This is a genomic window from Shewanella sp. SP1S1-7 (genome assembly GCF_031932105.1).
GTDB classification, from domain to species: Bacteria; Pseudomonadota; Gammaproteobacteria; order Enterobacterales; family Shewanellaceae; genus Shewanella; species Shewanella baltica.
Window position 1 is genome coordinate 1 of sequence record NZ_JAUOEU010000023.1, and the last position, 57671, is coordinate 57671.

Annotated in this window: 42 protein-coding genes and 6 pseudogenes; 39 read left to right on the forward strand and 9 right to left on the reverse strand. The window is 41.5% G+C overall.

The features are described from left to right. A pseudogene (locus tag Q4Q49_RS16210) lies at positions 1–913 on the reverse strand (flagellar hook-length control protein FliK); the annotation flags it as partial. Between the two features lie 219 nt (positions 914–1132). Between Q4Q49_RS16210 and Q4Q49_RS16215 the strand changes: the two are divergent. Together Q4Q49_RS16215 and Q4Q49_RS16220 are read left to right on the forward strand one after the other, a co-directional pair. Further along, positions 1133–1918, forward strand: coding sequence for a VacJ family lipoprotein (locus Q4Q49_RS16215; RefSeq protein ID WP_311898028.1), 786 nt, complete (start codon positions 1133–1135; stop codon positions 1916–1918). A 120-nt stretch (positions 1919–2038) separates the two neighbouring features. After that, positions 2039–3142, forward strand: a complete 1104-nt coding sequence (locus tag Q4Q49_RS16220) for a response regulator (protein WP_311989317.1) — start codon at positions 2039–2041, stop codon at positions 3140–3142. A 99-nt stretch (positions 3143–3241) separates the two neighbouring features. On the opposite strand, the gene Q4Q49_RS16225 is transcribed toward Q4Q49_RS16220, so the two are convergent. Further along, positions 3242–4747, reverse strand: a complete 1506-nt coding sequence (locus Q4Q49_RS16225) for a peptide MFS transporter (RefSeq protein WP_311989318.1) — start codon at positions 4745–4747, stop codon at positions 3242–3244. Between the two features lie 476 nt (positions 4748–5223). On the opposite strand from Q4Q49_RS16225, the gene rfaH reads away from it, so the two are divergent. The 19 genes from rfaH (at position 5224) to glmM (ending at position 29696) form a co-directional block, all read left to right on the forward strand. Then, a complete protein-coding gene (gene rfaH, locus Q4Q49_RS16230; protein WP_115334226.1) occupies positions 5224–5730 on the forward strand; it encodes a transcription/translation regulatory transformer protein RfaH in 507 nt (168 codons plus the stop codon). An 841-nt stretch (positions 5731–6571) separates the two neighbouring features. After that, positions 6572–9058, forward strand: coding sequence for an SLBB domain-containing protein (locus tag Q4Q49_RS16235; protein WP_311999855.1), 2487 nt, complete (start codon positions 6572–6574; stop codon positions 9056–9058). A 199-nt stretch (positions 9059–9257) separates the two neighbouring features. Further along, positions 9258–9617, forward strand: coding sequence for a four helix bundle protein (locus Q4Q49_RS16240; protein WP_311991495.1), 360 nt, complete (start codon positions 9258–9260; stop codon positions 9615–9617). A gap of 276 nt (positions 9618–9893) precedes the next feature. Beyond that, positions 9894–10898, forward strand: coding sequence for a Wzz/FepE/Etk N-terminal domain-containing protein (locus Q4Q49_RS16245; RefSeq protein WP_311991496.1), 1005 nt, complete (start codon positions 9894–9896; stop codon positions 10896–10898). Positions 10899–11053: 155 nt separating this feature from the next. Continuing rightward, on the forward strand, positions 11054–12178 hold the full coding sequence (wecB, locus tag Q4Q49_RS16250) for a non-hydrolyzing UDP-N-acetylglucosamine 2-epimerase (protein ID WP_311999856.1): 1125 nt from the start codon (positions 11054–11056) through the stop codon (positions 12176–12178). 15 nt (positions 12179–12193) lie between these two features. Further along, positions 12194–13459 (forward strand): UDP-N-acetyl-D-mannosamine dehydrogenase, encoded by a 1266-nt coding sequence (gene wecC / locus Q4Q49_RS16255; RefSeq protein ID WP_311999857.1) that lies wholly within the window; start codon positions 12194–12196, stop codon positions 13457–13459. 42 nt (positions 13460–13501) lie between these two features. After that, positions 13502–14848: an oligosaccharide flippase family protein gene (locus tag Q4Q49_RS16260; RefSeq protein ID WP_311999858.1), complete on the forward strand. Its 1347-nt coding sequence runs from the start codon at positions 13502–13504 to the stop codon at positions 14846–14848. Further along, the gene (locus Q4Q49_RS16265; protein WP_311999859.1) at positions 14845–15393 is read left to right on the forward strand and encodes an acyltransferase; all 549 of its coding nucleotides are present in this window, start codon (positions 14845–14847) and stop codon (positions 15391–15393) included. Before Q4Q49_RS16260 ends, Q4Q49_RS16265 begins: the two co-directional genes overlap by 4 nt. A gap of 12 nt (positions 15394–15405) precedes the next feature. After that, positions 15406–16734 carry a glycosyltransferase gene (locus tag Q4Q49_RS16270; protein WP_311999860.1) on the forward strand — a complete coding sequence of 443 codons (1329 nt, stop codon included), beginning with the start codon at positions 15406–15408 and terminating at the stop codon, positions 16732–16734. 955 nt (positions 16735–17689) lie between these two features. Then, positions 17690–18853 (forward strand): glycosyltransferase, encoded by a 1164-nt coding sequence (locus tag Q4Q49_RS16275; protein ID WP_311999861.1) that lies wholly within the window; start codon positions 17690–17692, stop codon positions 18851–18853. Next, positions 18837–19898, forward strand: coding sequence for a polysaccharide biosynthesis protein (locus Q4Q49_RS16280; RefSeq protein WP_311999862.1), 1062 nt, complete (start codon positions 18837–18839; stop codon positions 19896–19898). The genes Q4Q49_RS16275 and Q4Q49_RS16280 overlap by 17 nt, the downstream gene beginning before the upstream one ends. Next, a complete protein-coding gene (wbjC, locus tag Q4Q49_RS16285; protein WP_311999863.1) occupies positions 19899–21002 on the forward strand; it encodes a UDP-2-acetamido-2,6-beta-L-arabino-hexul-4-ose reductase in 1104 nt (367 codons plus the stop codon). Between the two features lie 19 nt (positions 21003–21021). Further along, the gene (gene wecB, locus Q4Q49_RS16290; protein WP_311999864.1) at positions 21022–22152 is read left to right on the forward strand and encodes a non-hydrolyzing UDP-N-acetylglucosamine 2-epimerase; all 1131 of its coding nucleotides are present in this window, start codon (positions 21022–21024) and stop codon (positions 22150–22152) included. Beyond that, a complete protein-coding gene (locus Q4Q49_RS16295; RefSeq protein WP_311999865.1) occupies positions 22137–23366 on the forward strand; it encodes a glycosyltransferase family 4 protein in 1230 nt (409 codons plus the stop codon). Before wecB (Q4Q49_RS16290) ends, Q4Q49_RS16295 begins: the two co-directional genes overlap by 16 nt. Further along, positions 23363–23968 carry a GNAT family N-acetyltransferase gene (locus Q4Q49_RS16300; RefSeq protein WP_311999866.1) on the forward strand — a complete coding sequence of 202 codons (606 nt, stop codon included), beginning with the start codon at positions 23363–23365 and terminating at the stop codon, positions 23966–23968. Before Q4Q49_RS16295 ends, Q4Q49_RS16300 begins: the two co-directional genes overlap by 4 nt. Positions 23969–23977: 9 nt before the next feature. Next, positions 23978–25141, forward strand: a complete 1164-nt coding sequence (locus Q4Q49_RS16305) for a DegT/DnrJ/EryC1/StrS aminotransferase family protein (RefSeq protein ID WP_115334240.1) — start codon at positions 23978–23980, stop codon at positions 25139–25141. Further along, a complete protein-coding gene (locus Q4Q49_RS16310; protein ID WP_115334241.1) occupies positions 25134–25730 on the forward strand; it encodes a sugar transferase in 597 nt (198 codons plus the stop codon). The genes Q4Q49_RS16305 and Q4Q49_RS16310 overlap by 8 nt, the downstream gene beginning before the upstream one ends. A gap of 599 nt (positions 25731–26329) precedes the next feature. Beyond that, positions 26330–28270, forward strand: a complete 1941-nt coding sequence (locus tag Q4Q49_RS16315; RefSeq protein WP_311999867.1) for a nucleoside-diphosphate sugar epimerase/dehydratase — start codon at positions 26330–26332, stop codon at positions 28268–28270. Positions 28271–28343: 73 nt separating this feature from the next. Continuing rightward, complete coding sequence (glmM, locus tag Q4Q49_RS16320) at positions 28344–29696, forward strand: phosphoglucosamine mutase (protein ID WP_311999868.1); 1353 nt, start codon at positions 28344–28346, stop codon at positions 29694–29696. Between the two features lie 334 nt (positions 29697–30030). Here glmM and hepT read toward each other — a convergent pair. Beyond that, positions 30031–30331: pseudogene (gene hepT / locus Q4Q49_RS16325) on the reverse strand (type VII toxin-antitoxin system HepT family RNase toxin); the annotation flags it as partial. A gap of 233 nt (positions 30332–30564) precedes the next feature. Here hepT and Q4Q49_RS16330 point away from each other — a divergent pair. Together Q4Q49_RS16330 and Q4Q49_RS16335 are read left to right on the forward strand one after the other, a co-directional pair. Further along, positions 30565–31074 (forward strand): hypothetical protein, encoded by a 510-nt coding sequence (locus Q4Q49_RS16330; RefSeq protein WP_311991512.1) that lies wholly within the window; start codon positions 30565–30567, stop codon positions 31072–31074. A gap of 668 nt (positions 31075–31742) precedes the next feature. After that, positions 31743–32522, forward strand: coding sequence for a hypothetical protein (locus Q4Q49_RS16335; RefSeq protein ID WP_311991513.1), 780 nt, complete (start codon positions 31743–31745; stop codon positions 32520–32522). A 335-nt stretch (positions 32523–32857) separates the two neighbouring features. Here Q4Q49_RS16335 and Q4Q49_RS16340 read toward each other — a convergent pair whose 3' ends face one another. Next, complete coding sequence (locus Q4Q49_RS16340) at positions 32858–33856, reverse strand: hypothetical protein (RefSeq protein WP_311991514.1); 999 nt, start codon at positions 33854–33856, stop codon at positions 32858–32860. 133 nt (positions 33857–33989) lie between these two features. On the opposite strand from Q4Q49_RS16340, the pseudogene Q4Q49_RS16345 reads away from it, so the two are divergent. Continuing rightward, positions 33990–34154 (forward strand): annotated as a pseudogene (locus Q4Q49_RS16345) (IS4 family transposase); the annotation flags it as partial. A 93-nt stretch (positions 34155–34247) separates the two neighbouring features. Here Q4Q49_RS16345 and Q4Q49_RS16350 read toward each other — a convergent pair. Beyond that, positions 34248–34373 (reverse strand): annotated as a pseudogene (locus Q4Q49_RS16350) (IS4 family transposase); the annotation flags it as partial. Positions 34374–34788: 415 nt separating this feature from the next. Between Q4Q49_RS16350 and Q4Q49_RS16355 the strand changes: the two are divergent. From Q4Q49_RS16355 to Q4Q49_RS16385, 7 genes and pseudogenes are all read left to right on the forward strand, one after another. Next, positions 34789–36156, forward strand: a complete 1368-nt coding sequence (locus Q4Q49_RS16355; protein WP_311991515.1) for a HipA domain-containing protein — start codon at positions 34789–34791, stop codon at positions 36154–36156. Continuing rightward, complete coding sequence (locus tag Q4Q49_RS16360) at positions 36153–36533, forward strand: helix-turn-helix transcriptional regulator (protein ID WP_311991516.1); 381 nt, start codon at positions 36153–36155, stop codon at positions 36531–36533. The genes Q4Q49_RS16355 and Q4Q49_RS16360 overlap by 4 nt, the downstream gene beginning before the upstream one ends. A 239-nt stretch (positions 36534–36772) precedes the next feature. Beyond that, on the forward strand, positions 36773–37012 hold the full coding sequence (locus Q4Q49_RS16365; RefSeq protein WP_311991517.1) for a hypothetical protein: 240 nt from the start codon (positions 36773–36775) through the stop codon (positions 37010–37012). Positions 37013–37016: 4 nt separating this feature from the next. Then, positions 37017–37283 (forward strand): hypothetical protein, encoded by a 267-nt coding sequence (locus Q4Q49_RS16370; RefSeq protein ID WP_311991518.1) that lies wholly within the window; start codon positions 37017–37019, stop codon positions 37281–37283. A 168-nt stretch (positions 37284–37451) separates the two neighbouring features. Then, a pseudogene (locus Q4Q49_RS16375) lies at positions 37452–37838 on the forward strand (IS3 family transposase); the annotation flags it as partial. A 111-nt stretch (positions 37839–37949) separates the two neighbouring features. After that, entirely contained in the window at positions 37950–38192 is a 243-nt protein-coding gene (locus Q4Q49_RS16380; RefSeq protein ID WP_311991519.1) for a type II toxin-antitoxin system ParD family antitoxin, read from the forward strand. Next, complete coding sequence (locus Q4Q49_RS16385; RefSeq protein WP_311991520.1) at positions 38185–38484, forward strand: type II toxin-antitoxin system RelE/ParE family toxin; 300 nt, start codon at positions 38185–38187, stop codon at positions 38482–38484. Before Q4Q49_RS16380 ends, Q4Q49_RS16385 begins: the two co-directional genes overlap by 8 nt. A gap of 488 nt (positions 38485–38972) precedes the next feature. Here the strand turns inward: Q4Q49_RS16385 and Q4Q49_RS16390 are convergent. Beyond that, positions 38973–39299, reverse strand: a pseudogene (locus Q4Q49_RS16390) (transposase); the annotation flags it as partial. 548 nt (positions 39300–39847) lie between these two features. Here Q4Q49_RS16390 and rfbB point away from each other — a divergent pair. The 8 genes from rfbB (at position 39848) to Q4Q49_RS16430 (ending at position 49353) form a co-directional block, all read left to right on the forward strand. Continuing rightward, entirely contained in the window at positions 39848–40861 is a 1014-nt protein-coding gene (gene rfbB / locus Q4Q49_RS16395; protein ID WP_311999869.1) for a dTDP-glucose 4,6-dehydratase, read from the forward strand. A gap of 95 nt (positions 40862–40956) precedes the next feature. After that, complete coding sequence (locus tag Q4Q49_RS16400; protein WP_311999870.1) at positions 40957–41193, forward strand: hypothetical protein; 237 nt, start codon at positions 40957–40959, stop codon at positions 41191–41193. 138 nt (positions 41194–41331) lie between these two features. Next, positions 41332–41727 carry a hypothetical protein gene (locus tag Q4Q49_RS16405; protein WP_311991605.1) on the forward strand — a complete coding sequence of 132 codons (396 nt, stop codon included), beginning with the start codon at positions 41332–41334 and terminating at the stop codon, positions 41725–41727. A gap of 166 nt (positions 41728–41893) precedes the next feature. Continuing rightward, on the forward strand, positions 41894–43882 hold the full coding sequence (locus tag Q4Q49_RS16410; protein ID WP_311999871.1) for an alpha/beta fold hydrolase: 1989 nt from the start codon (positions 41894–41896) through the stop codon (positions 43880–43882). A gap of 272 nt (positions 43883–44154) precedes the next feature. Continuing rightward, complete coding sequence (locus Q4Q49_RS16415; protein WP_311999872.1) at positions 44155–45642, forward strand: hypothetical protein; 1488 nt, start codon at positions 44155–44157, stop codon at positions 45640–45642. Positions 45643–45645: 3 nt separating this feature from the next. Then, a complete protein-coding gene (locus Q4Q49_RS16420) occupies positions 45646–46953 on the forward strand; it encodes a toll/interleukin-1 receptor domain-containing protein (RefSeq protein ID WP_311999873.1) in 1308 nt (435 codons plus the stop codon). 86 nt (positions 46954–47039) lie between these two features. Then, a complete protein-coding gene (locus tag Q4Q49_RS16425; protein WP_311991601.1) occupies positions 47040–47474 on the forward strand; it encodes a hypothetical protein in 435 nt (144 codons plus the stop codon). Between the two features lie 76 nt (positions 47475–47550). Next, a complete protein-coding gene (locus Q4Q49_RS16430) occupies positions 47551–49353 on the forward strand; it encodes a hypothetical protein (protein ID WP_311999874.1) in 1803 nt (600 codons plus the stop codon). A 2-nt stretch (positions 49354–49355) separates the two neighbouring features. Here the strand turns inward: Q4Q49_RS16430 and Q4Q49_RS16435 are convergent, their stop codons facing one another. Genes Q4Q49_RS16435 through Q4Q49_RS16445 form a run of 3 tightly spaced genes read right to left on the reverse strand, consistent with a single transcriptional unit; the run spans position 49356 to position 57147 of the window. Further along, positions 49356–54431 (reverse strand): TIR domain-containing protein, encoded by a 5076-nt coding sequence (locus Q4Q49_RS16435; RefSeq protein ID WP_311999875.1) that lies wholly within the window; start codon positions 54429–54431, stop codon positions 49356–49358. Positions 54432–54451: 20 nt separating this feature from the next. Continuing rightward, positions 54452–55690, reverse strand: coding sequence for a tetratricopeptide repeat-containing protein (locus Q4Q49_RS16440; RefSeq protein ID WP_311991598.1), 1239 nt, complete (start codon positions 55688–55690; stop codon positions 54452–54454). A 14-nt stretch (positions 55691–55704) separates the two neighbouring features. Continuing rightward, the gene (locus tag Q4Q49_RS16445; protein ID WP_311999876.1) at positions 55705–57147 is read right to left on the reverse strand and encodes a hypothetical protein; all 1443 of its coding nucleotides are present in this window, start codon (positions 57145–57147) and stop codon (positions 55705–55707) included. Positions 57148–57671 lie beyond the last annotated feature (524 nt).

Consider the following 57671-nt stretch of genomic DNA (forward strand, 5'->3'; position numbering starts at 1 on the left):
GTGAATTGAGTGAACTTGAAGAGCCTAATGAGCTGTTAAGGTTTGTGGCAAGTCCTTTATTAGTATTCGAAAGCGGTAAGCCAGCATCGTTTATGCTTTTGTTTTTGATGCCTTCGGTACTTGTATCTAATGTTTGTGGTTGAGCTGTTCTACCGCTTACCTTAGTCTCCGGTGCATCTACCTTTGCTGTAGTCGTTTGTTTTGTTGGTTCAGGTAAAAAAACGATAGCTTCAAGTTTTTTTAAAAAGGAAGCGATGATCTGAACTGGTTCAACTTTGGCGATCACAATGTCAGAAGACAATTTATTTGTGGGAACCTGAGTTTCATTTACTGGCGCCCCAATAACGATTTCGAGTTTGCTCTGTATTGGGGTGAGTAATAAAATAGGTCGCCCTTGCTGAAAGGTTATTTTTGCTAAGAATTCTCCTTGATTCAGCTGAGGTCCAGAATCTTGTGCTACAACAGTGCCATTAGCAAATTGAAACTCTTTGTTAATAATTGTGACGTTCGGTAATGGGTAACCTTGAGTTCGAGCCGCAAGAGCCGAAAGCTGTGCCTGAGATATGCCATTTTGTTGCGCCAAATTGATAACAGCCTCTGGAACTTTCAACGCAATAGGCGTGGCTAGAGCAAGCAGTTGGCTGATGGGATTTTGAGTCGCTGCGGTTGTTGGTTGCGTGTTTTGCGTAATAGGCGTGACTAGAAAAGTATTCGCTGTCAATAATACTTGCCGCTGCTGAGCGTTAACAAGCTTTAAATTATATTCTGTACCGTTTAGAATAATACTATCTCCTTCAGGCGAGGTTTGCACCTGAGCTGGAATAGGGCGCGGAGAAGCATTGAGAGCATCAGCTTGGGCCATCGCAGTATGTAACTGCGGGGTTCGACTGCTAACAAGTGGAATCGACTCCATTTATAGACCTTATATAGTTTATTCGGCGATACATTCGTTTTGTAAAATTAACAATTGACCAATTTTTTTTGCCAAGTATGCTTATGCGCCTTGTGACAACGGAACTGTCATACTGGATAGTATGCCACTAAGACGAATTATCTTTATATCGTCATTTTTGTATTGTCACTTTAGCGAAAACTTGCTGCCTAAGCTGTACATTTATATTAAGAGAGCGATATGAAGTTAAAATGGATGGGATTATCTTTGGGGTTATTGCTGTTGCCTAAAGTGCAAGCGGCTGAAGTACCCGCATCAGATACCATTCCGCAGGAAACCCCTGCTAAGGTACAAATCACCTATGATGATCCCCGCGACCCGTTCGAAGGCTTTAACCGTGCGATGTGGGATTTTAACTATCTCTATTTAGATAGATATTTATATCGTCCTGTTGCCCATGGTTACAACGATTACGTTCCTATGCCTGCTAAAACGGGCATCAATAATTTTGTACAGAATTTAGAAGAACCGAGCAGCTTAGTAAACAACGTGCTGCAGGGAAAGTGGGGCTGGGCGGCGAATGCGGGTGGACGCTTTACGATTAACACAACTGTTGGTCTATTAGGTGTCATTGACGTCGCAGATATGATGGGCATGAGCCGTAAGCAAGATGAGTTTAACGAAGTGCTTGGTTATTATGGCGTACCCAATGGACCTTATTTCATGGCACCGTTTGCGGGTCCTTATGTCGTGCGAGAACTCGCGTCTGATTGGGTTGATGGTCTATACTTTCCCTTGTCTGAGCTAACAATGTGGCAAACCATTGTTAAATGGGGACTTAAAAATCTTCACTCCAGAGCATCTGCGATCGATCAAGAGCGACTCGTTGATAATGCACTCGATCCCTATGCCTTTGTCAAAGATGCGTATTTACAACACATGGACTATAAAGTCTATGATGGGAATGTTCCTCAAAAACAAGATGATGATGAGTTACTCGAACAGTATATGCAGGAGCTAGAGTAACCAATAGGCCGTACTTGACAGCATTTGTCTTTAGTATGCAAGTGTTCGCCTTATCGAATAACGTTATCGGTATGTTCACTTGAGTAATGGCAATGCGATGAATTCTATTCAGGAACTTTTATGGCGTTAAATGGTGTTGCGGTTCTTTTAGTTGAAGATGATCCTGTGTTTAGGCAGATTGTTGCAAGCTTTCTTGATAGTAGAGGCGCGCAAGTTACACAAGCCTGTGATGGTGAAGAAGGATTATCATTTTTCAAATCGCAGCACTTTGATGTTGTTCTTGCAGATTTAAGCATGCCTAAGCTTGGTGGGCTCGATATGCTTAAGGAAATGACAAGGTTAGCGCCACTGGTTCCTTCAGTTGTGATCTCAGGTAATAATGTCATGGCTGACGTTGTTGAAGCCCTAAGGATTGGCGCCAGTGATTATCTCGTTAAGCCAGTATCCGATTTATTCATCATCGAACAAGCCATTAAGCAAAGCCTGCATAATTCCTACATTGATGATACCCAAGCCGCGGATTTTGAAGCCCTATCCCATCAAGAGTTAAGTGATAACCTCGCTTTACTTGAGCAAAGTGTTGCCGCGGCCAAGCAAGTGCAGCAACAATTATTCCCCGCTTCAAACATCAGTTACCCTGCCGCCAAAGTTGACTACAGTTTGTATAAAAACAGTGACATTAGCAGTTACTTTATTGATTCAACAATGGTCGGCACTGATCACTTGATCATGTATATGGCGCATTTATATCCCGAAGATAATCGAGCCGCTTTTGCCTGTGTTCTGCTGAGAAGTTTTGTTAATCAGAAGCTTAAAGATTTTCGAAATGGCCAAAGCCAAAGCATTATTGAACCATTCAATATGATGAGCTATTTGAACGAGCGTCTAGTTAAATCGGGACTCGATATCAAAGCGGATATGATTTATGTCTCCATTGAGCTAACTAAGTACCGTGCTGCTATCGCACAGGCTGGGAAGGGACTGCGTTGTTATCTGCGTAATGACGAGGGATTAAGCCCGCTAGCGCTTTCAGAGAGCCTACAGCTGGGCGTATTAGATTGGGGTAAGCCGAGCATTCAGTTCCGCAGTATTTTACCGCAAGAGCAGTTGTGTATTGCGACCAGTGAGCCTGAACATAAACAGGCTTTGCTTGATAATAAATTTAAGGGGTTGGTTTACGATGCCACAATCCCCGAAGGTGGCTTCCTACAGTTGAGCCTCTAGTTCGTCTTAAATGAAATCAGTATTCAGTCCAAATTCGACATAAAAAAACGCCTTACTAATGCTAGTAAGGCGTTTTTGTTTTTACAGTCGCAGAGCTTATTAGCGTTTTATTGCTTCATGCTCAGCGGTAACGGCTATTTCGTCTTCTAAGGCTTCAGCTTCAGTATGATGCTTAGTCTCAGCGCCATGCATCCAATCCACTAACTTATCAGCCATAAAATACAGGATAATGCCTGAGAGAGCTGCTGTGATGGCAATACCAGAGAAAATCGCCATTGCATTGGCTAGTTGTTCTTCTTTTTCTCCGCCATGGCCGATGAATGATCCGACAACACCACCAATCTTGTTGGCGGCTGCAACGAATAGGAACCAAGCACCCATCATCAAAGAGGCAATACGCAGTGGAGCCAGTTTAGTCACCATAGACAGACCGATAGGTGATAAACACAGTTCACCCATAGTATGGAAGAAATAAGCGCCCACTAACCACCACATGCTCGATTTAACTGATGCATCACCGCCCATTTGCATTACAGCGCCTATCATAAATAGGAAACCGATCGCGAGTAAAAACAGACCAAGCGCAAATTTCACTGGCGAGTTAGGCTCATTCTTACCTAAGCGGATCCAGATAGAAGCAATCACAGGGGCAAATAATACGATAAAGATAGCGTTTAATGATTGGAACCAAGTTGTCGGAACTTCAAAGGTACCGACCATACGATCGGTGAACTCGTTTGTAAACAAGTTCATTAAACCGCCCGCTTGTTCAAAACCAGCCCAGAAGATAATAGTAAATAAACCCATTACCATGATGACCTTAATACGGTCACGCTCGACTTTTGTGAGTGGTTCTTTACGTATTTCGCCTTTTTCTTCCGCTTTTTGTTTTTCAAGCTTAGCGGCTGGCACTCTGCCTATATCGCCTAAATACTTCTGTGCAAACAAGAATTGGATAATTAGAGAGAAGATCATACCAACACCAGCACAGAAGAAACCTGCTTGCCAGTTGTTAACAAATACTTCTTGTCCGTTAACGATAGCCGCGTGTCCGAAGCTAGTGTAAGCCCAAGCTACAATAAAGCCTGAAAGTGCAGCACCTAAGTTGATGCCCATGTAGAAAATTGTAAATGCGCCATCACGACGGTGGTCGCCTTCTTCGTATAGATCACCCACCATAGTGGAGATGTTTGGCTTAAATAAACCGTTACCTAAGATAAGAGTGCCTAGGCCGATATAGAACACCGTTGTTTCTAAACCTGGGATCCAGCTATGCGGCGCGGCAAGTAAGAATTGGCCGGCAGCCATTAAAGCACCACCCAAATAAATGGCTTTACGTTGGCCCAAAATGTTATCGGCTAACCAACCGCCGATAAGTGGCGTTAAGTAAACTAAACCTGTGAAGGTACCATAAAGTGATAATGCTTCAGCCTGAGTCCAACCTAGACCATGCCCGCCGTCACTCTGTACTTTATCAACTAAATACAGCACCAAAATGGCGCGCATTGCATAATAACTAAAACGTTCCCAAAGTTCTGTTGTAAACAGCAGGAACAATCCCTTAGGATGCCCAAGCATCGTTCCTTGTGGTTTTGCTACGCTCATGAAGTCTTCCACCTTAAGCTCGTGATTGCCTGTGGGCCCCTGAAACAGGATGATGTCACCACAGAAAAATGGTTGTTGCTCGTCCCCATATCGCCTGCAGGTTTAATCAGCAATCAATTCATACTAATGCATTCATTAATTGTTGAATAACCGCTAGTTACGTATGGGTTATTGTTACGTTTTTATAATAAAAGTAATATTTTTAGCTGTGAAATGAGTATTTTCGCTAAAATCCCACCTTATATACCCCTTAAAAGCAACCAAAGTCAATTTTGGTAAACCAAGTGGTGACATTATCAGCAATATAGTATTACCGTGCTTTTAGATGTGAATTCGCTAATCTAAGTGCGCATTGTATGTATACCGAGCGAGATGTCAGAGAACGGCGAAAAACTGCTTCCATCGACTTAAGCATCTTTGCTATGATTGCCGCCCGTGAATGGACGTCACTTAAAATAGGGTAGTGAGATTAGCGTATGAAGGCATGGTACCTTTTGTATTGTAAGCCTCGTAGTGAAGCGAGAGCACAACAGAACTTAGCACTTCAAAATTTAGAGACGTATTTACCTATGGTCTCTGAAGAGAAATCTCAACGCGGGCGGAAACAAGTCTGTCGTGTACCATTATTCCCTAATTATTTATTCATCAATTTCGACCCAAGCCAAACAAGTGTTAGGCAGGTCCACTCTACTCGTGGTGTGAATCGAATCGTTAATTGTCAAGAAAAAATGACGCCCATTGACGACAGAATTATCCATGCCATTCGCATGAAAGAATTAACGCCTTCCCAAACGGTATTAGCCGAAGTACCAGAGCTAAAAACTGGGGAAAAAATTCGTTTTACAGATGGACCATTTGTTGATTTAGAAGGTATTTTTCAAGAAAAATGCCCGAATAAGCGTTGTCATGTTCTATTCAACATAATGGGACAAATAAAGACAGTTACAGTGCCAGAACAAACTGTTGAGCGGGTTAGTATTTAGCGAGTTGGATCACACTTCATTGTCAGACTTAAGATGAAGTTTTTGTAGGATATTAGCTATTTTAGTGATTATTGCTTTTTGCCTACAATAAATAAAAATAATTGAAAAACATATAAATCAATGAGTTACAGGTTGTCTGAAATAGTTGGTTGGTTTGGCAACAAACTGTTGTTTAAAATTCGAACAAACGCCTTGTGTTTGCTTGTTAATTAACCAGCTAAAACTGAAAGTTTACAGTAAACTTATAAAACTCAATGTTGTGATAATGTTTTAATAATCTGGTCGCCCATCGTGGAGGCTAGCTAAGTGTCAAATGTGGATATTGAGGCAAAGACGACAATTAGCCTAGTTAAGCTATTTGTTTTTGCTTACCTAAAGTAGAAATTGCTCGGCGTGTTTTCTCACAAGTTTGATGATGTTACTCGCTAGGAATACTAAAGGATTAGAGCCTTGCCATTCTTTATATCAAAGAATGTTATAGCTTTATTGCTTGAAAAATATGAATTTTCGCGTCGCGAAGGGCAATATAGAAGCCGCAATCTATGGGCGGTAGCGTGCCTGAAAGGTGAGAAACCGAAGGTTGGGCCCTCGAACGAGAGGTACGGATACCGAACTGGCAGTTATATAGGGATATATTTATCGAATGAATAGTTTCATTCGTTAAGCGAACGCCGAAGGCATCAGGCCGCCACGCGGATCGGTAGCGTGCCAGAAAGGCATTATGTATTTCAGTTTATGTAAAGACATCAAGCTGTTTACTGCTCAAACGTAGAACAAATTGTGCTACATCTAAATTCTAAAAAATAAGTTTTGCCCCAATTTTTATAAACGGAGATATCTGGTGCTACGACAAGTCAAAAAATTCATCATACTAGGCATAAGTGCCGCGATTTTGATGGGCGCGCAGGCTAATGCCATTACGCCATCTCCGCAGATGATCGAGCAGTTCAAAGCATTACCTAAGTCTGAACAAGAAAGATTAGCACGCCAATATGGTGTTGACCCTTCAATCATAACTGGGGCTGGTGCTACAGCGACAGTTGTTGAAAATCCTACAGTAGTCACTCCTCGCACGGCGAAAAATAATGTGGTTGATCAATCGGAAAGCGACCAGTTAAATCAAGCGACTAAGTCAGAATCTACGGTTGAGGCAATTGAAGACAAGAAAGAAAATCAACTCAAACGTTTTGGCTACGACCTCTTTGCGGGTTCACCAAGTACATTTGCGCCAGTTAGCGATGTGCCCGTACCTGCTGAGTATATGATCGGTCCTGGTGATAGTCTGAATGTTCAGTTGTTCGGTAAAGAAAATAACCAATACACATTAACAGTGGGCCGTGATGGTGCCATTCAGTTTCCTAATTTAGGGCCTATATCGCTGGTTGGTTTGAGTTTTGCTGAGGTGCGCGAATTATTACAGCAAAAGATTAGCCAAAGCATGATCGGCATTGAATCAAATATCACTATGGGCGAATTACGCTCAATCCGCATTTTCGTTGCTGGTGATGCTTTCCAACCAGGTTCTTACACAGTTTCAAGTTTATCGACTATTACTCAAGCCCTATTTATCTCTGGTGGCGTGAACCAAATTGGTAGTTTACGCAACATTCAAATTAAGCGTGCTGGTAAAACGGTAGGCCACTTAGACTTATATGATCTTCTGCTTCGCGGGGATGCCTCTGGGGATATTCGTTTACAATCTGGTGATGTCGTGTTCATTCCATCTTCTGGTGGTTCAGTGAGTGTGATGGGGGAGGTTCGTCGTCCCGCTATTTATGAACTCAAAAATAATGAAACAATGGCCGATGTTATTCGCATGGCGAGTGGTCTAAACCCAGGCGCTTATCCTAAAGCAAGTACGGTTGAGCGTTTCAGTAACGAATCAGTTAAAACCGTAATCAGTGTTGATTTAACCGAAAATGCGGGTTTAAACACCTTAGTTAAAAATGGTGATCTTTTAAATGTAAGATCGGCTTCAAGCCGCATCGATAATGCGATTACTGTCGCTGGTGCTGTCGTTCGACCTGGTAAGTATCAATGGACGAAAGGTCTGACCGTTGCGGATTTGCTTCCTTCAATTTGGGGTGATCTCACCATTTCAGCTGATTTGGATTATGCCTTACTAGTACGTGAGATAAATCAGCGCGGCGATATTCAAGTTGAGCGTATTGCCCTCGGACGCGCAATAGGTGAGCCAAAATCACACTACAATCCTCAATTGAATCCGCGTGATTCAATCATAGTGTTTGATTATGCAGACCGCGAAGCGTTACTAAAGCCAATAATTCAAAAACTTAGAGAACAAAGCCGTTTTGGCGCCGCTGCTAAGTTGGTCAGTATTAATGGAAATGTACGTTTTCCTGGCCAATATCCCATCACCATTAATGCTGATGTTAAAGAGCTACTTATCGCTGCCGGTGGTTTAGAGGAAGGCGCTTATACACTCTCTGCTGAATTAACACGCCAACAGGTTTCAGAGCAAAATGGGGTGTCAGTTGAGCATGTGCAGCTGAGCTTAGACCGCGTAATGCAAAATGATCCATCTGCAAATATTAAGCTACAAAGCCGCGATATTCTAACCGTACGCACCCTTCCTGATTGGCAAGATACTCGTTGGGTAACCATTAAAGGGGAAGTCAAGTTCCCCGGTACCTATAGCATTCAACGCGGTGAAAGTTTAAAGGATGTTCTTGCTCGTGCTGGCGGCTTAACGAGCGATGCAGCTCCTCGCAGTGCGGTATTTCTACGTAAATCAGTAAAAGATAAAGAGCAACTTGAGTTATCAAAACTCGCGGATGAATTACGCCGAGAGATTGCTGCGAAAGCGCTGACCAAAGATACCCCAACTATTGGTTATAACGATGCACAGCAAATGCTCAATGAGCTCGAGAATGTCAAAACGGTAGGTCGATTAGTTGTTGATATTAATGCCATTGAATTAGGGATTGATAGCGCAAACCTTATGCTTGAGGATGCCGATGCCTTGTACATTCCACCGACCAATCAAACGATTTCTGTCATGGGCCAAGTGCAACACCCAAGTACACACAGATACAAGCAAGGTATGACTTTCGATCAATATCTGGCTTTATCCGGCGGAGCGCGTAAACGTGCCGATGAATCGCGCTCTTATGTACTGAAAGCTGATGGCTCAGTCCAAATGCCTGAATCATCTTTTTGGTTTAATGGCGGAAGTGCCATGGAACCAGGCGATACCATAGTTGTACCACTAGATACTGAATATAAAGATAACCTAACCTTATGGTCACAGATAACGGGCATTATTTATAATACTGCAATTGCTGTATCGGTAATCTCTGGGCTGTAGAACTAAGGAGCTAGGAACGCCGCGTTGCGACTACAGAACGTCACTACGTGACTCACGGATAACGGAATGGGCTGCGCCCTTACGGTAAGCGAATTTCTTGTTGCTTATACCGTTATCTGTAAGCGAAGCGTTCTGTCAACAGTCAACGTTTCCGGTTCCGTCAACCGTGATTGGTTTCTAATTTTTCCAAGGAGAGGATATGAAGTTTCAAAAGCTAGAAGTCTGGCAACTTAGTTACGAATTATCATCTTCTATTTATATAGCAACAAAAGACCTCCGAGATTGGGGCTTCAGAGATCAAATTACTCGGTCAGGACTTTCAGTTCCGTCAAATATTGCGGAGGGGATGGAGCGGTATGGTGCAAAAGAGCAAATACATTTTTTATATATTGCAAAAGCTTCGCTAGCTGAATTGATTACCCAAGCAATGATTGGTAAAGATATTGGTTATTTAGAGCCAAATTATGTTGATGAATTACTAATAAAAACTGAAAGATTATCTGCAATGTTAGCTGGGCTAATCAAATCGATTAAAGATCGAAATTCAGAAAATAAATAAGCGCACGCCGCTTTGCGGCTACAGAACGTCACTACGTGACTCACGGATGTTACTAAGATAACGGAACGTCACTACGTGACTTACGGATAACGGAACGGGCTTCGCCCTTTACGGAAAACAAATTATTTGTTGCTTTTACCGTTATCTGTGAGCGAAGCGTTCCGTCAACGTTCTTAGCTTTGCTTTTACCGTTATCTGTAAGCGAAGCGTTCTGTCAACCGTCAACGGTAACCCGTCAACCGTATTCGAGAACTCACACAACGAGATAAGTTTTAAATGTCCAATGAAATAAACAAGTATAGGCAAGATGCACAGTTTTCAACTATCCAGCGACCCGCAGACGACGAAATTGATCTTCGAGAGCTATTTGCCGTTATCTGGCAAGGCAAATGGCTCATCATAGCCATCACTGCAGTATTTACCATTGGCGCGGTGGTATTTGCCATTAAACAACCTAATATCTACAAATCTGAAGCTTTGCTTGCACCAGCATCCGAAGAGCAAGGTGGTGGACTAAGTGCCTTGGCATCTCAATTTGGCGGCTTAGCTAGCCTTGCAGGAGTTAACCTCCGTGGTAAAGGGGGCGTTGATAAAACCCAAATGGCGATTGAGGTATTAAAATCCCGTCAATTTGCCAGTGATTTTATTAAAAAGCATAATATTCTTGCCGATTTAATGGCGGCAAAAAAGTGGGACCGTGAGAACAATCGCGTTATCTACGATGAAGATGATTATGATGTGAACAATCAAACATGGGTAAGGGATGTCAAGCCACCACGCCAACCTGAGCCTTCCATGCAAGAAGCCTTTAAGGTATTCGAAAAAATATTGGTGGTGACTAAAGATAAAGAGACAAGCTTAGTCACTATTGCAGTTGAACATCGTTCTCCTTTTGTTGCTCAGCAGTGGGTGACATGGCTCGTTCAAGACATTAATAAAGCGATGAAAGAGCGTGATGTAGCAGAAGCCAATCGGAGTAGTGAGTTTTTAAATAAGCAAATCGCCTTAACCAATGTCGCCGATATTAAATCGATTCTTTATAAGTTGGTGGAAGAACAAGCTAAAACGATTATGTTTGCCGAAGTGCGCGATGAATACGTATTTAAAACGCTTGATCCTGCATTAGCGCCAGAAGAAAAGGCTAAACCGAAGCGTGCATTGATTTGCGTATTAGGCACTATGCTCGGCGGTATGTTAGGTGTGATGTTCGTATTGGTAAGATATTTTATGAGAAAAGAGCCTATTGGGACAGTTTTTAGAAAAACAGCTGAAGAACAGTAAAACCTAGGCTTTACAAGTGATGGTGCTTACTTAGAAATAAGAGCAGCTGTCTCAAAATGGATGAAAAGTGTCTTAGCTTGGTTTGGAAGGCTGAGATAAAATGTGTAGTATTTCAATTTCTTTTTTAGAAATTGTTCTAAATAAGGTCTGAAGTAATGACGAAAAAGAAAGTTCTTACGGTTTTTGGTACACGTCCAGAAGCAATAAAAATGGCTCCATTGGTTCATACATTAGCTTCAGATGATCGTTTCGAAGCAAAAGTCTGTGTAACGGCCCAGCATCGTGAAATGTTAGATCAAGTTTTGTCATTATTTGATATCACTCCAGATTATGATTTAAATCTGATGAAGGCTGGGCAGACATTAAATGATATTACAGCTCGTATTTTGCTAGAGCTAAAACCAGTTCTGCAAGAATTTAAACCCGATGTTGTGTTAGTTCATGGTGATACAGCGACTACATTTGCAGCAAGCTTAGCTGCATATTACGAGCAAATTGATGTCGGACATGTTGAAGCAGGTCTGCGAACTGGCAACATATATTCACCATGGCCTGAAGAAGCAAATCGCAAGCTCACTGGTACCTTAACCAAATACCACTTCGCACCTACCGAAACATCTAAACAAAATTTACTTCAAGAAAATTATACTGAAGTAAATATTTTTGTTACTGGTAATACAGTAATTGATGCACTTCTAATGGTAAAAGCCAAGATTGAACAAAATAGCGAACTAAAAAATACTTTAGCTGCACTGTTTCCATTTTTAGATGAAAATAAAAAATTGATTTTAGTCACGGGCCATCGACGTGAAAGTTTTGGTGGTGGTTTTGAACGAATTTGTGAAGCTTTAGCTATCACTGCTAAAGCCAATCCTGATGTTCAAATTCTTTATCCAATGCACCTTAACCCCAATGTCCGTGAGCCAGTCAACCGCATTTTAGGCGGTATCGAAAATATCATTTTGATTGAGCCTCAAGAGTATCTGCCGTTTATTTATCTGATGATGCGCAGCCATATTATTTTAACGGATTCTGGCGGCATTCAAGAAGAAGCACCTTCTTTAGGTAAACCTGTATTAGTTATGCGTGATACTACAGAACGACCCGAAGCTATAGCTGCTGGGACTGTTAAATTAGTGGGCACAGATGTTGATAAAATCGTATCTGGCCTTTCGGTATTACTCAATGATATCGACGCATATACCGAAATGAGCTTTGCACATAATCCCTATGGTGACGGTCGAGCTTGCAAAAGAATTTTAAACGAATTAGTTAAATAAAATTTAGGAAGAAAAATGTCTTTCAAAACAATTTCAGTAATTGGTCTTGGTTATATTGGCTTACCTACGGCGGCAATGTTTGCCTCGCGCAAGGTCAACGTAATTGGTGTGGATGTTAATAAACATGCAGTAGATACCATCAACCAAGGAAGAATTCATATAGTTGAACCAGAGCTTGATATGTTGGTGCATGCAGCCGTGACAGAAGGCTATCTCAGAGCAGTTATGATACCGGAGCCTGCCGATGCCTTTTTAATCGCCGTACCAACACCTTTTTTACCTTGCGCTGAAGGCGAAATTCCTGCCCCTGATTTAACCTATATTGAATCTGCTTGCCGTGGTATTGCCCCCGTGCTCAAAAAAGGCGATTTAGTGATTTTAGAATCCACTTCCCCTGTTGGTGCGACAGAGCAAGTAGCCGAGTGGCTTGCTGCAGCTCGACCAGATTTATCTTTCCCACAAACTGTGGCTGATGCTGCGGATATAAATGTAGCTCACTGCCCTGAGCGTGTATTGCCAGGTCATGTAGTGCGTGAACTAGTGCAAAATGATCGTGTAATTGGTGGTATTTCTGCAACATGTTCTGCACGCTCGGTTGAGCTTTACAAAATATTCGTAGAGGGTGATTGCATTATCACTAATGCTCGAACAGCTGAAATGGCCAAGTTAACTGAAAACAGCTCTCGAGATGTCCAAATTGCCTTCGCTAATGAGTTATCGATGATCTGCGATAAACTGGATATCAATGTGTGGGAATTGATTAGTCTTGCTAATCGCCACCCACGTGTAAATATCCTACAGCCTGGGCCTGGTGTAGGCGGTCACTGTATTGCGGTTGATCCTTGGTTCATTGTGTCTAAAACTCCTGCCGAGGCTCGATTGATTCATACAGCCCGTATGGTTAACGATAGCAAACCTCTGTGGGTGATTGATAAAGTTAAATTAGCTATTGCCGATTTCTTACAGGCAAACCCCACTAAAACAACTAAAGATATTACTATCGCCTGTTATGGCTTAGCTTTTAAACCCGATATTGATGACTTACGTGAAAGCCCAGCGATGTCTATCACACAAAAACTTGCTGAGTTTCATTCAGGTCGTGTTGTTGCTATAGAACCAAATATTGAATCGATCCCATCAAAACTTTCAAATGTAGAACTCCTGGATTTGGTTAACGCTCAGAAAGAAGCAGATATACATATAATTCTTGTTGATCATAAAGAGTTTAAAAGTGGTTTAAACATCTCTGGATTTACTGTTGATACGAAAGGTATTTTATAAAAATGAGCTCGTATTTTTATATGAGCCATTGTGAGTTATGTAATGAAAGAGTTTAAATCAAATGTTATTAATGTAGTCTTCGGGACTTCAATAATTCAGTTATCAACCATAGCTAACTTTATCATATTAGCGAGGATTCTTTCTGTCGATGAATTTGGTATGCTTAGGCAGCTATTGCTAATATCTCAAATGATATTTGCAGTAATTTTTGCTGCGATACCAGTTTCTGCTCTATATTACTGTAGTTTACAAAAAGAAAATAAATGTAAGAAGCATGTGATAGTAAGTCATACAAAAGTTTGTTTATCAATTGGGTTACTATCAAGTATTCTTATCTTTTTATTTAAAGATACAATTGCTTTAGCATTTGGTGGTGAGTACTTAAGTTATTATCTAATATCATTTTCCATTTATCCTTTATTCCATATATTGTACAATTTTGTACCAACTGCTTTAATTGCACTAGAAGAAGTTAGATTGATAAAGTGGTATTGCCCTATTATTGCTGTGATTAATACTGTAGTTGTGGCTGTAACCGCTTTAATTTATGATTTTGAGAGTGTCGTTTATGCCTATATTATAAGTGCAGCATTGTCTTTTTTTATTGCTTTGGCAGTCATTTATTTTGTGACTAAAGGGCATTCTGTGGCAAGAGATAATGTAGGTATAGTATCATACTCTAAGATTATTAAATATTCGTGGTTTCTGGCTTTAGCTTCTGGTATCGGTATTATCGCTAGTAGATATGACCATATGCTGGTTTCAAATGAGCTTGGAGCTTCAATCTTTGCAATATATGCGGTTGGAGCATTTCAACTTCCAATATTTAGCGTCATTCAAACAAGTGTTAATTCTGTCATTTTTAGTAAGATGGTGCAGTACCATAATAATGGTGATTGGGAAGCATTTTCTCAGTTATGGAAAAGTGCACTAAATAAAATTGCAATGGTATGCTTACCAATATCTGCTCTATTGGTCGTATTTTCGGAGGAGTTTATTACTATTCTTTTTGGTGAAGTATATGTAGAAGCTGTTTGGATATTTGTAGCGTTTTCACTATTAGCTCCTATTAGATGCGTTTCTTTTGGGTATATATTTAAAGTGATTGGCAAAACACATCTAGATGTAATAGGGGCAATAGTTTTATTGGTACTAACGGTAGTGCTTGTGACATTGGGACTAAATTACTATGGTGAGCTTGGTGCTGCTTTGGGAGTAGTTTTGTCGACTTATATTCTGTCATTTTTTATGATGCTAATAATAAAACGTCAGACTAACAATAACATGAAGTTCTCAAGTATACTACCTATGAATTTATTTGTTAAATTTATAGGGTTTACTTTAATATTTACCTCGTTGAAGTTTTCATTCGTTTGGATATTCTCATGAAATCAAAATTAAAGGCTATCATAGTAAATAGTGCATTATTAAAGAAATACATATTAGATTACGGATTTTTAACTAAGTTTAAACTAAGACTATTTTTCTTCAATGTTGTAATTGGTTTCTTGACGGGAAGTAAGCACGGCAAGTACTTGTTCACACATTACACGTCAAGAATTATAGCTGGACAGAATTTGCATCTTGAAGGTAGTAAGAAAGGAACATTTGCAAGTCTTGTCGTCAGTGGTGGATGTTATTTACAAGCGGGCAATGGAATAAAGCTTGGAGAAGGAACTATTTTTGCTCCTAATGTATCCATTATTAGTGCAAACCACGATATGAGTAGAAACGATAAAGTGTGGTTAAAGCAAGACGCAATTGAAATAGGCTCAGATTGTTGGCTCGGCGCTGGCTGTATTATATTGCCTGGTGTTAAATTAGGAAATCGTTGTGTAGTTGCAGCAGGAGCTGTTGTGACTAAATCATTCCCTGATGATGGTGTTGTCATTGGAGGTGTTCCAGCTAAAGTAATTTCAAAAATCGATAATTAGGCTGTTATTATTATGCGTAAAATGTTAATTTTATCTGGTTTATTCTTTAACAAGAAAGGAAATCAGTCATTTCTAAATAGTGTAAAGGGATACAATAAAGAATACGATGTTACTTTAATCACTGCAGCTACAATGAATAGTGATGTTTATATCTCAAAGGAAAGGGCTAATGAATTTATCCCTAACTTAAAGATTGTTTCAGTCATTAATCCTAAAGTTATTGACCTTGGTAAAAAAATCATCGGTTTTCTAAGGAATAACCGAAAAAATAGCACCTCTGAAGTTAATAGTAACCCAACGCCTAAAGTTGATGGAATTATAAATTTACCTTCAACTAAATCAAGTTACATTTCATTTTATTTTCGTTCTTGTTTGATTCTTGTCTATTCATTCTTTTATTATTTAAAAAACAAACCAGATATTGTGTGCTGCTATGAGATTAATGCAGTTAGGGCTTCTTTCTTATTAAAAAAAGTATTTGGTGCTAAAGTTTTCATCAAGTTACAAGGTACAGCCCTAGGTGCTAGTCTAGATAAGCTTGAAGATGAAGCTGTCAAAAAAACATTTGCAATTGATATTTTAGAATTAAAGAAAGGCAATGTATTTGATGGAGCCATCATGACTAATGATGGCACGCTCGGTGATAAGGTGCTTCAATACTATGGTTATATCTCTGATAAGATACTCTTTATAAATAATGGTATAGAGCCGAGATTTACATTTCCTAAAGTAACAAGTGAAGTAATAGAGAAGAGAAAATCAGAGAATCTAAAAGATCGTATTAACTTTGTCGTAGTCAGTAGGTTAACTAGTTGGAAGAGGATAGATCTGGTATTAGATTGCGTCGCTAAGATGAAAGAAGTTGACTCTAGAGATATAAGTCTAACGTTAATTGGAGTTGGTAGTGAAAGTGAGTATCAATATTATCATTCATTGATAAAAAAGCTCGGTATTGAGGATAGTGTTCAGTTTATTCATGGAGCTCCTACAGAAGACGTAGTTGACTACATTCTAAAATCTGACTTTTTATTGTCACTCAATAAATATACAAATGTTAGTAACCCTGTTTTTGAATCGCTGTACTTATCTACACCTGTAATTACCATTGAACAACCTGATCTCGTATCTGTTATTGGTCCAGGTGAGAGTGGTTGTATATTCTTGCCAAATAGTACTAATGAAGAAATTTTGGAAGCTTTTGTTAATGAAATATCTAAGATGAACTACCCGCAGTACACAACTTTACTGAATTACTATGAGAGTTATATTGAGCATTTCCCTACGTGGGAGAAAAGGTCAAATTTCGAACTTGAGTTTTTAAATGATAAGGTGTTATCTTGACGTCGCGTTCATTGTTTTCAAAAATTGCCTCGTTATTATATGCTTTTTTTATTCTGATATTTTCACTCCATTTTTATAATATATATGTAGGTCAAGACCTATATGTATACAATAAATTTTATAATGAAATACCAAGTGATCTACTCCAAGCATATGTATTCTATAATATTAATTTGGGCTCTAAGGAACCTATATATTTCTTGTTTGTTTATGTTTTTTCTTCGATAATAGATAAGGTTATATTGTTTTCGATATGCAATGCTTTTCTTGCATACTTTTTATGTAGTTTACTCCTTAATAGGTTGCGGGTAGGTTTTTTTTCTACAGTTATCCTACTTTCAAATTATTACCTTTGGGTTCTTTATTTCCCAGCCGAAAGATTGAAGTTTGCATTTTTAATATTTATCCTTCTAATGGTTTTTAATAAAAGGTTTGTTTTTTTAAAATCAGGTCTTACTGTTGCTTCTCATATACAAGGTTTTTTGCTTTTATATCAGTTTTATTTAATTAAGTATCGTAATGATATAATAAATGTGCTTTCTTTCCGGTCATTTAAGTCATTTGTTAGATTTATTTTTGTTGTGTTGATTTTTCTTGGGTTGTTATTTCTAATGAGAGATCAGCTTATAACCAAAATTCAGGCATATGCGACTAAAGAAAGCGGTTTGGATGGGGGGGTAAAAGTATTGATATTTATGATAATATCATTGGTTTCTTCCTATAAGAAATTTGATATTACGTATGTGGTGCTTTCATTTCTTCCGCTTTTATTCTTGTCCTTATTCCTTGGTGGTGACAGAATCGTAATGTTCGCTGTTATTCAGTATTTTTACATTACACTTTACTGTCATCGAAATGGTGATTATATGTTTTATATTGTTTCATTCTATTTCTTATATAAAACGTATGACTTCTTCTCTAGAGCTTATTTGTACGGTTATTCCTTTTAAAGATTATGATCATATTTACTCCTCATTTTTTACCAGGTTACAAAGCAGGAGGCGTTTTGCGCTCTGTTGTAAACTTGGTCAATCATTTACATAATAAGCATGACATAAAAGTTGTTACTTCTGATAGAGATTTAGGAGATGATACCCCTTATAGTGAAAGCGATAAAGAGCGACAGTTTATTAAAAATTGTTCCGTAGAATATGTTAATAGTTACTCTTGTATTTTAAGAGCTTTATTTTCAATTCTAGATGCTAATAAAGTGAGGGCTAGTAAAGAGTGCCTTTTATTAAATGGAATTTTCAATCTTAAATTCAGTTTAATTCCACTATTCTTTTCATTGATCTTATTAAAAAAACAAGTTGATATTTACTTGTTCCCTCGTGGCGAGCTAGGTGAGGGTGCGATTAAAAATAAATCTTTTTTGAAAAAAGCTTATTTACAGTTTTTATCCATTACTGGTGTTTTGGATAAGATACAGATTGTGTTTACAGATGAAAAAGAGGTGTCTGAACTTAAGATGGCTCTTTCTAATGCTAAGTTTAAATACCAAATAGTTCCTGATTTGCCTAATTTTTCTCATAGCCCTATTAAAGTAGGTTTAAACTTATTTAAAAGTGGTAGTTTAATTAAATTCGTCTTTGTTGGGAGGGTTTCAAAGATTAAGAATATACATTTTATGATTGAGTTGTTTAAGTCTATTAAGACTCATGATGTTACTCTTGATATATACGGCGAAGTTGAGGATGAAAACTATTATCATGAGTGTTTAGACTTGGTAAAGTCTTCACCAGATAATGTTACAGTTAATTTCTTAGGGCCAATTGAATATAAATATATTCCTGAAAAAATATCATCAGGCCACTTTCTTGTTTTGTTGAGCTTGTCTGAAAATTTTTCTCATGTAATTGCCGAAAGTTTGTTCTTGGGTGTTCCTGTATTAATTAGTGATAAGACACCTTGGACCGACCTTGTTCGAGATAACGATCTTGGTCATGTTGTAGAATTAGATGATAAAACTACAGATATTAACAAAATAATTGTTGGATTAATTGATGGTATGGAGAAGACTGAACGTGGGGTTCTATCTTCACGAGCTAAAAAATGTGTAAATACGCATTTTAAATTTATTGAAAAAGTTGATGGTGTATTTAATGAGTATTCAAAGTGAATTTGCTATTTTTTATAATAAAACTTTACTAATTACAGGTGGTACTGGCTCATTTGGCAACGCAGTACTTGATCGTTTTTTAGAAACGGACATCAAAGAAGTTCGAATTTTTTCTCGTGATGAGAAAAAACAAGACGATATGCGAAAAAAGTATAACTCACCAAAGCTTAAGTTTTATATCGGCGATGTTAGAGACTATAATTCTATCTTATCTGCTACACGGGGAGTAGATTTTGTTTATCATGCAGCAGCCTTGAAACAAGTGCCATCTTGCGAGTTTCACCCTATGGAAGCTGTGAAGACCAACGTATTGGGCACTGAAAATGTACTTGAAGCGGCGATTCAGAATGAAGTAAAACGGATTGTGTGTTTAAGTACCGATAAAGCGGTTTATCCAATTAATGCCATGGGTATTTCTAAGGCTATGATGGAAAAGGTGATAGTGGCTAAATCGCGTAACGTTGATCCTGCAAAAACAGTGATCAGTGCAACGCGTTACGGTAACGTCATGGCATCACGTGGTTCTGTTATTCCGTTGTTCTTACGTCAAATCATTAATGATCAAGCTATCACAGTCACGGATCCTAATATGACTCGCTTTATGATGACGTTGAATGATGCCGTTGATCTCGTTTTACATGCCTTCGAACATGGTTCGAATGGTGATATTTTTGTGCAAAAAGCCCCCGCTGCTACCATTGATGTTCTTGTAAAAGCATTGCTAAAAATCACTGATAAACCTAATCACCAAGTTAATATCATTGGTACACGTCATGGTGAGAAGCTCTATGAAGCTTTATGTAGCCGTGAAGAAATGTTTGTCGCTGAAGACCAAGGCGGTTATTACCGAATTCCGTCTGACAATCGCGACCTCAATTACTCTAAGTACAATGAGGAAGGCGAAAAAGATTTGTCTGTTATTGAAGATTACAATTCACACAATACTGAGCGTTTAGATGTGGATGGCATGGTCAAGCTGCTTCATAAGCTGGATTTCATCGCAGATATTGAGGCCGGCAGCCTAGTAGTTCCCGAGGGCGTGTAAATGAAAATTGTTGTCACTGGTGCTAAAGGTTTTATTGGTAAAAACCTCTGTGTCATGCTGCGTGAGCATGGCCATCAAGACATTGTGGAAGTCGATCGTGAAACATCTCGAGAAGAGTTTGCTGAATATCTCAGCGAAGCTGACTTTGTTTATCATTTAGCTGGTATCAATCGCCCAAAAGATGAAACAGAGTTTCAACAAGGGAATGCAGACTTAACATGCTTTATTACTGAGCAACTGAAACAGTTTGATAAACCAGTGCCCTTGGTTATTAGCTCTTCTACGCAAGCCGAACGTGATAACGCTTATGGGCAAAGTAAGCGTTTAGCAGAGCAAGCAGTTGAACAATATGGTATAAATACAGACGCCTCTTATTATATTTACCGATTTCCGAATGTTTTTGGTAAATGGTGTCGTCCAAACTACAATTCTTTCGTGGCCACTTTTTGTTACAACACGCTTAATGATTTAGATATCAGTATTAATGATCCCTCGGCTCCAGTAACTTTGGTTTACATTGACGATGTTTGTCATAGTTTAATTTCGCTTCTCGACGGTTCCTCAGGTAGCGGTTTTAAGCGTGTATTGCCAGAGTATCTAACCACAGTGGGTGAGGTTGCCGATCTATTAGGTGCGTTTAAAGATAGTCGTGATAGTTTGATAACTGAAGATGTGGGTTCTGGTTTGTGTAGAGCACTTTATTCCACTTACCTTAGCTATATGTCACCAGCACAATTTAGTTATGCCATTCCTAGCTATGGTGATGAACGTGGTGTTTTTAGTGAAATGCTAAAAACTAAAGATGCTGGACAATTTTCGTTCTTTACTGCTCACCCAGGTATTACTCGTGGCGGTCATTACCATCATACAAAAAACGAGAAGTTTCTTGTAGTTAAGGGAAAAGCACTATTCAAATTTGAACATATTGCGACTGGTGAGCGTTATGAGTTGCAAACTGAGAGTCGCTCTCCTCGAATAGTAGAAACGGTTCCTGGTTGGTCACATGACATAACTAATATTGGTGATGAAGAAATGATCGTAATGCTGTGGGCTAATGAGATCTTTGATCGTGAGGCTCCCGATACGTTTGCCAAGCCATTATAATTATTCTAGAGAAAGCAAAATGAAAAAATTAAAAGTCATGTCTGTCGTTGGTACGCGCCCTGAAATTATCCGTTTGTCCCGTGTATTAGCAAAATTGGATGAGCACTGTGAACACATTTTGGTTCATACGGGGCAAAACTACGATTTTGAGCTCAATCAAGTGTTTTTTGACGATTTAGGCGTACGAAAACCGGATTATTTCTTGAATGCGGCAGGTAAGAATGCTGCGGAAACCATCGGGCAAGTGATAATTAAAGTTGATCAAGTTCTCGAAGAGGTGCAACCAGAAGCGATGCTTGTGCTTGGTGATACTAACTCTTGTCTCTCTGCTATTCCTGCAAAACGTCGTAAGGTGCCGATTTTCCATATGGAAGCAGGTAATCGATGCTTTGACCAACGTGTACCTGAAGAGACCAATCGTCGTATTGTCGACCACACGTCCGATATTAATCTTACGTACAGCACTATTGCCCGTGACTATTTGTTAGCTGAAGGTTTACCTGCAGATCGTGTCATTAAAACTGGTAGTCCTATGTTTGAGGTGTTAAATCACTATATGCCTCAAATAGATGGATCTGATGTTCTTGCTCGTTTAGGTTTACAGAAAGGTCAATTCTTTGTTGTTAGCGCGCATCGTGAAGAGAACGTCGATTCTCCTAAACAACTAATTAAGTTAGCAGAAACGTTAAATAGGGTTGCAGAGTATTATAATCTGCCTGTCATTGTCTCAACTCACCCACGTACTCGTAATCGAATTGAGGCACAAGGGTTAGAGTTTCACCCAAACATCCAATTATTGAAACCACTTGGTTTCCATGATTACAATCACCTGCAAAAAAATGCAAAAGCCGTGCTTTCTGATAGCGGCACTATTAACGAAGAATCTTCAATCATGAATTTCCCTGCGTTAAATTTACGCGAGGCGCACGAACGACCAGAGGGTATGGAAGAAGCATCGGTTATGATGGTCGGTCTTGCGGTTGAGCGTGTTATGCAAGCTTTGAATATTTTAGAGTTTCAACCTAGTGGTGATGAAAGATTGCTAAGAAGAGTTCAAGATTACAGCATGCCAAATGTTTCAGACAAAGTTGTGCGAATAATTCATTCTTATACCGATTATATTAACCGTGTTGTTTGGAAGATTTATTAATGCGGATTCTGTTTATCAGCCAGTTGTTTGACCCTGAGTACTCAATTAAAGGTTTGGAACTGATGAAACATTGGGTTAATCAGGGGCATGAAGTTGAAGTATTAACAACTTTCCCCAATTACCCGACTGGCAGAGTATTTGACGGTTATAGTGTTAGGTTTAAAAGTACTGAACTGTCCGGTGGCGTTAAGATTACTCGTCTTTGGTCGCACATTTCTCACTCAAAATCAAAACTTTCCAGAGCGACAAGTTACTTAAGCTTTACCTTTATGGCGTTATTCGCTGCTTTGCTTGGTAAAAAAGCAGATCTAGTTTATACCTATCACCCACAGTCTACGACAGGTTTAATTGGTATTGCGATGCGGGTAATACGTGGGACACCTTATATTACTGATGTGCAAGACTTATGGCCTGATGCATTGATTGCAACAGGGATGAATAAGAAAAGCTTTATTGTAAAATTAATTGGTAAGTGGTGCGATGTTATTTACCGGAGTGCATCGCAGGTGATTGTTTTATCTCAAGGTTATAAAGCTGCCTTAATAGATAGGGGCGTTAGACCTGATAAGGTGACTGTCGTTTACAACTGGTGCCCTGAAGAGAAGTTAATTGACAAAGTATTAGTGCAACAATGCCAAATTAATCACTTGACGACAAAGCCTGCCCATATATTGTATGCCGGAAATATGGGAGCCGCTCAGTCATTAAAGACATTGATAGATGCTGTTTCTACTTTTAATCGAGATGACGTTCAGTTGACTTTGATTGGTGGTGGCGTTGAAAAGCATGATCTTCAAAAATATATTCTTGAGCTTAACATTGCCAATGTTGATATTAAAGATTATGTACCTCCTAACAAGATTTTTGCAGTACTGTCAGAAGCAGATGTTTTAGTAGTTCATTTACGTGATGCACCATTATTCAAAATAACGATACCGTCTAAAACTCAATCATCCTTAGCGATGGGAAAACCTATATTAATGGCAGTTGGTGGTGAAACTAACGCATTATTAGAGTCTGCAAATGCTGGGGTGACTGCTGAACCAGGCGATGTAAACTCTATCATATTAGCGATCAAAAAGCTGTTATTAAAACGTGAGCAGTGGGGTGATATGGGGAATAATGCGCGTGATTTCTATTTAAAGAATATGTCGATGTCAATTAATTACGCGAAGCTCGATAGTGTGTTAAATATGGCTGTAGAAAAAAAATGATCATAAGAGATGCAACGCAAGAAGATATATCAAAAATAGTGGAAGTTCATATAAATGCCTTCCAAGGTTTTTTCTTGACAACTCTAGGCCGTGGATTTTTAACAAGGCTATATGAAGGTTTTCTATTTAAAAATGATGGGATATTGAGGGTTGCAATTGCTGATGGAGAAGTTATTGGTTTTTCTGCTGGTACTACAACTCCAGAAACTTTTTTTGCTGAGCTTCGGCGTGATAAATGGCTCAGTTTTTTGAGAGCTGCGATACCTGGGCTTATGCTCAATCCTGCTGTAGTTATAAAGAAACTTTATCATGCGCTTTTTTATAAAGGGGATCCTATCGAGTCGCTGGAATCTGCTGCATTGTTAAGCAGTATTGCTGTTGATCCGAGTTGTACTGGAAAATCGATAGGTAAAGTTTTACTAGAAGATTACGAACTCCAAGTTAGCCAAAGAAGTAAGCTTGAATATGTTTACTTAATAACTGATAAGTTTGGCAATGAGAGAGTCGTTAATTTTTATAAGAAGTTACAATATATCCAAGACTCTGAATTCTCCCAGTCAGGCAATAGAGTTATGCTCCGTTTTATTAAGAAAATAATTTAAGAGGCTGTAATGTCTAGAAATTTTTTACCCTTTGCGCTGCCTGAAATAGGTGAAGAAGAAATTAATGAAGTTATTGATTCACTTCGTTCTGGTTGGGTGACTACTGGTCCAAAGGCCAAGCGTTTCGAAGAAGAGTTTACTGATTTTTTGGGGTTAAAAGGGCTTGAATCAATAGCTGTAAACTCTGCTACATCTGGACTTCATCTTGCTCTCGAAGCTGTCGGTGTTGGCACTGGTGATGAAGTAATTGTTCCTACTTATACTTTTACTGCGACTGCAGAAATTGTGCGTTATTTAGGGGCGACACCTATCATGGTTGATGTAGACCCTACGACCTTTAACATGACAAGTAAAAGTTTTGAACAAGCAATCACTGAACGCACAAAAGCTGTTATTCCTGTGCATTTTGCTGGCTTAGCCTGTGATATGGATCCAATTATATCCGTCGCGAAAGAATACGGTATTAAGGTTATTGAGGATGCTGCTCATGCATTACCGACACTCTATAACGGTAAATTGATAGGCACCTTAAGCAGTGATGTTACAGTCTTTAGCTTCTATGCTAATAAAACCATGACAACTGGTGAAGGTGGTATGGTTGTAACTGCAGATCCAGCAATTGCTAAGCGATGCAAGATAATGCGATTACATGGTATTAGTCGTGATGCATTCGATCGCTATACTTCAACGAAGCCAGCATGGTCTTACGAAATTGTTGCGCCTGGTTATAAGTATAATATGCCGGATATTGCAGCGTCTATTGGCATTCATCAACTTAAGAAATTGCCAGCTTTTCAAATTAAGCGTCAAGAAATGGCTGATTTCTATAATGATGCACTTAAAGATTTACCAATTGAATTGCCGGCGTTGCCTTCTGAAAGATGTTCACATGCATGGCATTTATATCCCATTAGATTGAAAGCTGAAGCGAATATTTCACGGGATCTTTTTATTGAAAAAATGTCTGAGAATGGAATAGGCTGTTCAGTACATTTTATACCCTTACATTTACATCCGTATTGGCGTGATACTTATAACTTAACTCCTGAAATGTTCCCTGTAGCACAAGGTATTTTTGAATCTGAGGTTAGTTTACCATTGTACACAAAGATGACTGATGACGATCTAGTACGCGTTGTTTCTGCTGTTAAATTGGTGCTTTCAAATGGCTAAAAGATTGTTTGACGTTGTATGTGCATCACTTGGGATATTTGTACTTATCCCGTTATTTTTGATTATTGCAGTATGGATAAAACTGGACTCTAATGGACCCGTTTTTTTTCGTCAAGTTAGAGTTGGCCTAAATGGCGTCCCGTTCCGTATTCATAAGTTTCGTACTATGGGGCTAAATTCAGAGTCTGTCGGGCGATTAACCGTCGGTAGCGATCCAAGAGTGACCCGCTCGGGTCAATTTTTACGTAAGTCTAAAATAGATGAATTGCCACAACTTATTGATGTCTTTGTGGGGAATATGAGTTTGGTAGGCCCTAGACCGGAAGTACAAGAGTTTATTGACTGTTACCCAAGTGAGCTTAAACGTGAAGTTCTATCGGTGAGGCCTGGAATTACAGATCTTGCTTCAATCGAAATGGTTGATGAAAATGAAATTTTAGCGAAATATAGTGATTCTAGAAAGGCTTACATTGAACAAATTCTTCCTATTAAACAACAGTATTATGTTAATTATGTGAGAAATAATAGCGTATTAAAAGACATCAAGATTATCTTCAAAACAATTTTCAAAATTGTTCATCGGAAGTGAGTGCAAGCGCTCAAACTCAATTTGAGTTGATGCAAGCTAGAAGTTATAGTAATTTTGCATGTTTTTGGAGATTAAAGTAGGCCTATATGGCCTCTTTATTCTGAAACTAACGCTAGATATTTACCGTTTCCTCGCTCCTTTATCTGATTTGGATAACTGCCTCAGGGGGATTTTATTTAGGCAAGTGAAACATGAGTATTCAAAGACATTTTCCCCCGCAGATGATCTCAGTTGATGAAAGAGCCTACTTACTAGTCTTGTAGATTGCAGAGTTCTCGCAGCAGTATCGAATTGCATTGGGCGCATGAGGTTAATGCTATCGCAGGATTGTTTGATTTTGCTTGGTCTAATCGCGTGTTTTACTCTGCCGGTGGGCAACGGTGCTTCTAGATAGCTATGTTTTATCCCACTTGTTAACACTAAGTTTGAATTTTTTTAAAGTTAATGCCGTGAAATGTTGTATCCCTTCTAGATTACGTGCTGTTTTGCATTTTAAATCCATACTGGGTGCTATAATGGGGTCCTGATATATCGGGTAGTGTCGAGTCAACGACATTGTAGTTGGTTAAATTATGAATAACATGTCATTGGAGCAAAAGATGGAATTTTTGCAGTTTTTATTTTCGTTAAAACGGTCGCAAAAGCGTGTTGTCAGTGTAGCAATTGACTCTGTTTTTCTGCTGTTTGCCTTTTGGTTTGCCTTGGTGGTTCGTGTTGATCACTTGGCAGTACTAGTCAATATCCAATACTGGGGGCTTATTGCTTTAACAATTCCAGTGAGTATTGCGGCGTTTATATGGTTAGGGTTGTATCGCGCTGTACTTCGTTATATTGGCTCGCAAGCGTTTACTGCAATTGTTGCGGGTGTTGGTATTTCAACTGTAGCTCTTGTTTTACTTGCCTATTATGGCGGTGTTGATTTACCTCGTACAGTTCCCTTTATTTATGCTGCTTTTGCGTTAGTGTTTGTTGGCGGGGCGCGCTCGCTTATGCGGTCTTTAGTTGGGGCGGGAATGAATCGTCGCGGTGAGCCCGTGGTGATTTATGGTGCAGGCGTTAGCGGCCGCCAAACGGCAATTGCCCTTGCGCAAAGCCATGAGTATCATCCTATTGCCTTTGTTGATGATGATGAAACCTTACAAGGTACTGCTATACAAGGCTTGCATGTACATGCACCGCAGGAACTACGTAAGTTAATTAAGCAAAAAGCCACTGCACGTGTTTTGCTAGCTATGCCTAGTGCTTCGCGTTCACGTAGACAAGAGATTATCAATCTGCTTGAACCACTTACGGTAAAAGTGATGACCTTACCCGCTATGGCAGATCTTGTTAGTGGGGATAAGTTATTTAGTGACGTAAAAGAAGTTGAGATTGAAGATTTGCTGGGGCGTGATTCGGTAACTCCGAGGCAAAATCTGTTGACTGCCAATATTAAAAATAAAGTGGTGATGGTGACTGGAGCAGGGGGGTCAATTGGCTCTGAATTATGCCGGCAGATTTTAAAGCAGTCACCTAAAAAGCTAGTGCTATTTGAGTTATCAGAATTTGCACTTTACTCAATTGAAAGAGAACTTATCGCTACAGCCCAAGAACTTAATTTAAATGTAGAAATTCTACCTATTATGGGGTCTGTACAGCGTGAAAATCGTGTACAAGCGGTAATGCAAGCCTTTAATGTGCAAACTGTTTATCACGCTGCGGCATACAAACATGTGCCTTTAGTTGAGCACAATGTGGTTGAAGGTGTCCGCAATAACGTTTTTGGAACCTTGTATACTGCTAGAGCTGCAATTGCCGCAAAAGTTGAAACCTTTGTGTTGGTATCTACCGATAAAGCCGTGCGGCCCACAAATGTGATGGGTACCACTAAACGTATGGCTGAACTGGCTTTGCAAGCATTATCCAAAGAAGAACACCAAACGCGTTTTTGTATGGTGCGTTTTGGTAATGTACTGGGTTCTTCTGGCTCTGTTGTACCATTATTTCGCAAACAGATTGCCAATGGCGGTCCGGTTACTGTTACTCACCCAGACATCACCCGTTTTTTTATGACTATTCCAGAAGCATCCCAACTGGTTATTCAAGCGGGGGCTATGGGTAAAGGTGGTGATGTATTTGTGCTGGATATGGGCAAGTCTGTCAAAATTGTCGATTTAGCTGAAAAAATGATTCGTCTCAGTGGTTTTGATGTGAAAGATGAAGTTCATCCAAATGGTGACATAGCAATCGAGTTTAGTGGTCTGCGCCCTGGTGAAAAACTCTACGAAGAATTACTTATTGGTGATGATGTAACAGGGACAGATCATGAGCGTATTATGACTGCTAATGAGATATTCCTGCCTTGGGTCCAATTAGAGCAAATTCTTAATCGCTTGGATAAAGCTTGTCATGAGTTTAACCACGAGGCAATTCGTGAGATTTTGCTCACTGCACCTACGGGGTTTGCACCAACAGATGGTATTTGTGATCTAGTGTGGCAGCAAAAGAAATCATCAAAAATTACTGATGTTAAAGCTAAAGTAGTCACTTTGGTTTCTTAGTTTAAGTTTTTTAAAAAGCCAAATCAGTTCTGATTTGGCTTTTTTCGTTTATTGCTATTTTTAAGGATGAAGTATGTCTAGGAAGTATTTTGGAACTGACGGTGTGCGTGGCAAAGTTGGTACTTTCCCTATTACCCCGGATTTCGCGATGAAGTTAGGTTGGGCTGCTGGCACTGTGCTTGCGTCCACGGGCACTAAAGAAGTGCTTATTGGTAAAGATACCCGTAGTAGTGGTTATATGCTTGAGTCGGCTATGGAAGCGGGGTTTTCTGCTGCGGGCGTGAATGTTGCGCTCATTGGCCCTATGCCGACACCCGCGGTGGCTTATTTAGCCTCTACATTTCGTGCTGACGCAGGGGTAGTGATCAGCGCATCGCACAATCCATTTTATGATAATGGCATTAAGTTCTTTTCTAATTCCGGCACTAAGTTAAATGATACCCAAGAACTTGAAATCGAAGCCTTGTTAGAAAAGGCGCTTAACCAGAATGCTATGCAGTGTGTTGCCTCGGAAAAGCTGGGTAAAGTGCGCCGTATCGATGATGCTGCTGGTCGTTATATTGAGTTCTGCAAAGGCACTTTTCCAAATCATTTGTCTCTAGCGGGATTGAAGATTGTTGTCGATAGTGCCCATGGTGCTGCATACCATATCGCGCCTAATGTTTTCCGTGAACTTGGTGCTGAAGTGATTAGCATCAATGATAAGCCTAACGGCGTGAATATTAATGATCACTGCGGCGCGACACATTTAGATAGTTTGCAAACTGCGGTTATGGTGCATGAAGCTGATTTAGGGATTGCGCTCGATGGTGATGCTGACCGTGTTATGTTTGTCGATCATAATGGCCATGTGGTTGATGGTGATGAGATTTTATTTATTCTTGCCCAGGCAGCCCACAGCAAAGGGGAAATGACAGGTGGCGTGGTTGGTACCTTAATGTCAAATCTTGGCTTAGAGCTTGCGCTTAAGCAGATGGAAATTCCTTTTGTTCGTGCCAAAGTAGGCGACCGCTACGTAGTTGAACAGCTTAAAGCGACTGGCTGGCAATTGGGCGGTGAGGGTTCAGGACATATATTGAGTTTGCAGCATGCTTCAACGGGTGATGGTATTGTTGCATCCTTACAGGTACTTAAAGCCATTTTAGAGTCAGGTAAACGTTTAGCCGAACTTAAAGCGGGGATGACTAAATTGCCGCAGGTACTTATTAATGTGCGTTTAACCTCTGGCAGTGCCGACAGCATTTTGGCTTTAGAGAGTGTTAAGCAGGCCGTGATTACTGCAGAGGAAGTATTAGGTAACCAAGGTCGAGTGTTGTTGCGCAAATCCGGAACAGAGCCCTTAATCCGAGTGATGGTGGAGTCAACCGATAATCTGATGACACAGACTCAAGCCGAGTTTATCGCAGATGCAGTAAGAGCGGCATAAAGCGGGCGCTTCGCGCGAGAATCTAGGGCGTTGCTCGATAACTGCTCCTGCTTTATTCTACCTCCTGCATCCATGCAGTCGTACGCAACTGCTAGGACGCAGCAAAAAGCGCTGCTGCTAGGAGGCCTTCGGCCCTAGGACGCTCGCAAACTCGCTCTAGCTTCTACGAACGCCGCTTTGCGACAACCGCAGGGTGAAACAAGATGAAACCCATATCCTACGGATATTCCACACGCGATTACGCTTGCCTAGTCAGTGTTAATAGTTTGATTTAATTAAAAAAAGCCCTATGAGCTCCTCAGGGCTTGTTTAAGCGGCTTTAGGCTAGAGTGATTCAATAACGCATTCTTGGACAAAATTTTATCACTTCAATAAATTGCTCAAAATCCTCAAGATGATGCTGTACAACATGCACAACGATATCGAGGTTGAGTTCTTGGTAGTCATGTATTGCGATGTTTCTTAGGCTAACCATCTTTTTTTAAATTGTCTGCAAGCTGCTGATTAATAATTTCATTTTGTGAAAGTAATGTAAAGCTATCACGGCTACTTTGGGGGATACCCAGTTGTTGTTGGCGGTTAATATGGTTTGCTATGTCGATACTGGCTTCGCAGCAGCGTTGTAAATTGAGGATAAATTTTCTTGCTTCAATTCTCGCTAAACCAAGTACTGTTCTTTTTTGAGTATCGGGATAACGATTTCTTGTGAAAGGCGGTTCCTAGCACATTTTTAAGAACGTGCAATTTCGTTCAGCGGTGATTTAACGCTGTTTAAATGTTTTTTTGTATTTTTGTGATGCATTTCCGCCCAATTTGCGTCATTGCGCTATGCTTCAGTGATATCGCAGCCCCTGAGTAAGGAGCAATAATGCAATACCCAGCGTGGAAACATCGCGCGTTAGCGGCGCTCGAACGGCAAGAGCAAATTGAGCAAAATAGTGGCTATGACGTTCGAGAGTCACTGATTGCCGTGTCGACCATACAGCAATGGGTTATCGAAAATAGCTGCGAAGAGCAAGCCGAGTTTTTAACGCAATTGGATGCCTATTTTCATCGTGTGCGGCAGAATTGGCCGTTTCCGGGTGAATACAATGGCGGAACCGCCACCTTGGGCAGTTGCCGCAGTGCGATTGAGCTAGCTGTGCTTAATCAAAACTTAGCGCCTCATCGCACAGTGGAACCCTATCGCCAAATTCAACCGCAGGTTATGCGGGTGGCGTCATCGCCCATTCGCCGCTGGTTTAAACAATACTATCCACATTGGTTTATGCGCTGGGGACGACCATGCCTTAAAGTTGAGATAAAATCTTTCGCGATTGGATTGTTAATATCGTCGGTAATCTTTTTGCTAATCTATGCCGGCATGTATAACAGTTAGTGGGAGGTAAAAAGAAGATGGCCGCGTGTGACCTTTTCCCGGAATAAATGCCAATGTGGCCAGTTTTTAACAGATTGCCTGTTTTAAAGTGCGCCTATTTAAATTTTTTACTGATGTTGGAAATTGACTTTACAATATAAAAACATGGCGGTGTCAGGCATTTAGGTTGATGAGACATCGCTACCTTAAACGTATGTATTAATACGAAAAGCCATTATCATTTGTTGATACCTGACTTCAAACACCTTACGCTAGGCGTTACTAAAGGTTCTGCATACAAAAATGCCAAAGAAGCAGCTACAGCCAATGGTAATATTAACAATAAAGTATCCCTCGAATCTTGTGACTTTTCATAACTAGACGTTGATCCTCAAGTACAAGCTCACAAAGCATGGGAATGCACAGTATCATGGAAAGCGAACAAAAGAGGCGAAAATTTAACCAGTTAAAGTACTAGATACCTCGGTTGCTATGAACAAAAATACCTAGCCTGCAAAAGGGCTAGATAAATCCTACAGTACAACTTCAGTACAAAGGGAACCATGCCAAAATTTCAGTTAAATTTTTTTATAAGCAGCTGTATCTTCAAAGTTTTGTTGCCAATAACATTAGCCTTAATAGGTTGTAGCAATGTCACGCCCAGCCAAAAAACATCAACGCTTTTTGATTTGAGCCAAATCCAAGATAGGCAAGCATTAGGCGAGTTTCTGAATCTGGCATGTGAATCGGGCTGGCCGGATGTAAACCTTGTGATGATGCTCACCCCACCGCACGAGCTTCTGAGTGAAGAGATGATTCCTTGTAGCGATAATAATAACAACAACAAATCCTCTCAACCTTATAGCTATTTGAGCCCTCAAGATGAAGCTTGGTTGTTCGAAGCACACAGAATAATCCAGAAAGATTACTTTAACTACATGAGCCAGTGGCTGCGGCCTGAGCAGCCGCAAGAAATGAGTTTTTTACACCGCGCATTTGCCACACGACCCTATCTGACTGCTCGGATGATGGCGTCGGCGCGTGGCCCCCATATTGGTGATGCTTGGCGCCTGTTAGCCACGCATATGGATCGCATTTTATTGGTATCTAATCACGATGAAGATCGCCGTCTACTGGCGTATGCTATGGCGCGGGACAGCCGCGAACATGCAGCACTGGATATTATTGCCGAACAACTGCAAAAAGGTGATGCGTTAGCTCTTCAGGTATTGCCTTATGTGGCACTGGATATGCCTGAACCAATAGATGACGAAATGGCTGATATGTCAGAACCTGAGCTAGGCTATCGCGTGGTTCCTATGTTGGAATCCTATATTATTCAACAAAACTACCCTACATCATTCTGCCATTGGGCAGCACAATTAAAACAAGGGCCACTGAAGTATTACGCAAATATGGTCGTAAATAATTTTGATGAAAACTTGGCTTGCTCGAAAGAGCCCGACTAACAGGGTTCAGAGTGGTTTTTCTCATTTGCGGATGACAATGACACGTTCATGTCATTTTGATAATAGAGGTCAAGGTCTATTTCAAACTACACTGACACCCATTGTTGCCGTTTTAAAAACACAGTGTAACTCATTGCCTTGCCATCAATAGTTGTAACATTGTCTCTTTATTGGCTCGCTCATAAGATGAAACTTTTTTCTGCTCAATGGGGGTGACGTTATCGTAGCTCTTATCGCAGACTGACCGTCTGGTTAACTTATCCCAATACACGGACACGATCAGATATTTGACCTCGGTATTGTCTGGGTGAGGTATGTATGTACCAAGCTTTGAGTTAATTATGCTTTTCATATAATCTAATTAATAAGGTATAATCACGAAAGCTTGGACGATTTGTTCCCAAAGCCTTGTTGTTATCTTTATCTACATAATTCAAACTATTATATATACCTGAAAATCCATAAAGTGTACCGAGAAGGTACATTTGATTATAAGGATTAGAAACATCTTCTTCAGTCAAATCCATTTTTGCGATAAGCGCGCCACCACTGGCTCCACTATAAGTTACAGTTTTTGGAACAATACTGTCTCCTCTTGTTAAGTCTTCCACTTCTACTCTTTTGACATCAATAGAGTCATCGTAGGTAAGAACTTTTCCACCTTCACCTCTATAAGAGTCTGCGTTAAAGCCAGCAGAGATAATTTGAGTTGGATATTGTGTAAGAATCAATTCCTTTGGAGAAAATTCCATTTCTGTTTCTAAAAGTAGTGGCTTAATTTTTGAAAAAGGAATTATAGAATCAATTTCAAGCAGCATTAGATCTGTTTTAAAATCGAAATCTAGAATTTTTACATTTTTTGTTATTGTCTGACCTCTGACAGTTGTTGCCCACGTTATAATTGCAATATCTTTTTTCTTTGGTTTATCTATTTTTTCCTTAATATTGGCGTATTCGTTTATACAGTGTGCGGCTGAGCCAAGTTTATTTGAAGAAGCTCCAGGAGTTCCAGATACCAGGGATGCAGAACAATGAGATACATGCCCTTTTTTTGTCTTAATAGTAAGTCTTCCTACAGCATCTAGGTATGAAGGCGAAGAAGCAGTTTTGACTTTTCTTTTATCAAATTTTTTGAACTCATTAAAGTCAGTTGTATAGGCCTCAGCCTCTTCATCTGACATAGCATCATCAACTTGATATACCAATCGGATATTATGATCAATCGAATCATGGAGTGAAACTGCAGGGGTTGCACAGTCATAGACTTTGGCGAATGTAAAAGAATTAGGTAGTATTAAAAAAATGACCAACAAATATAACTTTGATTTTTTCAAAATATCTCAACCTATGCTGGTTTCGTACTGAGGAATCCCCTGATGATTTACAAATAAATCATTAAATTAGGGTGGAAGCGCATCTTGTTGCATGATCAAATGGTTTCGCCAAAAACTACACTTGGACAACAAGATGCGCGAAGCCAATATCCTACAACATTCTTTACACCAATTCTGCCCAGAACTTCACCTATAACGATTAAACAGCTTGATGCTGGCCTCTAAGGCACGTCTTGAAAGCAAGACGCTGACCTTGACTGAGTTAGGTCGAAACTTACCAACCACTGCCCGAACCGAACCGATGTTTTTCAAGATAGTTGTCACTCTTTGTTTTAATAGGTTATGTGATTGATAATACCCAGGCTGCCAACAACTCTTTCTCCGTGATTTAATAATCCGGCCGTCTGAGAACTTCCAACCCCAAGCGAATCGTTGAGAGTACCGTACGATGCCCAATGGTATTGGCCTGAAAATGCCTATCCCAGCCCTGTTGCTGTGCATGCAACCCAACTAGCCACAACAGCGCATAGTAATACTGTGCACAGGTTTGATTTGCAGGAAGGGAACGGAACGTGTCAACCTCACTTGAGCCAGTTCGGTAATCATTAAGTTACTTTTCGATCGCCGCTGCAGGGGCGGGAAGTTGACCCTTTATCCACAGTGGTTTGATCTGCATCCTCGAGTATCGGATTAATGTAGACCTCAGCTAGCGGCATCGAGGAGCGTTCCGTCAACCGTCAACCGTCAACCGTCAACAGCGTCTTTGCTTTTCCTCCTATTTTAATTGTGTGGCTATTTTTGCGTTTTGCAGGTGTCATTAATTGCGAGGTTTCTTAATTATTGAGTGTTACAGGTTGCATTAATTGGCTATTCTGTCTATTTTTGAGTGCTATAGCGTTCATTAATTGTCGTCTGCTTTTAGGGGTTAGGTAATGCAAATTTTAACGGTGCAGATGAACATTGCCGGAGAATGGCGTGATGTTGCTATGGTGGGGTTTTATGCGCCAGAGAAGGGCACTGGCGGGCCATGTGTATTAAATTATGAGATCGAACATGTCACGTCTTACTTCCATCAATTTGCGCAAACTGCAGTGAGTGTATCGTTACCCGTTGATAATATCCCGTTGCGAAGCCCTCACTGGCATCGTGTTTTAGAAGATATTATGCCGGCAGGCTCCAGCCGGGATTATTGGGTTAAGCGGCTTGGATTGCAGGATATGCCTAATTTGGAACGGGATTTCCAATTGTTGAAATATGGAACTATCGCGCCAATTGGCAACTTACGTATAAAAGAATCGGTGCCTGAAAAGGCTAAAAGATCATTACCTGTTACCTTTAGTATCGCTGATGTCAGTGAGTTGCAGATTGATTTTATTGAGTATGCACAGTCTCGCGGTGCTGCTGCAGGTGGCGCCTCCGGTGCAGGCGGGGCTGCACCTAAGTTATTAGTGCGATTAAATGCGCATCAAGATGTTTGGATTGATACCTTTCAAGATGATCCACGTAATCTCGATCAGCCTTATTTAGTTAAGTTTCCAAGGGGTAAAACCACTCTGGATAGCGATATTTTGCGAGCAGAGTATCATTTTTATCATGAGCTTACACAATTGGGCTTTGAGACTATTTCCGTTGAGTCGATGAAGCTTATTGAAGCTGAGCGTGGCCCTTCTTTATGGTTGCCACGCTTTGATTACGGTGTTGAGGCGGGAGCAATGGTGAGTTATGGCATGGAGTCGGTTTATGCCATTTTAGGTGAGCCGACAGCAAAGCCTTTGCTGCATGCTGATGTGATTAGACGGCTTTTGGCCGCGTTTAATAAAAAAGAAAACTACGGTAATACCAGGACGTTACTTGACGTTGGGGCTGAGCTTGAAGGCAAGAGTGGCATTGAGGCGTTTGTGGTTGAATGGGTGCGAAGAGATTTATTAAATATTGCCTTTGGAAATTCAGATAATCATGGCCGAAATACCTCTTTCATCAAGTATGGAAACCGCGTCCAGCTGGCACCCATTTATGATTTTGCGCCCATGAAAGCAGATTATGAGATGATCACTCGGACCTTTACCTGGGGCGAGGAGATGGAGTTAGGTGGCGTGTATAACTTTCCTGCAATTGCAGAACATTTATCCGATTTATTGTCGCCTAATGAGTTAATGAGCGCTTTGAATGAAACTGCCGTGCGTTTGCTTGGTTTGGAGCAGCGTTTACGTCAGCGGGGTGTGCCTGAATCGATTCTTGCGCATTCGGGAATTGGTTTTGCCACGTTAGAAGCGAGAATGCAGCAGTGGGGGCTATTATGACGGTTTCATCTAATGTCGCAACGGATTCGGCTGAAATAAAAGGCAGAGGTGGTCGAAAAAAAATTTCGGTTAATCGAAAGCCTTTGACCCTTAAAGATAGGGAAGATTTACTATTAGCCGCTACATTGGATCTCTTTTCGGGGAAAAAGACTCAAGGTCAAGTACTTAAATGGCTGCGAGTTGAGTTGTTATCACTGAGCCAGGATCAATATGCCAAAATGGTTGGCGTTAGCCGTAAAGCCTTGTCTGATATAGAAAGCGATAAAGGTAAAAACGGTGTTGAGTTGATTAATCGAGTTTTTAGCGGAGTCGGGTTTCGTATTGCATTAATGCCAAAGGATAGTGTCGTGCTAAAAATGGCGGTAGAGGCGATTTAGAAGCTAAAATTTAGAACGCCACTACGTGGCGCTATGGTTCATTTGCCAACGTCTTAAGCGACTTTGGTGAGTTTTTACATTTTTGGTAACTTGGGTTTGTAAACATTTCATCAGAAGAAAATATTTATGGCTTCCCGTGCTATGGGCTTTATGCAAGCACTTGGCGGTTATCTAAGAGCAGCGGTATCATTCGACAACAGATACAGTCTGCACGAACCAACACCAGACCAAATGGCGCAGTGTACCACGAAGTGTCGCCGACACGATTAATTGTTTCTGAAAATCATATTGGTGATATTTCTAAGGTATTCCAAAGCCATAATGGAACTCTTAATTTATTAAACAAGAATTTTTGGCAACATGTTCTGCCACATCGTCACATTTATGACGCAGCAAAAGCACCAAGTCCTAAAGCAAACATGCGAAAAGCTTTTGAGAATGCGGGAGCTGAAAAAACAACAGCCTGGCCGTGGGAGTAATATTATGAAACTTAATGACTTATTTATTGCTGATGGGATTATTGAGCATTACAGCTTTGAAAATAACATCTTATTGCTTTTGTTTAAAGACTTTAGGGGTTCTACTTACACTTTGAAATTCAACGGCTGTACCAGCATTGAAGAAAGTGGCAGTGTTGGCTTTAGCTTATGCAAAGCGAGTAGTAGCAATAACGAATGGACTGTTTATGATGATGACGGTCAAGTTTTAGCTGTGTCGTTTTCTTCAGTTGAAATTACCAAGAAAAGTTAAGCTATATATCAATCGTGAATTGATTGTATTTGTCGGGCACTATTTTGATTTTGCTAGAGACAACAAAGCCCACACTCATGGGCTTTATTTCTGACCTAGGCTTCCAGCTCGCTCAGCCTATTGTTCTGCGAGGTACTCACTGACGATGGCCTTGTGTTTATTGATTTTGGCTGGTCGATGAGTAATCGTATGACGGCTCAGCTGGCTTGTGACGCGCTGATAATGGCGCTGTTCCGCCGTAGATTCCCGAAAAACGTGATTGTTCATAGCGACCGAGGCAGCCAATATTGTTCACATGCTTATTTAAATCTGATTTAAAAACATAAACTTATCCAAAGAGTGAGCCGCAAAGCCTGCTGCTGGGACAATGCCTGTGCAGAAAGCTTCTTCCATTCACTGAAGGTTGAGGCCATTCAATACGAGCCAATCATGGACCGAGAAACCATGAGAAAAACCGTGTTTGAGTATATAGAAGTTGATTACAACAAAACCAGAAGGCATAGTTCACTTGGCTATTTAAGCCCTGAGAATTTTGAACTGAAGAATAGTGCTTAGTTAAGTGTCCAAAGTTAGCGGATCAGATCAGGGTTGACCAGTACACTTTGATTTGGTATCTAACATCATATATCATTACTGTGTTAACTATTCACACAAATAGGTGTAAACATGTCAAGGACAACCAGTGTTACTATCGGATCACAGTTAGATGAGTTTGTCGGTCAGCTTATTTCGTCAGGTCGCTACGGCTCGACAAGCGAAGTTGTTCGTTCTGCCTTACGACTATTAGAAAGACAAGAAAACCAGACCATAGCTTTGAAAATGGCGATTGAAGCTGGTGAGCAAAGTGGTGAATGCACATTATCACTTCATGACATCGCTGCAATGGTGAAACAAAAGCACAATGTATAAACTTTCCAACCTTGCTGCCGAAGACTTTGAGCGAATTTTTGAATACACCTTATTGAACTTTGGTGTTAAGCAAGCGGATGACTATACAGTAAGTATGCATAAGGCTTTGTTGGCAATCACTGAGCAGCCTCTAATGGGGCATGAGTGCCCTGAAATTGCTAAAGAACTTCGACGTTATAATCATCATAAACATGCGATTTTCTATAAAAAACAGCCTTATGGGATCTACATCCTTCGCATCCTTCATCAACAAATGGAACCATTACGGCATTTTTATCCAGATATTGACTAAAGCCCAACGCGCCAAAAATGTAAAGTTAGCTTTTACATAGCTCAACTCTTTGCGAGCTTGTTGGATCATGGCTGTTTAATGGCAGTTAATGTGAGTCCGCCAAAATGAATGCAAGCCCGTTGTTAGTTAATCTGCGCCCATTGGCAATTAATTTGAGTTGGCGGATTTGCTTATCGAGTTACCGCCGTTGACTCCAGCGGTCGAAAAGTAGAAAAAACTGGTATAGATCCAGATGAAATCATAAAAGAAGTAAAACAAAACGCATTATTAATAATGAAAACTGTTTAACGACGAGAGATAGGCATAACACTTTTGCAATCAGCTCCATTTCCTGGGGCTTTTTCTTGTCTAAAACTGGGCAATTTGTCCAGCAGCCTGGGTAGTCGTGACCAGTAGAAGTGTTCAGTCTCTAACAGCCGTGTGCGCGATTCGGTGCAGCGCCACTATGTGGCGGCACTGGAGAAAAGTAAGCGTCTGGGCAACTACACCTATCTTTTAAAATTCCAAGGTAACAGGCTGTCGATATCCGGTGCTGGTTGGCACAGTTCATTAAGACAAACCATGATGTAATCAAATGGCACTAAGCCATTAACCTTTGCGGTTTCGACAATGCTGTAAAGCGTGGCGCTGGCATTAGCCCCATTAGCCCCATTAGCTGTCTGACTGAATAACCAATTTTTTCGGCCAATCACAAACGGTTTTACTGCTCGCTCAGCACGATTATTATAAATACTCAATCTGCCATCATCAACATAACGAATGAGTTTGTGCCATTGATTGGCCAGGTAATTAGCTGCCTCTATCAGTTTGGTATTACGCAAACGGTGGGCTGAAAAGAATTTAGCTCAAATCTAATCTGACGGAGTCGCCAGAAAAACGGGTAATTGTCAGAGCAGATCTGAGCGTGTACACCGTTATCAACCAGTATTTGATAAGACAACAGCCGCTCAACAACCCTGCGACAGCACAATAATGAGGGCAGGGAAGTGTCTCAAATGGCCATTTTTAGCCAAGTAAATGTCTCAGCGCTAAAGTGATTTATGCTTAAGATTCTGAATTTTATTTGAAAAAACCTATAGCAATGTGTGAGTCTATTAGGGGGCACATCATCATTAGATGAAGCGCTATTGATGCTTAACCCGTTACCGAACAATGCCTGAATCGTTCACTCCTTACGGTAAGCTAAGCGTGATGTTTATCGTCAATCCGTCAATGGCACGCATGCGCCTCTGTGTTCGCTCCGCCTTGCACAGGTAGCATTCTTCTTGTACCCCGTACTTAAAAAGGTCACGTTGCTCTACAGGTAAAGTTGTATACTTTCGGGCCTTTTATTTTTCTAACTTTTTACTTTGGGATAGGCGATATGCGAATACTCATTACCGGTGGTGCAGGGTTTATTGGATCGGCATTAGTGCGAATGCTGATTGAGCAAACGGAGTCAGTGGTGCTCAACTTCGATAAGCTGACCTATGCGAGCCATCCTGAATCTCTTGCGGGTGTTGCTGATAGTGAGCGCTATCATTTTGTGCAGGCAGATATTTGCGATAGGGCAAGGTTAGACCAGGTGTTGCAGCAATTCCAACCCGATCTTGTGATGCATTTAGCGGCCGAAAGCCATGTGGACCGTTCAATAGATGGGCCCGCGGAGTTTATTCAAACCAATATCGTGGGAACTTACACACTGCTCGAGGCATGCCGTAGTTATTATAAAACTTTAGGGCAAGCACAACAGCGCCGTTTTCGATTGCACCATATTTCCACCGATGAGGTTTATGGCTCCCTTGGAAAGACGGGGCTATTTAGTGAAACCAGCGCCTATGATCCTAGTTCTCCTTATTCTGCCAGCAAGGCATCGGCGGACCATCTTGTTCGCGCCTGGCATCGTACCTATGGTTTACCGATAGTTATTACTAACTGCTCTAATAACTATGGCCCTTTTCAATACCCTGAAAAACTAATCCCTTTAATGGTGAATAATGCGTTATTGGGAAAACCACTACCCGTTTACGGCAATGGCCAGCAGGTGCGGGATTGGTTGTATGTAGATGATCATGTTAAGGCATTATTTTTAGTCGTCACTGAAGGGCAACTAGGGGAAACCTATAATATTGGTGGCTCAAATGAATACACTAATCTTGCTGTGGTGCAGCGAATTTGCGATCTCTTAGAAGAGTTAGTGCCCACTCATCCGCAGTCTCTGGCAATGAGTGGCATAGGGTTTCGTGATTTAATACAACATGTTGTTGATCGTCCAGGCCATGATGTGCGCTACGCCATTGACGCGAGTAAAATTCAACGTGAATTAGGTTGGCAACCACTCGAATCCTTTGATTCAGGCCTGAGGAAAACGGTCGAGTGGATAGTGCAAGCGGTCTAAAATCCACCGCGTAATTGATGTCAGAGTACTTTTAGGACCCAATTTAATTGGGTTTATGTCTAAGCACACTATGCATAAAAAACGAGGGATCAAAGATGATTGTTGGCAATGTATTTTGTACACAATGCAATATTGTGGTTGAAATCGTAAACCCAAATGGTGGTGGACGGATTTGTTTAAATTGCGGTAATCATCATTTGCATCGACGTTTAGGCCCTGAGAAATGCGGCAACTGTGGTAGTGAAAATACTAAAGAGATGTTTTTTTTGGCTGGCAGGGAAGATGAAAAATGCCCCAAGTGTAACCTTGGTTTACTGTACTTTCGTATCTAGGTTTTAGTTGGGCGTGGCAGGCAAACCAGGTTAAAGACGATCATTGGGCCATATGCGGCTTGCGGCTATCTTGATGAACGCTATAAGTGTATCTATTATGGATGGGATTGTTTACGGTTACGCAATATTGGACTTTTAATGAAACATAAACTTTGGCTCTTTGGATTATTCTCTTTATTGATAATGGGCAAACTGAGTGCCGCCCCACAGGAGCTTGAGTGTGTTAATTATTTTTCTAAATTAGAAAAGCCAACTGCTCAATCTCAATTTGAGACTTATACAAAAGTGGGTGAGTGTTTAAAATATTTACCAACAAATCGCGTTTTATTAAAAAATATTATTAATACTTACAAGCTTATTTTTCAAGTCAATCCCTCCCATTACCACTTAGAATCGTTTATGCCTTTTTATATTGAAAATCAATTAATTGTTGATGAGGCTGTTCGTGATGTTGTTCTCGATGAGGCGGAGAGGCAGGAGTTTTTTTTACGATTAACAACCGCCAAAAGAGAATTCATTGAGGGGAATGGCTGACGGCTGACTTGTTCAAATATCTATATTTATGTTGAGCGCCGATTTTCGAACTAAGATTAACGATTAATCTGAGCACTAGGTTAATAAGCATACCCGTGCTCAAGTGAGTTTATTAAGTAATATGAGTTGTATTTGAACTAGATAACCAGAAAAAGGATTTCTCAAGTTGAAGCACTCTGTTAATCATGGGGAGCAGGCTAATCTACCTCAAGATGGTAATGTTACCGCAGCTTGGTTAGCACCTTTATTAAGCTTGCTAAAGGTTAAAGCGGACGACACGGTAGAGCAATGCTATCAAAAAGCAGATGAAGTCGCGAATCACTTAGCACCTCATACTCGACGTCTTTATAATTTTATTTTGGTATTCCAAGGGCTTGCTGTGCTCGCCCCATCCCTTTGGCTGATTATTTTACGTGAGCAACTGAATGTTTCTATTGCTGCGTACAGTGTAGTGTTTTGTACGATTAGCTTATTGATCATCAGTTGGTGGGTGCGTTGGCGGGGGATGCAGCGTTTGTGGGTTCGAGCCAGGCTGGTGGCGGAGATCGCGCGCTCGCGTATCGCAACGGAGGGTATTGATGGCAATCTCACTTTTGCAGCACTACGTCGTTCCCCTATGCTTCAGACCGTGGCACTGGCACTGCCTTCCTCACCACAGTCATCTGTTCGCGATGTTCAAACGGTAAAACGAAACTATGTTTTGAATCGCTTGAATGATCAGCTGTCGTACTATCACCAAAAACGGCATGACGCGTTAAATCAACGTCAGCAATTGAGCAAAGTCGTGACGCTATCACTGGATGCGGCACTGTTTTTAGCGGTAGCAGGTGTTGCGATTGCATGGCGTGATGAAGCGACGATATGGCTTAACTGGTCTTATTCTGATTATGTATTTGGCTTTGTGGGGACATTGCTACCTTTACTGGCGGTGTTAGCGCAAATGCGTGGTGCGCAGCTTGAGCTTAATCGGCGTATAGGTACTTTTGCCCAGCAAATAGAATTACTCAGTGCCGCGAAAAAAAATCTTGAAGCGACAATCGATGCAAAACAAATGCAGCAGATCGTCGAAGACGTCGAGGCCTCGTTGTTGGCTGAAGTCACGGAATGGTTCTATCAGGCTGAACATAATGAACCTTACTACCGCGCTAACCGGGATAAAGCCGAACTAAAAGAATGGCAAGCGGCTGTGGTTTTGCGCCAAAGTATGTTGGCTCGCTTGCTTGGTACGCTGGAGTACAGTGCGGGTTTTATTGGCCGAGTGGTATTGGGCCGGGTGGTGGTGGTCGCGCTTTCTATGGTGCTAACGACGGCGTTTATTCAATATAAGCGTGCTCCGGAAGACCCTGCTATCCAGTCGGTACTTCGCCAGCAAGACGGCCGTTTGTTTAGCGCTCGGAGTGAAGGTAATCCCTATGGCTTGTGGCAGCAAGGCCAGTTAGCGGCGCAAAACGGCACTGTCGTATTGGCGCATGGCTTGCACGATGGCGTGGATAAAAGCCGTAGTAAAGGGCACTGGATGACTCGGCTGGAAACCGCTATTGCATTACGCACTGCGCCGCAGGTACCCGATATAGTGTTGGTAGATTGGCAAGAGGCGGCTAAACCATCGGGTAACACTGACAGTGCCCTCGATACCTTGGCGCTTAATGCGATGGGCATGCCACAAGCAGCGCAAGATATGCTTAACGATTTATCTATGATCCGCCCGCAAGGTGAGCGTATTGGTGAGTTGGTTGGGTTTAAACTGGCCCGTGCTATACGAAACGGAGCCATTTCGCGCGACAAACCGCTGCATTTAATTGGCCACAGTGCAGGCGGTTTTGTTGTGTTACACGCAGCACTTGTGCTCAGTGAACTTGGGTTGGCGCCAGAGCCTATGCAGGTAACTATGTTGGATACGCCGTTTCCGCTGGTGGCCGATCTTGCTAAGGCTGCGTCACACTTCCCGGTCGATTTTTATGTCACTTCATCGTTAGCGCAGGGGGTACCTGCCGATCAATTTGTGGTTGGCTTTAACCGCTTTGATATTACTCCACCGCCAGAGATAGATCCTTATACTGGCGCCCATAGTTATGCCCATAGCTGGTTTATTCAGTCGGTGTTAGATAAGGGGAATGCTGAGGGATTTTCCGCCTCTCCCTTATTAATTGAATAGTAGGTTGATAGGTAGTGTTTTTAAAAATCAAAAAGTTAACTCTAGACTCTCCTATATCTTTAGCTACGGCACGTGGTTTTGTTGATTTAACCCATAGCTGCGCGCAAAGCCAAGCTGTCTCTCATCTAACACTGGTGTGGTGAGCTAGGTCGATTAGTTTTTGTAGGAGTTATGTGGTTAGTTTGTTATTAAATTGATAGAGACGTTGGCTATTGAATATCTACTTACTACACTGTAAACGAAAAAAATAACAATGGTAAAGGGAGTTCAATATGCTTTACGAATGGGTCGATTTTTTCCTGAAAATAAGCTGGTTGTCGGTGTTTGCCGCCGTTTTAACTTTGCTAACTAAACCCAAAGGCGCTCGATTTTTTCTATTGGTTGTGGGTCTTATTTGCATGGCAATGTTGGAACTTAATTATGCCAATAGTGATTTTGACTCGGGATATTACGACAATCCGGTGTGGATTTTCTCACTGATCATTGGCAATAGCACTTGGTTGCTTGCTGGCTTGTTGTCGCTGTTTTATCTGAAAAGCCATTTCTTTGGAACTGGCAGTAAAGATACGGGCAGCATTAAAGATGCGCTTTCAGTCATTCCTGTGACCGCTGATAATCCGGCAGAAGCGCTAAATTCGGCGAGACAAGCATTGTATCTGGAGGTCGAGACAATTTTAGCGCAGCTCAAACTACCAGACTCTGCCAATATCCAATTATTACAATCTCAAAACTATTCTGCGGTAACCTTTGTCAGCTTGTCGATGTTTCAACCGGCTTTTCCCGACGGTGCCTTGGCTAATAAACTTGGAACTCAGTCGTTGGTTTTGATTCGCTTGGATGCACATCCGTTTATGCGTTTTCCGATCACCTATTCTATCCGGGTAGAGTCGTCATATAAGCTGCAGGAATTTTCCGATGTATATCAAATTAGCCTAGAGCAACTGTCAGGTTTGATCACGCAGTTGCTGCAAGGGGAACGCTGGCACTTTAAACCAAAGCGTTTGAAGCAAGCCCCCATTCAAGTTTGGCGTCCGGCTAATAAACCCCGCGATTACAAACAGTGGCGTGGTGTGGATATCGTCATGATGGTGATACCACCATTACTGATTTTTCCGTTGCTGCGCAGGATATTTTTTGGCAAAGCCAAGCGGTTGAAACTGACTACAGGTAAACCCTCAATTGAGCCTAGACAGTTATTACAACTTGATTCATGGCAGGTGGCGATTAAGGGATTGCAGGCTTATGCAGAACAACTAGAAACCGAGTTTGTTAACGCTATGCAGGCCAATACTAGTCAGTTCGGCAAATTAAACGAAGAGCTTATTTGGTATTGGGGTGTTGACGGTAAAGTTGAGCGCAAACAATATGTGTTCAGTATTGGCAGGGCGTTGGTGTTTATTAAAATCTATGCGTACGGTGATGATTTGTATATCGGCTGGGATGCGCATGTCAATGCCGGCAGCTGGGCAGAGAAAAATATTGGTGCAGGCTATGCTCATCACGATGGCACTCGCTTGGATGTGTACAGTATTGAATCTGAATGGCATCAGCCGAACGAATTCGATATCAGCGATGCAAATTTTGCGTTGGAGACTGTGCATGCCACTTTGGTAAAGCTAACTAAGCGATTGATTAAAGAGCGCGATGTGGATCAGGATATTGACTTCACCATTGTGCGAGAGTCCAGGTCTGGTGTGTTGAATTCGCAGCAAAAACCTGCCAGTAACGAGAAAAAGAAACGCTTTATGAGAACAGGCTAACCGATGTCGCCAATGCCATACAGGGCTAGTTATCAACTGGCTCACCAAAACATTGTACAAAGCCTCTATTTGCACAAATCAGCACGCAGTGCGGCTGGTTTAGCTTGGCTGAAAGACATACTGTATCAACTTGCGCATTCAGCTGTTGAGGCATTTTCGCTTAGACTGGTTTGTAAGCCTGAAGAGGTCAACATCGGTCTGTACCTGAATGCAAGTGATGAGCAGCAAGCCGAACTGGATCGTTTTCACTTTTCCAGCTTGGTTTGTAACCAGGCGCTGGCTGATTTTTCTGTTAATAGCAAAGCGGCGTTTGATGCATTTCATGACATGGCGTGTGGCGATGAAGTTTTGCGGCTTGAAAATCTCCATTCTCTGGCTAATGACGTCACGATTCCAACCCAATTGCACTTATTTGAGTTGCTGAATTTACTGTTTAATCCTGATTTTCCCGGGTTGTCAGATCTTACTATCCAGTTCAATCTGATCGCGGTTACAGCGCCAACAGAAGTTGAGCGTACCGCTAGGAAACTCATGGTGAAACTGGATTTTGAGAGCAATATACCAGTCAACATTAAAACACATATCAAAAACAACCTGACTCAAAGTTTAAATGCGGGATATGAACTTGATACTTTGCTGAATTTTTCGGCAGGTAAGCAAGAGCAATTACAGCAAATTATTGATGATTTTCAGTACCAAGCCCTAAAGCCTTTCGGCATAAAAAACGTTCCACTGCAAGCAGATGAGTTGGCGGAAGATCTCTTTTATTCTGCATTACCGCTTTCAATGCTGGATGAAACAGACCCATTAACTCGTATTGCCCGTTTATTTGACCTGCGTGCAGCACTTAAAGCATTAACTCTGGCTTCAGTGTCAGCGTCCACACCGCAAGCAAGGGCAGATCAAACTGGGACGCTTGATGTGTTTATCAGCTACTCGTCAAAGAATTTTAATCAGGCATTGGCGGTATGCCACGGGTTGGAAAGCGAAGGCATTTGCTGTTGGATGGCGCCGCGTGATATTGGTCCCGGTGAGTCGTATGCCGCAGCCATTGTTAAGGGAATTGGCGCCTGTAAAGCGTTCGTGCTGGTGTTTTCCGATGCATCTAACGCGTCGCAGCATGTGCTGCGCGAGGTGGAACGTGCAGTCAATGCCAATAAGCTAATTGTGCCGTTCAAAATAGAGCCGACCGAACTCGAAGCGGATTTGGCGTATTTTATCAGTATCTGCCACTGGCTTGACGCGGTAACCCCCCCGTTAAGCTCACATATTGCCAATTTGGTGGCAACGCTTAAAAAGCAGCTAAGTTAAATGAAAAGTAAAGCACAGAGCTACTTCGTTGGTGCTGGTATTGCGTGGAGGGGGGAGATTGATGCTAATTCCTGAAATAGAGCGATATGTCCACTAAACTGCAACACTTTGGTTTGCGCTTACATCAGCAGGTAGGAAGCGAAAATCTATATGAATTGATGGTAGATCATCAGCCGTACTTATCGGTTTTGCGCGACTATGAAGTGCCGTTTGCCGGACGTATAGCAGGTGCGTATCAGCCAGGATTGAGTTTGGCGTCGCTAACCAATAATAACGGCACCCTTGTGCCTTTTGTATGTACCTGCAGTGAGCCAACGTGCTGGTTTATTAAGGTGCAGGTTGAGGTGATTAAAGACATGAATGCTGATTATGTTATTTGGCATTGTTGGAGTAACCCTTACCGGGCTGATAAAACGAAAGCTGCTGCCGGGCTGTTCTGGGATTACTCAGATCTACTACCATTAGTGTTTGATTTTGAACAGTATCAGGCGGAAATTACCCGTGTTACGGCACAGCAATAGAGGCTAAATAATACCGCTGGAATGTGTTGGTAATAATGGTATTTGCTTTTTATGTTTTCGCGCTCTAGGAGTTTTTTTGAATAAAGTACATCAACCTATTTTAACGGATATACCTCTGTGTTTACGCGTTGGAGTGACTGGACATCGGGATGCTGCGTTGGCGGCGACTAACCGTGCAGCACTTGAACAGGTCGTTGCAGAGATTCTGTTGCAATTGTCCCGTGCCGCCAATAATGTTCTGTGGCGTTATGCAGGAATTTACAGCGGTAACACTGCGCAATTGCAGGTTACTTCAGCGTTAGCTGAAGGTGCCGACCGTTTGGTGGCCCAGCAAGCATTAAATGTAGGTTGGGCTTTGCACGCATTATTGCCTTTTTCGCCGTTAAGTTACCTGCAAGATTTTGAGAGCCAAACATCAAAAAATGCCTTTACAGCCTTGCTCGATAGAGCAGAAGTCGTGACCGATTTAGCGTTTGACCACGATACTGCTCAGTTGGCTGGATACGAGGCGGTAGGCAAGGTACTAGCGCGTAATATTGATGTGTTAATTGCACTGTGGGATGGCAAACCCGCTCGCGGCCCCGGCGGTACGGCAAGCGTTATCGACATGGCGCTGCAAGAAGGGGTTCCGGTAGTGTGGGTCGGATTGTCTGACGATGTTCCGGTACAGTGTATCTCGCCAAGCCTTGGCATTATTCAGCAAGCGCCTTGGCAGATTTGGCTGGGGGATTATGTCGAAAAAACGCTGACGCCACCGCTTGAAAGCACCAATGTATTAGAAAGCAAAGAGCTGTCTCAGTTTGTAAATGCCAGTCCGGGGAGGTTTCGAAAAGGTTGGTTATACCCGTTTTTTCAATGGTGTATTTCTGGCCGGATACCGCAAAAAACTGATTTTTTGCAGTCAGATGTTCAGGACTTAACGCTTCGGGAGTGGCAAACCTTTAGCGAGAACACTGCGGCTGAAATGCCCGACACACAAGCCAGCGCTGTGATTCATCAGCACTATGTTAAAGCCGATTTAATGGCATCAATGCTTGCACAGCAATATCGTGCGGCCAGTATACTTAATTATGTGCTTGCCTCTATGGCGGTATTAATGGCGTTATTGGGCTTGCTATTAAAAGATCTGAAATTAGTGTGGATCTTATTAGAGCTGAGCCTAATTCTGGGCATGCTGGGTAATACCTACATTGGTAAAAGTCATCGCTGGCATCAGAAATGGTTAGATTATCGTTTATTGGCAGAGCAGCTGCGTGTCGCACGGTATTTTGCTTTAATTGGTGCTAACAGCTTAAAACAACATCGATTGATATCATCGTTTTATCAGGCGCAGCATGTGTCCTGGGTTAACTGGTATTTAACGGCGGTGATCCGTTCGGTAAATCTGCCAGCAGGGCAGTTAAATAAAGCGTGTACCGAACAATTTAGCCTTGGGTTAACTACCCAGTTAAATGCTCAGATTGTTTATCACCATCATACTGCGGCTCGGGCGCATAAAGCGGATCATCGGCTGCATATTTTGGGCGAAGTGTGTTTGTACGGTACTTTATTGGCCTGTTTAGGCTACTTAGGTGTGGCGGTTTTTGCCGGAACGGTAACCTACAATGTGGCAACCTGGGTGACTTTTATTACTGCGTTATTGCCAGCTTTTGGCGCATCCAGTTATGGTTTACGCGCCCATGGTGATTATGAAGGCATAGCTCACCGTAGCGAGTTAACCGCCGCGCAGTTAAGCGATATCGCCGAGCGGATGACCTATTCTGAGCATGACTTGGCAAGCTTATTAGCCCTATCAGAGCTGGTGCGGCAGGTTAAAAGCACCGAGCTAAGAGACTGGCGCGTAACGTTTGAACGAAAAGCTTTGGCGATACCGGGATAGATTTACCTTTGTACGGTCTTGGTTGCTAGGTCAATCAGTGCTTGGCCTGATGGCAATAATGGATAGCCTTGAATGTAACCACTGTCCATTACTAGATATAAGGTCTGTGTTTGCAGATCTATTTCTGCTGTAACAATCTTTTCACCCATGTTATCGGAAGCGGTTATTTTACCAATAACACCAAGGGCATCAGTATTCCATATCAATACTGTGCGTCCCTTAATACTGAGTGTGAATGGTCCTGCAACCGTTAAGCTGGCGTTGTCCACCTCCTTGTCCATGTCGCCATCATCATCTTTTAGCGTACTAATAAGGGCGCCGCTGTTTTGCCAGGTTTGTAAAATACCTTGCTCAGAGAGGGTAACCAAGCCATCAATTGTTGTTTTGAAATCGGCAATTTTGCCGCTTGTGGTGATAGTGGCATTGTGGCTTATGGATGTTCGCGTTAGGGTATCAATACTAAAATCACCAGTTTTTAAAAAAATGAACTGCTGATTAGCATCATGTTGTTGCTTGCCCTCAGATGTCCCAAATACGCTATTTGAGTTCACCAAAACAGAGGTGTATACAGTTTCATGATTGACTGCAGACATCACCACAGTTTGGTTAAAATTGTCATGCATTAACCAGTCGTTATTAACATCAAGGCCATCAACTGAATTAGGTAGTAACTTACCAACCGGTTTGGCAGGTTCAGTCAGATCCCATAGATATTGATGTCCTTTGGCGGAAACTGACAGTAAATGATTCGGCGCAGTAAAAGCCAGAAAGGTTTCGCTGTTGCTTGCTAGCGTTGCCAATGGTTCGCTGCTGTTGAGGTCAAACAGTTTAGATTGAAAGTCGAAGTATTGACTCACTCTAGCAACGACCTTAGTGCCATCTGGTGAACGAGCAAGAGTTTGAAAATCGCCCTCTATTTTTGCAATGCGCTTGCCGCTGATTAAGTCAACCGCAACAATTCCATTGTCAGCAAACCATAACTGTCCCAATGCTTCATCGATAAACAGTTTCGTTGGGTCATAAAAACTTCCGTCTGTGGGTATATCGGCTAAACGCTCTCCTGTTAGGGTATTCCAGCGCTTAATACCATCCCATCCAGCTTGAATAAGTTGATGTTGTAACTGGGAAATTTTAGTTACCCCAAGATTAAGTGCATTTTCTACTCGAAAGCGCTGTTGTAGCCCATTTTTGTTAAATCGATAAACTTCACCACTTATAAACACCATGAGAATGTCTTGCTGTTCATCCGTAAGCAGTAAGAAGGACTCTTCCTGATGGGGTTGTTCTATTTCAAGCTTATATTCGCTAACAACGGCGCCCGTTATGAGATCTCTAATGTGAGCGGTCCAATTTTGGTCAACGCTGGTGATGAGAGTGCCTTGATCATTGATGCTGAGGCTACGTAAGTGTTCTTGTGCAAAGAGTGCTTTCTCTGGTTCGGTAGACCTAATGTTTTTTACCCAGATCTGGTTGTCTTTATCCATTATTGCCAATGTTTGGCCATCTAAACTGGCAGTAATGTACTTGATTTTAATGGTTTTGAATGGTTCCGTAAGTTTGCCGTTGGCGATATTTAACACCTGAATATTGCCATCATTGTTTTTACAAATAATGGATTTAGAGTTACGCCGTAAAGGTAGTAATGGCTCTGTGGCATCGCACACTATACTTGCCGGTATTGCGGTGTTACCCAGCAATGAATAGGTTATATGTTTACTAAATTGCAAAACATGGTTATCTGTTACCTGTATAAAGCCATCGTTGAATTGTTTGTAAACACAGGCATTTTTGTCGGTAAGCTCTTTGGCATTGAAAATGGATCCGTTTTTTTGCCAATCCCAGTGGCACAGCAAGCCGTTGTTATGCCATACAATGAGTTGTTTTTGGGTATCAAAGCCATATGCTAAGCCACTAAAATTAAAATGGTTAGCCAGTTCTTTCGCATTGTCTAATGCGTAAATACTCGCTCTACTTGAGTTGCCTAGCGCAAAATATTGTTGCTGGCGGTCTACCACGACTTGTAAGCCTGAATAGTAATTATCCAGAGTCCATTGTGGTGATGTGTTACCTAATTTCCATAGGGATAACTGTTGGTTGTCTGCGATTAAAAAGAAGTCTAGATTTGGGCTGGAATAAACAATCTTGCTGTCTTTTGTATAAAAGGGCAATGCGATTGGTGCTTGTTGGCCAGTACTGAGATTTAGTAATACGGTTTCGTTTTCATTGAGCACAATTACATTAGTTTTGCCGCTGATAATCTTAGTGTGCTTGCCCATTTCCCAGTCATGTAAAAGCTGTTTTTTGCCTGTGTTGATGTTAGCACTAAAGCTTTTCCAACGTGTTTGCTCGTCGTTGTACTCCAGCATAAACAAGCTTTGGTCAGGCAAGATGGCACTATGAATTAATTGCCAGTTTTCTTCCGCTTCAATTGCTCCACCCTGTTGGTTAGGCTTTAAAACAAACACGCGGGCTGCCGTAGTAATGAGTGCAGTCTCCCCCGATGACGATAGTGACAATCCAACGTCTTTGTCTGAAATAGTCAACTTAGCTAGGGTGTTACCCGTTTTCAAATCCACATAATAAATGTTACCCGATAGTTCTGCCCATAAAGCAAAGTTCCCGTTATCGGAAAATATCCGTTGTTCGGGTAATGAGGTCATCATCGATAACGGTGCGACATCTTGGCTATCAATCATCACTAGTTCTTGACTTAAGCGTTGCATTTTTTGTTGCTGACGTTTAAGGATATTGCCGCCGTCGGTTGCGATTAAAGCGATAATGGGATCGGTCTCATTTTCCTGTTGCCATTGCATATTGGTTATATCAAAGGTGCGCCACTGGCCATAATTGCTCTGCACCGCGACAGCATTTTGGCAGAGTGAAGAGATCAGTTGGTGACTTAGTGGAACAGGTGCAGGAAAAGGTGAATAAGCAATGGGGTCTGTTAAATGCTCGGGCTTTAGCACATAGAGACTTTCAGCATCAATAAAAACCAATTGTTGCTTTGGGCCAAATTGCATATTGGTAATAGGGCGGGGGTGGGGTATCAAAAGCAATGATTTTTGCTGCTTGTTGAGCAGGTATAGATTCCCTTCTCGTGTTAATAATGCACTATAACGGCTATCGGAACTGGGGCGATATTGGTATGGAGTCCCTTTGAACTGCAGTGGCTGATAGGCCAGTTGGTCTGTTAAATCGAATGCTTTGAGCTGACCGTTATCCAGTGCGATAAGTAAACGGTTATCTTGGGGGATTAATACGCTATCGGGTATATGTGCCTTGCGGCCATAACTAAATGGTTCTGTCTGCTTGTCTTGGTATATGGGTATTTTTTTGCTCGTTACCGTATTGATGAGACTGACACTGTCTTCAGTTTGCACTAACACGCTTTGTAAATTTTGTAGTGATTGGATATCACCATGTTGCCCCAGAAATATAATGTCGAGCCGATCTGTCGCCTGGGTGGTCAGTTGGGTCTCGCTATCAAAAGTGTAAATGGTGTCATCATCGTCATTAAAAAAGACCAATTTGGTATCGTCTAGGCTGAGTACCTTTGATACTTTAGGTTCAAATTGTTTTTGGTAAGAGCTATTAACAATGCTGGCTGCATTGGTATTTTCATCGACAAGAAAAATACTGCCATTCTTAAATGCATAAGCAGAATTAATTGCTTGGTAGCTATTCAGTCGAACTGGTATTGATTCGGGTAGTGCAATTTGTCTGGCGTTGACTTCGGAATTGAGTCCGCTGATATAAAGCTGATGCTTATCAGGGTGTTTAACTTGAATTAAGATGTTGTCTGAGTTTTGTATCGGGATGACCTTTTCCACATCAGACCAATTAAATGTGAGCATTTTGGGCGTAACATTAATATTGTCGGCTAAATTCCAGATTTGGTTATCAGCAAACAAGTAATTTCCATCCGCACTGAACTGAATTTCTTTACTTACATAGGCATAAAATTCAAAGCGGCGTTGGCCGGATTCGATATCCCAACCTGCAACTTTATTATTGGCATCCAGAGTGATGAGTAACGGCTGCGTGGGGTGCATTTGCATGCGATTAAAGGTCGTGTCGTGGTTGATCAACTCTTTTTTAAAGGTAAGTGTTGATGCTTGCCATTGTTTAATTTTACCGTCTTGTCCTGTGGTAAATAGTTGGTCATGTTTTGCATCGTACGCCAGTATTTGCGTGCCGCCATCATGGGCCAGTACGGCTTGTTGTTCTTTATGTTGGTAAAGTGCCTTAGATAGTACGGCTTCCGCTTTGGCGTAGTAGGGACGATCAAGGTTTGTGAGGTTAGCAGGTAAAGCTTGCAGGGCTTTTTGAATGGCAATTTGGGTATCACCAGCCTTTATAGCGGCTTGGGCTTCTGTTGTCAGCTTTGCACTTTGCTCCAATAGCCGGTTTTGTTCAATATTTTGTGCGTATTGCCAATACCCTAAAGCGGATCCGAACAACAACGTCGCGGCAACCGCGTAGCCAATTAACTGGTTACGTCGCCGTATTTTTTCCCGTTGTTTTAAATCGTTAAAATTTACGCCCAACAGCCCAGCGGCTAATTTTAACAAAGCATTTGATTTACCGTCTTTACCTGCTCTAGCGTCTGCAGCCAAGGGCTCGGTTGGAGTCTCTGTTAATTCGCCATCTTCACCTATTTCATAACGCAATGCATTGGGGAAGCATTCTTGATCTTCTTTTCCCGTAATGACAGATGCATTGGGTTCGCCATCTACCACAATAGCCAAAATTCGATTTGACCGTCCCAAACGTTTAAAGGCTAGGATCTCCTGTTCCACCCACAATGACTTGGCCGAATTTGGTGAGCAAATCACGATTAGATAGGCTGAGCTTTCTATCGCATTAGAAATCACTGCACCTAAATCTGTGGCCGTCGGGAGCTCTTCCCTGTCTCGAAAAATGGGGAAAAGTTTATCCGGCACTTTGCCATCGCGGTTAGGTTTACCCCTTAAGGCTTTAGGAATGGAATATTTTTCTAGCGACTTGTGCAGCCAGTCTCCCCAGAGCTTGTCCCTGTGGCTATAACTGATAAAGGCTTTGTATTTATATTGCGTCATCAGTGTGTTCTCTATGGCAATTAAGTTAGCAATGTTTGCACTAACTTTAGAATTGCAGGATTTGGGCTGACATGCTCAAAATGAACGGTAAGTTGCTTAGCGGCAACACGGATTTTCCCTAGTGGATGTAGCCCAGGGGCAAACAGCGCCTGGTAATGCACCAGCGCCTCGGTTTGCTGGCCAGTGATATAAAGTGCTTCGCCAATGGTGGCTAATTCCCAAAAGTTGAAGCTAAATTGCTGCATGCGTTGTTTCTGCTCAATCATCAGTTTTTTATGCTGAAATTGTTGCACTATGCCCAGCGCGATCTCGCGTGCTTTATCTGAGTTGCCAAGCCATAAGTTTATTGCCGCGGCGTTAATGCCTAAATAGGTATTGCGCTGTTTTGACTGCTGCCAGCCCTTGTCATACAAGCGGCAGGCACGTTGTAGTGCGTTGGTGTTGGTTTGGTCATGCTGCCAAGTTTTTTTAAGTACGCCTGCAAAAATACCTATGGTTTCATCGTCGGTTGATAGCGTTTTGTAAAGGCCGCTTAATTGTTCTGTAGCTTCATCTAGCATGCCTTTTCGGCTGCAATATAAGCCGTTAAGTTGGCGTAGACGTAAATCTTCTGGGTAATGTTGCAGGGTGTGTTGTAGGGCATTACCGGCAAGGTCTAGTTGGTCTTTATTAATTAAGCTTTCAATTAAAATAGAACTGAAAATGGGCGATTTTTGTACCAAAGGGTGTACTAACAGAGCTTGCTCGTTAACCTCTGTACTGGCCATTTGCAGGCTAATGTTATCAACTAACTGATGTAATGCATTGCCCTGCTGTTTGTGTGTGCGGTATTGGTTTAGGCACAGACCAAGTGGAAATTTAGAAAAATACCAACCAAGCCAAGTGTCGAGTAGCGCCAGGGCAATATCTTGATCTTGCGGTTCAACATTCCCCAGTAAATGCCGTACCTGGTTCGCTTGCCGACGCAGTGCATGTGCCCAGTGTAATGTGGCAAAGTCAAAAATATGAAAATCGTTTAAGTATTCTAGGTTCGCAAATACGTTGGATTTTGATTGCTCACCAAACAGGCTGACACCTTCAGCTGACAGTGCTTCCAAAATACGGCCAGCATAAAAAATAACGGCTTCAGTAGCGCCTGCATCGTATACCGCTTGTAGATGGGTTAAATCCTTGTGCAGGGCTAAATGCGCGGTTTCGTATTGCACTATATCGGGTTGATAAAGCTTGATCAGCGGCGTTGCTGCCAGTTTGTGCTCCATGTGGTTATTCCAACTTATTTTTTGGGTTTTAACGTGGTAACAAAGCCAAAGATAATGGCACCCAGTGCCCCCCAAAATAATCCGCGCATTATTGGTGGCACTGGCGGGGAGGAAAAAAACAATGTATGCAGGTTCAGCCCTGTTAAATCGGTTAGTAGGACCAGGGCTGCAAATAATGAACCTAATAGCTTAACCTTGTTAAGTGAGCGTTGGTTCTTTTCTTCTAGATGCATACTGATAAAGGCTTCTATTTCCTCTACGTCGGTACTGAGTTCTTTTAATAGGGAATCAATGTTAAATGTGTTGCGCAGGTGCTGAAAAAAATCGTTATGTAATGTAAGCCCACTCACGTAAGCAAAACGACTGTTAAGCCGATAATTGTAAAGACGGGTGCGGTAGTGTCTTAGCTGCTCTAACTCCTGTTCGTTGGGGTTTCTTAGGTCAATATCAATATTACTACCTTGTGTCATTGCACGTAAAAACACCATTTCACTGTAAACCAAGGTGACAATGGGTTCATAGGCCATACGACACGCCGTTTGTGCAAATTGGGTAATAGCTTCGGGGCTGTTTGGACTTAGCCGAATGAGTGTACAGCAACCTTCAAGCGCAAAATGGTGCACTATGTTGTCAAAAAAACGGTACTCGCTGTTGGTAAATTGGCCGCTAGAGGGAATATAAGCATCTGTGTATTTGCGTGCTAATCGAAATGCTTGTTGCCGGAAGTTTTCATCGTCTGTGCTGTCGTCTACCTCTGCCACAGTATAAGTGTAGGTGCTCTCCCAGTGTAAAGATTTAAGTGACTGAGTATCATTGGTATTTTTTAATGGTAGCAATAGGTGGTTAACTATCCCTGCTAACCCTAATACCGGTGTCGTTTCTTTGTCGGTGTTTGCAGCCCAACATAGTGGTAGGGTCTGTTTGTTTTGTTTATTTCGCGCTAAATGGTAATTCAGTTCTTGTATTTCTAGTGGCGATTGAATGGCATAGTGTGGCTTTTTACCGGGGCTTTGATACGCCACTTCAACAATACATACGCCAATGCCAGTATTAAATATGACGCACCATATTTCACTGAGTTGCAACGGCCAGGTGTGAACTTTATCAACCGGTGCGATGATTTGCTGCTCGCTCAAACGCTGCACTGAAGAGTTAGGTAACCTGACATTAATGCCAGCACCTTGCTGGCCAGGTTTGCCGCCATTTAGCCAGTTTACCCCTTCGGTGCTTAGGGCTAAACATAGGGGGAATGCCTTGTTGTCTTGCTGTGTTGCTGTGCTACGGCCATTAAAAATTTTATGCAGATGATCATCAAAACGTGGGTCAGTTTTGTACTGTGCTGGTTGCCAAATGGGGATGCTGGTATCACATTGGTTGAATTTTTCAGTGTGGATTACTGGCAATTCAAGGGCATTGGCTACATCGGTTAGTGATAACGATTGAATGGTTTTTAGCACCGCGGCTTGGGCGTTTATATCGGCATCTTGTGCAAAACTAAACGGGAAATAAAATCTGACCCAATGTTTCATAATGTTCCTGTAGGTAATTTTTGCGTTTAAGCTATATCAACGCACCGCATATCATTTACCGAGCATATTTTTATTTTGGCTGGAAAGCGGCAGAAAAATGTTGCACCACCTTGTTAATCGGGTTAACTAGGTTAACAAGGCTAAAGTGTAGAGGCTCAGCGTGGTAATTTCTATGTTTAATCACTTAGATTAATGAGATAAATTGTTATGGTGCTAAGAATAATAAAGATAACCCGGTATTAAATTTAAAGAAAAATGCCGACGGCAGTGAAAGTGTTACTGCTTGGGTCGTTGCCCCCGGCAAGCCTGTAACCACCTTCTATGGTAGTCAGATGCAGGAGATAGAATTCTTTAATTAGAAAGAGTGCGGGAGCCGTTATCGATGCGGGAATCCAGTTTTTGAGGTGTTATTAAAATCCCTAATACAATGGACTGTCATTCTTCAAAGATGA

Excerpts from the sequence above, each read along its gene's own strand:
- Q4Q49_RS16215 (WP_311898028.1), top strand. The coding sequence starts at position 1,133 with ATGAAGTTAAAATGGATGGGATTATCTTTGGGGTTATTGCTGTTGCCT.
- Q4Q49_RS16220 (WP_311989317.1), top strand. The coding sequence starts at position 2,039 with ATGGCGTTAAATGGTGTTGCGGTTCTTTTAGTTGAAGATGATCCTGTG.
- Q4Q49_RS16225 (WP_311989318.1), bottom strand. The coding sequence starts at position 4,747 with ATGAGCGTAGCAAAACCACAAGGAACGATGCTTGGGCATCCTAAGGGA.
- rfaH (WP_115334226.1), top strand. The coding sequence starts at position 5,224 with ATGAAGGCATGGTACCTTTTGTATTGTAAGCCTCGTAGTGAAGCGAGA.
- Q4Q49_RS16240 (WP_311991495.1), top strand. The coding sequence starts at position 9,258 with ATGAAGTTTCAAAAGCTAGAAGTCTGGCAACTTAGTTACGAATTATCA.
- Q4Q49_RS16245 (WP_311991496.1), top strand. The coding sequence starts at position 9,894 with ATGTCCAATGAAATAAACAAGTATAGGCAAGATGCACAGTTTTCAACT.
- wecB (WP_311999856.1), top strand. The coding sequence starts at position 11,054 with ATGACGAAAAAGAAAGTTCTTACGGTTTTTGGTACACGTCCAGAAGCA.
- wecC (WP_311999857.1), top strand. The coding sequence starts at position 12,194 with ATGTCTTTCAAAACAATTTCAGTAATTGGTCTTGGTTATATTGGCTTA.
- Q4Q49_RS16260 (WP_311999858.1), top strand. The coding sequence starts at position 13,502 with ATGAAAGAGTTTAAATCAAATGTTATTAATGTAGTCTTCGGGACTTCA.
- Q4Q49_RS16265 (WP_311999859.1), top strand. The coding sequence starts at position 14,845 with ATGAAATCAAAATTAAAGGCTATCATAGTAAATAGTGCATTATTAAAG.
- Q4Q49_RS16270 (WP_311999860.1), top strand. The coding sequence starts at position 15,406 with ATGCGTAAAATGTTAATTTTATCTGGTTTATTCTTTAACAAGAAAGGA.
- Q4Q49_RS16275 (WP_311999861.1), top strand. The coding sequence starts at position 17,690 with ATGATCATATTTACTCCTCATTTTTTACCAGGTTACAAAGCAGGAGGC.
- Q4Q49_RS16280 (WP_311999862.1), top strand. The coding sequence starts at position 18,837 with ATGAGTATTCAAAGTGAATTTGCTATTTTTTATAATAAAACTTTACTA.
- wbjC (WP_311999863.1), top strand. The coding sequence starts at position 19,899 with ATGAAAATTGTTGTCACTGGTGCTAAAGGTTTTATTGGTAAAAACCTC.
- wecB (WP_311999864.1), top strand. The coding sequence starts at position 21,022 with ATGAAAAAATTAAAAGTCATGTCTGTCGTTGGTACGCGCCCTGAAATT.
- Q4Q49_RS16300 (WP_311999866.1), top strand. The coding sequence starts at position 23,363 with ATGATCATAAGAGATGCAACGCAAGAAGATATATCAAAAATAGTGGAA.
- Q4Q49_RS16305 (WP_115334240.1), top strand. The coding sequence starts at position 23,978 with ATGTCTAGAAATTTTTTACCCTTTGCGCTGCCTGAAATAGGTGAAGAA.
- Q4Q49_RS16310 (WP_115334241.1), top strand. The coding sequence starts at position 25,134 with ATGGCTAAAAGATTGTTTGACGTTGTATGTGCATCACTTGGGATATTT.
- Q4Q49_RS16315 (WP_311999867.1), top strand. The coding sequence starts at position 26,330 with ATGGAATTTTTGCAGTTTTTATTTTCGTTAAAACGGTCGCAAAAGCGT.
- glmM (WP_311999868.1), top strand. The coding sequence starts at position 28,344 with ATGTCTAGGAAGTATTTTGGAACTGACGGTGTGCGTGGCAAAGTTGGT.
- Q4Q49_RS16330 (WP_311991512.1), top strand. The coding sequence starts at position 30,565 with ATGCAATACCCAGCGTGGAAACATCGCGCGTTAGCGGCGCTCGAACGG.
- Q4Q49_RS16355 (WP_311991515.1), top strand. The coding sequence starts at position 34,789 with ATGCAAATTTTAACGGTGCAGATGAACATTGCCGGAGAATGGCGTGAT.
- Q4Q49_RS16360 (WP_311991516.1), top strand. The coding sequence starts at position 36,153 with ATGACGGTTTCATCTAATGTCGCAACGGATTCGGCTGAAATAAAAGGC.
- Q4Q49_RS16370 (WP_311991518.1), top strand. The coding sequence starts at position 37,017 with ATGAAACTTAATGACTTATTTATTGCTGATGGGATTATTGAGCATTAC.
- Q4Q49_RS16380 (WP_311991519.1), top strand. The coding sequence starts at position 37,950 with ATGTCAAGGACAACCAGTGTTACTATCGGATCACAGTTAGATGAGTTT.
- Q4Q49_RS16385 (WP_311991520.1), top strand. The coding sequence starts at position 38,185 with ATGTATAAACTTTCCAACCTTGCTGCCGAAGACTTTGAGCGAATTTTT.
- rfbB (WP_311999869.1), top strand. The coding sequence starts at position 39,848 with ATGCGAATACTCATTACCGGTGGTGCAGGGTTTATTGGATCGGCATTA.
- Q4Q49_RS16400 (WP_311999870.1), top strand. The coding sequence starts at position 40,957 with ATGATTGTTGGCAATGTATTTTGTACACAATGCAATATTGTGGTTGAA.
- Q4Q49_RS16405 (WP_311991605.1), top strand. The coding sequence starts at position 41,332 with ATGAAACATAAACTTTGGCTCTTTGGATTATTCTCTTTATTGATAATG.
- Q4Q49_RS16415 (WP_311999872.1), top strand. The coding sequence starts at position 44,155 with ATGCTTTACGAATGGGTCGATTTTTTCCTGAAAATAAGCTGGTTGTCG.
- Q4Q49_RS16420 (WP_311999873.1), top strand. The coding sequence starts at position 45,646 with ATGTCGCCAATGCCATACAGGGCTAGTTATCAACTGGCTCACCAAAAC.
- Q4Q49_RS16425 (WP_311991601.1), top strand. The coding sequence starts at position 47,040 with ATGTCCACTAAACTGCAACACTTTGGTTTGCGCTTACATCAGCAGGTA.
- Q4Q49_RS16435 (WP_311999875.1), bottom strand. The coding sequence starts at position 54,431 with ATGACGCAATATAAATACAAAGCCTTTATCAGTTATAGCCACAGGGAC.
- Q4Q49_RS16440 (WP_311991598.1), bottom strand. The coding sequence starts at position 55,690 with ATGGAGCACAAACTGGCAGCAACGCCGCTGATCAAGCTTTATCAACCC.